The 45,958-nt window shown below is 59.8% G+C and carries 38 protein-coding genes and 2 pseudogenes; 19 read left to right on the top strand and 21 right to left on the bottom strand.

The genetic code is table 11. The features are described from left to right. The 5 genes from AB4Z35_RS27370 to AB4Z35_RS27350 form a co-directional block, all read left to right on the top strand. On the top strand, window positions 1-399 hold a 399-nt coding region (locus tag AB4Z35_RS27370; RefSeq protein ID WP_442100548.1), incomplete at its 5' end, for a TolC family protein. Continuing rightward, window positions 396-1,877 carry an efflux RND transporter periplasmic adaptor subunit gene (locus AB4Z35_RS27365; RefSeq protein WP_442100546.1) on the top strand — a complete coding sequence of 494 codons (1,482 nt, stop codon included), beginning with the start codon at window positions 396-398 and terminating at the stop codon, window positions 1,875-1,877. The genes AB4Z35_RS27370 and AB4Z35_RS27365, both read left to right, overlap by 4 nt. After that, the gene (locus tag AB4Z35_RS27360; RefSeq protein WP_442100544.1) at window positions 1,874-5,032 is read left to right on the top strand and encodes an efflux RND transporter permease subunit; all 3,159 of its coding nucleotides are present in this window, start codon (window positions 1,874-1,876) and stop codon (window positions 5,030-5,032) included. The genes AB4Z35_RS27365 and AB4Z35_RS27360 overlap by 4 nt, the downstream gene beginning before the upstream one ends. Beyond that, window positions 5,029-5,379, top strand: coding sequence for a copper-binding protein (locus AB4Z35_RS27355; protein ID WP_442100542.1), 351 nt, complete (start codon window positions 5,029-5,031; stop codon window positions 5,377-5,379). Before AB4Z35_RS27360 ends, AB4Z35_RS27355 begins: the two co-directional genes overlap by 4 nt. 440 nt (window positions 5,380-5,819) lie before the next feature. Next, complete coding sequence (locus AB4Z35_RS27350) at window positions 5,820-6,233, top strand: hypothetical protein (RefSeq protein WP_442100540.1); 414 nt, start codon at window positions 5,820-5,822, stop codon at window positions 6,231-6,233. 471 nt (window positions 6,234-6,704) lie between these two features. Here the strand turns inward: AB4Z35_RS27350 and AB4Z35_RS27345 are convergent, their stop codons facing one another. From AB4Z35_RS27345 to AB4Z35_RS27335, 3 genes are read right to left on the bottom strand one after another with little or no spacing between them, the layout of a single operon-like run. Next, complete coding sequence (locus AB4Z35_RS27345; protein WP_442100538.1) at window positions 6,705-7,175, bottom strand: arsenate reductase ArsC; 471 nt, start codon at window positions 7,173-7,175, stop codon at window positions 6,705-6,707. A 28-nt stretch (window positions 7,176-7,203) separates the two neighbouring features. Then, on the bottom strand, window positions 7,204-8,487 hold the full coding sequence (locus AB4Z35_RS27340; protein ID WP_442100537.1) for an arsenic transporter: 1,284 nt from the start codon (window positions 8,485-8,487) through the stop codon (window positions 7,204-7,206). Between the two features lie 23 nt (window positions 8,488-8,510). Then, window positions 8,511-8,858 (bottom strand): metalloregulator ArsR/SmtB family transcription factor, encoded by a 348-nt coding sequence (locus AB4Z35_RS27335; RefSeq protein ID WP_442100536.1) that lies wholly within the window; start codon window positions 8,856-8,858, stop codon window positions 8,511-8,513. A 159-nt stretch (window positions 8,859-9,017) separates the two neighbouring features. Here AB4Z35_RS27335 and AB4Z35_RS27330 point away from each other — a divergent pair, with 159 nt between their 5' ends. Next, window positions 9,018-9,581 carry a GNAT family N-acetyltransferase gene (locus AB4Z35_RS27330; RefSeq protein WP_442100535.1) on the top strand — a complete coding sequence of 188 codons (564 nt, stop codon included), beginning with the start codon at window positions 9,018-9,020 and terminating at the stop codon, window positions 9,579-9,581. A 32-nt stretch (window positions 9,582-9,613) separates the two neighbouring features. Here the strand turns inward: AB4Z35_RS27330 and treR are convergent, their stop codons facing one another. Further along, entirely contained in the window at window positions 9,614-10,318 is a 705-nt protein-coding gene (treR, locus tag AB4Z35_RS27325) for a trehalose operon repressor (protein WP_277529434.1), read from the bottom strand. A gap of 227 nt (window positions 10,319-10,545) precedes the next feature. Between treR and treP the strand changes: the two genes are divergently transcribed. The 6 genes and pseudogenes from treP to AB4Z35_RS27295 all read left to right on the top strand — a co-directional run. Beyond that, window positions 10,546-11,988, top strand: coding sequence for a PTS system trehalose-specific EIIBC component (gene treP / locus AB4Z35_RS27320; RefSeq protein WP_442100534.1), 1,443 nt, complete (start codon window positions 10,546-10,548; stop codon window positions 11,986-11,988). A gap of 117 nt (window positions 11,989-12,105) precedes the next feature. Beyond that, the gene (gene treC / locus AB4Z35_RS27315; protein WP_442100533.1) at window positions 12,106-13,755 is read left to right on the top strand and encodes an alpha,alpha-phosphotrehalase; all 1,650 of its coding nucleotides are present in this window, start codon (window positions 12,106-12,108) and stop codon (window positions 13,753-13,755) included. Between the two features lie 93 nt (window positions 13,756-13,848). Beyond that, entirely contained in the window at window positions 13,849-15,072 is a 1,224-nt protein-coding gene (locus AB4Z35_RS27310; RefSeq protein ID WP_442100532.1) for a maltoporin, read from the top strand. A gap of 61 nt (window positions 15,073-15,133) precedes the next feature. Next, window positions 15,134-17,668, top strand: coding sequence for a phosphoenolpyruvate--protein phosphotransferase (ptsP, locus tag AB4Z35_RS27305; RefSeq protein WP_442100531.1), 2,535 nt, complete (start codon window positions 15,134-15,136; stop codon window positions 17,666-17,668). Window positions 17,669-17,670: 2 nt separating this feature from the next. Further along, window positions 17,671-17,967: a PTS transporter subunit EIIB gene (locus AB4Z35_RS27300; protein ID WP_008001394.1), complete on the top strand. Its 297-nt coding sequence runs from the start codon at window positions 17,671-17,673 to the stop codon at window positions 17,965-17,967. Window positions 17,968-17,990: 23 nt separating this feature from the next. Further along, window positions 17,991-18,104: pseudogene (locus AB4Z35_RS27295) on the top strand (aldehyde dehydrogenase family protein); the annotation flags it as partial. Between the two features lie 27 nt (window positions 18,105-18,131). On the opposite strand, the gene AB4Z35_RS27290 reads toward AB4Z35_RS27295, so the two are convergent. The 8 genes from AB4Z35_RS27290 to argH form a co-directional block, all read right to left on the bottom strand. After that, window positions 18,132-19,310: an MFS transporter gene (locus AB4Z35_RS27290; protein WP_442100530.1), complete on the bottom strand. Its 1,179-nt coding sequence runs from the start codon at window positions 19,308-19,310 to the stop codon at window positions 18,132-18,134. Window positions 19,311-19,472: 162 nt separating this feature from the next. After that, window positions 19,473-20,822 (bottom strand): MmgE/PrpD family protein, encoded by a 1,350-nt coding sequence (locus tag AB4Z35_RS27285; protein ID WP_442100529.1) that lies wholly within the window; start codon window positions 20,820-20,822, stop codon window positions 19,473-19,475. After that, window positions 20,819-21,706, bottom strand: coding sequence for a polysaccharide deacetylase family protein (locus AB4Z35_RS27280; RefSeq protein ID WP_442100528.1), 888 nt, complete (start codon window positions 21,704-21,706; stop codon window positions 20,819-20,821). Before AB4Z35_RS27280 ends, AB4Z35_RS27285 begins: the two co-directional genes overlap by 4 nt. Further along, a complete protein-coding gene (locus AB4Z35_RS27275; protein WP_008001403.1) occupies window positions 21,699-22,547 on the bottom strand; it encodes a polysaccharide deacetylase family protein in 849 nt (282 codons plus the stop codon). The genes AB4Z35_RS27280 and AB4Z35_RS27275 overlap by 8 nt, the downstream gene beginning before the upstream one ends. 191 nt (window positions 22,548-22,738) lie before the next feature. Then, window positions 22,739-23,563, bottom strand: coding sequence for an ABC transporter substrate-binding protein (locus tag AB4Z35_RS27270; protein WP_442100527.1), 825 nt, complete (start codon window positions 23,561-23,563; stop codon window positions 22,739-22,741). 53 nt (window positions 23,564-23,616) lie between these two features. Beyond that, window positions 23,617-24,381 carry an amino acid ABC transporter ATP-binding protein gene (locus AB4Z35_RS27265; RefSeq protein WP_442100526.1) on the bottom strand — a complete coding sequence of 255 codons (765 nt, stop codon included), beginning with the start codon at window positions 24,379-24,381 and terminating at the stop codon, window positions 23,617-23,619. Window positions 24,382-24,391: 10 nt separating this feature from the next. Then, a complete protein-coding gene (locus AB4Z35_RS27260; RefSeq protein ID WP_277529416.1) occupies window positions 24,392-25,270 on the bottom strand; it encodes an amino acid ABC transporter permease in 879 nt (292 codons plus the stop codon). Window positions 25,271-25,393: 123 nt separating this feature from the next. Beyond that, window positions 25,394-26,821, bottom strand: coding sequence for an argininosuccinate lyase (gene argH / locus AB4Z35_RS27255; protein WP_442100525.1), 1,428 nt, complete (start codon window positions 26,819-26,821; stop codon window positions 25,394-25,396). 295 nt (window positions 26,822-27,116) lie between these two features. Between argH and AB4Z35_RS27250 the strand changes: the two genes are divergently transcribed. After that, entirely contained in the window at window positions 27,117-28,082 is a 966-nt protein-coding gene (locus AB4Z35_RS27250) for a LysR family transcriptional regulator (protein ID WP_442100524.1), read from the top strand. Window positions 28,083-28,146: 64 nt separating this feature from the next. Here the strand turns inward: AB4Z35_RS27250 and AB4Z35_RS27245 are convergent, their stop codons facing one another. The 8 genes from AB4Z35_RS27245 to AB4Z35_RS27210 all read right to left on the bottom strand — a co-directional run bounded on the left by AB4Z35_RS27245 (window position 28,147) and on the right by AB4Z35_RS27210 (window position 38,643). Beyond that, window positions 28,147-28,344, bottom strand: coding sequence for a hypothetical protein (locus AB4Z35_RS27245; RefSeq protein WP_442100523.1), 198 nt, complete (start codon window positions 28,342-28,344; stop codon window positions 28,147-28,149). 139 nt (window positions 28,345-28,483) lie between these two features. Then, window positions 28,484-29,335, bottom strand: coding sequence for a DUF2950 domain-containing protein (locus tag AB4Z35_RS27240; RefSeq protein WP_442100522.1), 852 nt, complete (start codon window positions 29,333-29,335; stop codon window positions 28,484-28,486). 80 nt (window positions 29,336-29,415) lie between these two features. Next, window positions 29,416-30,945 (bottom strand): DUF3300 domain-containing protein, encoded by a 1,530-nt coding sequence (locus AB4Z35_RS27235; RefSeq protein WP_442100521.1) that lies wholly within the window; start codon window positions 30,943-30,945, stop codon window positions 29,416-29,418. A 160-nt stretch (window positions 30,946-31,105) separates the two neighbouring features. Then, on the bottom strand, window positions 31,106-32,383 hold the full coding sequence (locus AB4Z35_RS27230; protein WP_442100520.1) for a tyrosine/phenylalanine carboxypeptidase domain-containing protein: 1,278 nt from the start codon (window positions 32,381-32,383) through the stop codon (window positions 31,106-31,108). A 152-nt stretch (window positions 32,384-32,535) separates the two neighbouring features. Further along, window positions 32,536-34,074: an MDR family MFS transporter gene (locus AB4Z35_RS27225; protein ID WP_442100519.1), complete on the bottom strand. Its 1,539-nt coding sequence runs from the start codon at window positions 34,072-34,074 to the stop codon at window positions 32,536-32,538. Beyond that, window positions 34,067-35,284, bottom strand: coding sequence for an HlyD family secretion protein (locus AB4Z35_RS27220; RefSeq protein WP_442100518.1), 1,218 nt, complete (start codon window positions 35,282-35,284; stop codon window positions 34,067-34,069). Before AB4Z35_RS27220 ends, AB4Z35_RS27225 begins: the two co-directional genes overlap by 8 nt. Further along, the gene (locus AB4Z35_RS27215; RefSeq protein WP_442100517.1) at window positions 35,277-35,729 is read right to left on the bottom strand and encodes a MarR family winged helix-turn-helix transcriptional regulator; all 453 of its coding nucleotides are present in this window, start codon (window positions 35,727-35,729) and stop codon (window positions 35,277-35,279) included. The genes AB4Z35_RS27220 and AB4Z35_RS27215 overlap by 8 nt, the downstream gene beginning before the upstream one ends. A gap of 403 nt (window positions 35,730-36,132) precedes the next feature. Continuing rightward, complete coding sequence (locus AB4Z35_RS27210) at window positions 36,133-38,643, bottom strand: putative bifunctional diguanylate cyclase/phosphodiesterase (RefSeq protein ID WP_442100516.1); 2,511 nt, start codon at window positions 38,641-38,643, stop codon at window positions 36,133-36,135. 1,146 nt (window positions 38,644-39,789) lie between these two features. Here AB4Z35_RS27210 and AB4Z35_RS27205 point away from each other — a divergent pair. Next, a complete protein-coding gene (locus tag AB4Z35_RS27205) occupies window positions 39,790-40,362 on the top strand; it encodes a hypothetical protein (protein WP_442100550.1) in 573 nt (190 codons plus the stop codon). 6 nt (window positions 40,363-40,368) lie between these two features. Here the strand turns inward: AB4Z35_RS27205 and AB4Z35_RS27200 are convergent. Continuing rightward, a pseudogene (locus tag AB4Z35_RS27200) lies at window positions 40,369-40,634 on the bottom strand (DUF2790 domain-containing protein). A gap of 403 nt (window positions 40,635-41,037) precedes the next feature. Here AB4Z35_RS27200 and AB4Z35_RS27195 point away from each other — a divergent pair. From AB4Z35_RS27195 to AB4Z35_RS27175, 5 genes are all read left to right on the top strand, one after another. Continuing rightward, window positions 41,038-41,706, top strand: coding sequence for a hypothetical protein (locus tag AB4Z35_RS27195; protein WP_442100515.1), 669 nt, complete (start codon window positions 41,038-41,040; stop codon window positions 41,704-41,706). 130 nt (window positions 41,707-41,836) lie between these two features. Next, window positions 41,837-42,679, top strand: a complete 843-nt coding sequence (locus tag AB4Z35_RS27190) for a DUF6502 family protein (protein WP_007998758.1) — start codon at window positions 41,837-41,839, stop codon at window positions 42,677-42,679. After that, window positions 42,676-44,238: a DUF5666 domain-containing protein gene (locus tag AB4Z35_RS27185; RefSeq protein ID WP_442100514.1), complete on the top strand. Its 1,563-nt coding sequence runs from the start codon at window positions 42,676-42,678 to the stop codon at window positions 44,236-44,238. The genes AB4Z35_RS27190 and AB4Z35_RS27185 overlap by 4 nt, the downstream gene beginning before the upstream one ends. Window positions 44,239-44,340: 102 nt before the next feature. Next, window positions 44,341-45,090 (top strand): hypothetical protein, encoded by a 750-nt coding sequence (locus AB4Z35_RS27180; protein ID WP_442100513.1) that lies wholly within the window; start codon window positions 44,341-44,343, stop codon window positions 45,088-45,090. Window positions 45,091-45,549: 459 nt separating this feature from the next. Then, a partial coding sequence (locus tag AB4Z35_RS27175; RefSeq protein WP_442100512.1) for a hypothetical protein occupies window positions 45,550-45,958 on the top strand: 409 nt, incomplete at its 3' end.

Genomic DNA, 45,958 nt, shown 5'->3' with positions numbered 1-45,958 from the left:
GGCAATATGGTCAGCGTGCAATTTTCCTGGGACCTGCCGCTGTTTCCTGACTCTCGTCAAAACCCCAAAATTGCAGCTCAACAGGCTGAACTCAACCAACTTGAGGCCGAGCGTGAGGCCCTGTCACGCGAGCATACCCAGCAACTGGAGAGCGAACTGGCTGACTACGAGCGCCTCAATCGTGCGGTACAGCGAAACCAGGAAAGCCTGTTGCCGCTGGCCAGGGAAAAGGTCGAACTCAGCATGGCCAGTTACCGTGCCGGTAAAGGCGATTTGAGCACCGTGGTTGCCGCCCGACGTGAACTGATCGAGGCCCGCCTCAAACAAGTCGACGTGGAGGAGCAGCGAGCGCTGACCAGCGCGCGACTCTATTTTGCTTATGGGGAGTCCAGCCAATGAACCTTAAATGGAATGGAGCATTGCTGGCCGGCATATCAATGGTATTGGGTGTTGCCGGTGGTTATTGGTTTGCTGATCAGCGGATGGGTACCGCACCTGGTACTGCCCCTGAGCAAAGCCTCAAGTCACCGGACGAACGCAAGGCACTGTATTGGTATGACCCCATGTACCCGCAGCAAAAGTTCGATAAGCCGGGTAAGTCCCCCTTCATGGACATGCAACTGGTCCCCCAGTACGCCAGCGGGGCAGGGGATCATGCGACTGTCAGCATCGATCCAGGCCTCACCCAGAATCTCGGTCTGCGCTTTGCCACAGTCACCCGCGGGATCTTTGATTCCAGCCTCGACGTGACAGGTGTCCTGGCATTCAACGAGCGGGATGTCGCGGTGATCCAGGCACGCACAGCTGGCTTCGTGGAACGGGTCTATGCCCATGCTCCAGGCGATGTGCTCAAAGCCAATGCGGCATTGGCCGATATCCTGGTGCCGGAATGGGCCGCCGCCCAGACAGAGTTTCTTGCCCTGAAGCACAACGGTGATGTTGACCTGTTGGCTGCGGCCCGCCAGCGACTGCGGCTCACAGGGATGCCGGCAACACTGATAACTCAGGTAGAGCGTGGCGGTAAGGTCCAACCCTACCTGACGCTCACCAGCCCCATTGGTGGTGTGCTGCAAGAACTGAATGTACGTGCAGGTATGACGGTGGCGACTGGCGATACTCTGGCACGCGTCAATGGCTTGAGCAATGTCTGGCTGGCCGTGGCCGTTCCAGAATCGGAGGCCGGATCGATCACCGTGGGGCAAGCGGTTGAAGCGCAATTGCCAGCCTTCCCGGGGATAAATCTCAATGGCAAGGTCAGCGCAATTCTGCCAGAGACCAATCCAGACAGCCGTACCCTGCGTGTACGGGTGGAACTGCCCAATCCAGACGGTCGCCTGCGACCGGGTTTGACGGCGCAAGTGCGCTTGACCCGCTCAACCGGGCACAGTGTGTTATGGGTGCCGAGCGAGGCCGTCATCCGTACTGGCCGACGTGCGCTGGTGATGCTTGCCGAAGACGCGGGCCGCTATCGTCCCGTGGAAGTGCAGCCCGGGCAGGAAAGCGATGGCAAGACAGCGATAGTGAAAGGTCTGGATGAAGGCCAGAAAGTGGTGACGTCCGGCCAGTTCCTGCTCGATTCGGAGGCCAGTCTCAAGGGTGTGGTTGCAGGCTCAGGGGAGGAGTCACCTCTCAGTGCAGCAGCCTCCAGTTTGCATGAGGCGGATGGGCAGATCGTCGAGATCAACGACAAAGAAGTCACGCTCGCCCACGGTCCTTTCAAGACGCTGGGCATGCCAGGCATGACGATGACTTTCCCACTCGCCAACCCCGCTCTGATGCAGGGTCTCAAAGCGGGTGACAAGGTTCGGGTCGCGGTGATCCAGACCGACGATGGCTTGCGTGTCGAGCGTCTGGACAAATCGGGGAGCCAGCCATGATCGCAGCCCTGATTCGTTGGTCGGTGGCCAACCGGTTCCTGGTGTTACTGGCGACACTGTTCGTCACCGCGTGGGGCATTTGGTCGGTGCAGAGCACGCCCATTGATGCGCTGCCAGACCTCTCCGACGTGCAGGTGATTATCCGCACCCCTTATGCAGGTCAAGCACCGCAGATCGTCGAGAACCAGGTGACCTATCCGTTGGCCACTACGATGCTCTCGGTACCGGGCGCCAGGACTGTGCGAGGGTATTCCTTCTTCGGTGACAGCTTTGTTTACGTGCTGTTTGAAGACGGCACTGACTTGTATTGGGCCCGCTCGCGGGTGTTGGAGTACCTGAGCCAAATACAAAGTCGGTTGCCGGCCAGCGCCAAACCGGCGTTGGGGCCGGATGCGACGGGAGTGGGCTGGATTTATCAGTACGCGATGGTGGATCGCAGTGGCGGACACGATCTGGCGCAGCTTCGAGCACTTCAGGACTGGTTCCTCAAGTTCGAACTCAAGACTCTGCCCAATGTGGCGGAAGTGGCCACCGTGGGGGGGATGGTCAAGCAGTATCAGGTGCAGTTGGATCCGCTCAAACTGGCCAGCCTCGGCATCACTCAGGGCGAGGTATCCGAGGCGATTGGCAAAGCCAACCAGGAAACCGGTGGTGCCGTGCTGGAAATGGCGGAGAGCGAGTTCATTGTGCGGGCTTCCGGTTACCTGAAGTCGCTCAATGACTTTCGGGCGATCCCGCTCAAGCTCGGTGCGGGCAGCGTGCCAGTGACCCTTGGCGATGTGGCCACGATCCAGTCGGGACCGGAAATGCGGCGTGGCATCAGCGAACTCGACGGCGAAGGTGAGACGGTCGGCGGTGTAGTGATTTTGCGTAGCGGCAAGAACGCTCGCGAGACCATTGCTGCGGTCAAGGCCAAACTTGACGAACTGAAAAGCAGTCTGCCGGCCGGCGTGGAAATCGTCACCACCTACGACCGCAGCAAGCTGATCGACCGCGCCGTGGAAAACCTCAGCCACAAGCTCATCGAGGAGTTCATCGTCGTTGCGTTGGTGTGCGGGATCTTCCTCTGGCACCTGCGCTCATCCCTGGTGGCGATCATCTCCCTGCCTGTGGGTGTGTTGATTGCCTTCATCGTCATGCGTTACCAAGGGATCAACGCCAACATCATGTCCTTGGGCGGGATTGCCATCGCCATCGGCGCCATGGTCGATGCCGCCGTGGTGATGATCGAAAACGCCCACAAGAAGATCGAGGCTTGGCACGTGGCCAATCCAGGAGAGGAACTGAGGGGCGAGCGTCATTGGCATGTAATGACCGAAGCGGCGGCAGAGGTAGGGCCGGCACTGTTCTTCTGTTTGCTGATCATCACCCTGTCGTTCATTCCGGTGTTCACCCTGGAAGCACAAGAGGGGCGGCTGTTCGGTCCACTGGCGTTCACCAAGACCTATGCCATGGCCGCAGCGGCGGGATTGTCAGTGACCTTGGTGCCAGTGCTGATGGGCTACTGGATTCGCGGGCGAATTCCCGGTGAACAACAGAACCCGTTGAACCGGTGGTTGATTCGGATCTATCAGCCAGCCCTGGACGCAGTCTTGCGTCGACCAAAGATCTCGCTGCTGGTGGCGCTGTTGGTGTTTGTCAGTGCGCTATGGCCAATGTCTCGCCTGGGTGGCGAATTTCTCCCCCCGCTGGATGAGGGCGACCTGCTCTACATGCCTTCTGCACTGCCGGGATTGTCGGCGCAGAAAGCGGCGCAACTGCTGCAACAGACCGACCGCTTGATCAAGACCGTTCCAGAGGTCGAACACGTCTTCGGTAAAGCCGGTCGTGCCGAAACCGCCACCGACCCGGCACCGCTGGAAATGTTCGAAACCACGATCCAGTTCAAACCCCACGAGCAATGGCGCCCGGGCATGACCCAGGAAAAACTGGTGGAGGAACTGGATCGCGTGGTGCGCGTTCCCGGTTTGACAAACATCTGGATACCGCCGATTCGAAACCGTATCGACATGCTGGCGACGGGTATAAAGAGCCCGATCGGTGTGAAGGTTGCCGGCAGCAATCTGGCGGAAATAGATGTTGTCACCCAGGCGGTCGAGCGAGTGGCCAAGGACGTGCCCGGTGTCAGTTCGGCGCTGGCCGAGCGGCTGACCGGCGGCCGCTATATCGATGTGGATATCGACCGCAAGGCCGCCGCCCGCTACGGACTGAATATCGCCGATGTGCAGTCCATCGTCGCCGGTGCCCTCGGCGGTGAAAATGTCGGCGAGACCATTGAAGGGCTCGCACGTTTCCCGATCAACGTCCGTTACCCTCGTGAGTGGCGAGACTCGCTCGACGCCCTGGAGCAACTGCCGATCTATACCCCGCTGGGTAGTCAGATCACCCTTGGCACGGTGGCGAAGGTCAAGGTCAGCGACGGTCCGCCGATGCTCAAGAGCGAAAACGCACGACCTTCAGGCTGGGTGTACATCGACGTGCGTGGTCGGGATATTGCCTCGGTGGTTGCCGATCTTCGTCGGGTCGTCAATGAACAGGTCAGGTTGCAACCGGGCATGAGCCTGAGCTACTCAGGGCAGTTCGAGTTTCTCGAAAGGGCCAACGCACGCCTCAAGCTGGTGGTACCGGCCACGCTGTTGATCATCTTCGTGTTGCTCTACCTGACGTTCGCCCGATTCGACGAGGCTTTGCTGATCATGGCCACTCTGCCGTTCGCACTGACTGGCGGGGCATGGTTCCTCTACCTGCTGGGGTTCAACCTGTCGGTGGCCACCGGGGTCGGGTTCATCGCCTTGGCCGGTGTTTCTGCCGAGTTCGGCGTAATCATGCTGCTCTATCTGAAGAACGCCTGGGCCGAGCGTGAAGACCTCGGCGACAGCACTGAGCGCGGGCTGGTGGCGGCGATTCGTGAAGGCGCTGTGCAGCGCGTTCGTCCCAAGGCCATGACCGTGGCCGTGATCATTGCAGGCCTGTTACCCATCCTGTTGGGCAGCGGTACGGGTAGCGAAGTGATGAGCCGCATTGCCGCGCCCATGGTCGGCGGTATGGTCACGGCGCCTTTACTGTCCCTGTTTGTCATTCCGGCAGCCTATCGCTTGATGCGCCGCCGAAACCTCCCAATAGAACCCGTCACCCTTGAAGGAAAAGTCGTATGAAACTGACCCTGATTGCAGTCGCAAGCACCGCTGTTGTGTTGTCGCTTTCTACCTACGCGCAGGGCATGCCAGGAATGAAAATGGAGGGTATGGGCGACATGGAGATGAAGCAGGAATCGAAGCAGGCTCCTGTCGCCAGCGCCGAGGGCACGATCAAGGCGATCGATCCCGCGAAGCATGCGGTGACCCTCGCTCACGGCGCCGTTCCAGCGGTGCAGTGGCCGCCGATGACCATGGCCTTTTCAGTGACGGAAGATCAGCTGAAAGGGCTGAAGGTTGGAGACCATGTATCGTTTTCCTTTCGGCTGGAGGGCGGTAGAGCCACGATTGTGTCCATAAAAAAATGAAGGACTGATGTTGCAAGTGACCGGCACCCATCGTCGTGCCGGTTTTAACCATTCGGGTCAGGTTGAAGTTTTTTGCTCAACCCATGCGTCAGTCCGGATTCTCTTTCGTTGAACTCGGGTTGAAAGCACTTATCTAAAAAAATGTGGGATTATTTCCCACGTAACGATGCCAGCTGGCTCTGAGGGATCGTGCGAAAAACCGCAGTTGCTAGTGATTGCTGCAGATTCATGGCCGTGCCGGTTGGCCGGCCGCTCCAATGGGCGGCCGGGAACTCACTGGATATTGCGTTTGACAGGGAGATGACGACGCAACTCCAAGCGGAGGTGCATCATGCTGCTCAAAAAATGTTTGTTGGCTCTGGCAATCGGCGGAGTCCTGTCGGCATCGACTGTCCTGGTGCCCGATTACATCGGTAGTTTCTCCAGCGTGTATGCCAAAGATGGCGGCGGTGGAGGCGGTGGAGGCGGTGGTGGTCACGGTGGCGGTGGCTCCGGAGGCGGTGGTCACGGTGGTGACGGCGGAGGCGGTCACGGTGGCGGCGACCATGGAGCTGCAGGCCATGACGGTGACGGTCATGGAGGCCCGGGGCGCGGCGACGCTGACCATGGTGGTATGGCCGGGAACAGAGGCCCGGGCAATGCGCATGACAACGACAACGACGCTGACAACGATGCCGCAGATGCCGCAGATGCCGCAGATGCCGCAGATGCCGCCAGGGATGCTGCCAGGGATGCTGCCAGGGCTGATGCAGATGCAGCCCGGGATGCGGCAAAAGCTACTGCCAATGCAGCCAGAGACGCCGCCAGAGCTGAAGCCGATGCAGCCAGGGATGCCGCAAAAGCTGCTGGCGTAGCGGGCGCAGATGCAGCCAGAGATGCGGCCCGCGCCGCTGCAGATGCAGCCAGGGACGCTGCCAAGGCCGATGCAGATGCCGCCAGGGATGCTGCCCGGGCTGCTGCGGATGCAGCCAGGGACGCCGCCAAGGTTGAGGCGAACGACGCCCGAGAGGCTGCCAAAGTCGAGGCGAAAGAAGCCCGAGAGGATGTGGCAGACGCCCCGGACGCCCCGGATTTCGATGCTGTTGAGGTCGAGAACTAGGCCTGTACGTTCGGCAATGAACACGGCAGGCATTCCCGTAGAAAACGTCCCGGGAGCTTGAGGGACGTATCGTAAAGAGTCGCAAGCTCTGAAGCGTCGTGGGGTTTGCGACTTTTTTTCGACATCGTGTCGCGCGGTCCGAAACGAGCAGCAGTGTTAGTTGAATGAGTCTGGCTTCGCCCTGAGCAACCGAATCCGCCCCGGTAGCAGATGACGAGGGCTGCGGTTATAACGTGCTGATGCGGTCGAGTTCCCGCTTCAGCGCATCGCGGTCAAGTTGTGCAAACGGCAGGTCCAGAAATGCCCGGCAGCGCGTTTCGATACGCGTCAGGGTTGAGTGGAACGCCGCCGCTACAGTCGCTTCATCGCCCTTTATATCCGATGGGTCTTCCAGTCCCCAATGCGCTTTCAGTGCCGGCCCGAAGTACAGGGGGCAGGCCTCACCGGCGGCCTTATCGCAGACCGTAATGACGATGTCCGGCGGGTTGGCTTCGAATGCGTCATTGCCTTTGCTGCTCAAGCCGTCGATGGCAATGCCAGCCTCTTGCAACGTGTCCAGGCTACGGGGCAGCACCTGTCCCTTGGGGAAGCTGCCGGCACTGATCGCCTGAAAACCTTCCGGGGCGAGATGGTTGAACATGGCTTCGGACAGGATGCTGCGGCAGCTGTTGGCGGTACACATAAACAGAACGCGCATGGTGACTCCTCTTTGCAGCCGCACAGGGTTAGACGCTCAGGCGCAAGGCCAGGGCAGACAAGGTGATGAGCAGAATCGGCAGCGTCAGAACCACGCCGACCTTGAAGTAGTAACCCCAGGTTATGCGGATGCCCTTGCGCTCCAGAACATGCAGCCAGAGCAGGGTGGCCAGACTGCCGATAGGGGTGATCTTGGGGCCGAGATCAGAGCCGATGACATTGGCGTAGATCATGGCTTCACGTACCACACCAGTGGCGTCACTGGCTTGGATCGACAGTGCGCCCACCAACACCGTGGGCATGTTGTTCATGCCCGATGACAGCAAAGCCGTGAGCAGGCCTGTGCCCAACGCGGCGCCCCAGATGCCGAATTCGGCCATGTGGTTCAGCGCCATTGTCATATAGGCGGTCAGTCCGGCGTTTTTCAGCCCGTACACCACCAGGTACATGCCCAGCGAAAAAATCACGACCTGCCAGGGCGCCTCACGCAGCACCCGTCGCGTTGAAATCACGTGCCCACGCGCAGCCACCGCGAACAGCATCGCGGCACAGAGCGCTGCGATTGCACTGACTGGAATGCCCAAGGGTTCCAGCGCAAACAGCCCGATCAACAACAGCCCCAGAACCATCCAGCCGACTCGAAAGGTCAGAGGGTCTCGCACGGCACGTCGCGGATCCTGCACGTCGTCCAGTGAGTAGTGCCTGGGAATGTCACGCCGGAAAAACCAGTACAGCACCGCGAGAGTGGTCGCCACGGCAACGACATTGACCGGCACCATGATGGACGCGTATTCGCTGAAACCCAGGTCGAAGTAGTCGGCCGAAACGATGTTGACGAGGTTGGACACCACCAGGGGCAAGCTCGCCGTGTCGGCGATAAAGCCGGCCGCCATGACGAACGCCAGGGTAGACGTTGGCGAAAAGCGTAATGCGAGCAGTATGGAAACAACGATGGGGGTCAAAATCAGGGCTGCACCGTCGTTGGCAAACAGAGCGGAAACGCCGGCCCCCAGCAGTATCGTGAATGCGAACAGGCGACGCCCGTCGCCCTTGGCCCAGCGCGCCACATGCAAGGCGGCCCACTGGAAGAAGCCGGCCTCATCGAGCAACAGACTGATGATGATGAGCGAGATGAACGTTGCGGTGGCGTTCCAGACAATGCCCCACACCAGTGGAATATCGTCCAGCGTCACGACGCCAGCAAGCAGTGCCAGAACAGCTCCCAGGGAGGCGCTCCAGCCGACGCCCAGACCCTTGGGTTGCCAGATGACCAACACCATGGTGAGCAGGAAAATGGTAAACGCAGTCAACATGTGGAGTCTCGATGAATGCAGGGTCAGCAGCAGGCGGAAGTGTTCAGTGGACGGTCGCCCATTGCGGCAAGGCGAGTGCTGTTTTGCGCAAGCCAGTCGGCGTTCGCCAGCAACGTTGCCTCCAGAACGTCACGAACCCACGCGGGCAGATCAGGGTTGAGCCGGTAATACACCCATTGCCCTTGGCGGCGGTCGAGAAGCAGGCCGCAGCCGCGAAGCTGTGCAAGATGGCGGGAAATTTTAGGCTGACTGTCGTCCAGGGCGCAGACCAGCTCACAAACACATAACTCGCCTTCACGAGTGATGAGCAAGGTGGCTCGGGCGCGGGTTTCGTCGGACAGGCATTTGAATACGGCGGCAGGATTGAGCATTTGCGTGGCTCGATACATATGGTTATCTGAATATACGTTTATCCATATGTTTTGTGCAAGCCGCTCGGACTCGAGGAAGGGAAGGCTCGGCCCGGCAAGGTTGTTCAGGTATGAGATAAACTTGAGCCATTTCGGCACAAGGCAAAGGAGAGGTTATGAATGGAATCGTTTAACGTTCGCGAGCTGAAAAAGACTGACGCTCAAGCGTTGCTGGCATTCGAAGTCCATAACCGTGAATGGTTCGAATCCCATATTGATCCGCGTGCCCCTTCTTTTTACTCGTTGCAGGGTGTCGCCGATCATATCGAAAGCTATTTGTCCGATTTTGCCATCGGCGCCTGGCACCCGTTTGTCATCGAGGATTCCAGTCAAAGAATCGTGGGGCGAGCCAATCTGAAAAGCATCGACTCATCGACCCGTTCTGCTGAAGTCGGCTATCGAATTGCTCAGAGCGCGTGCGGGCAGGGGCTGGCCACTCTGGTGTTGAGGCATCTGATACAGCAAGCAAAGACGCGCTGGGGACTTGCGCAATTGGTTGCATATGCCTTCAAGGAAAATGTTGGCTCCAGAAAAGTTCTCGATCGTTGCGGATTCCAGCTGGAACAACCCTCCTGTAACGAAAACACGGGGAACGAAGACCGATTTGTGCTGTTGATCCAGAGAAGATCCCCTAGCGATTCCGAGCGTCGGCAGCAGGTCGGTGACACCCCGGTCACTCTGTAAAACAGACGTGTCCCAGGTCGCTACCGATGCTTTCATCGTCTAGCCACATCCGAAAAGTAAAACTTGTCCAGAGTATGCCGCGACTCGGTGTACTCGAACTGCCGGCCGTCCTGCAAAAAGGTCTGGTTGCTGACCACGATCACATGGCTCTGCCCCTCAAGATCAAGGTGCTGCTGGTCGTCCTTGCCTCGCGGTACGGCTTCGATGGTGCGCTGGGCATAGCTGATTTGCAGGTGCAGCGTCTGTTCGATGAAGGCATAGATCGAATGTTCGGCAATTTCGCAATTCAGCCCCGGAATGAGATCGGCGACGAAGTGGTTGATGTCGAGGATGACCCGTTTGCCATCGATTCGACGCACGCGTTTGATCCGCGTGATCAGGCTACCTTCTTCGGCTTTCAGGTGTTCGCGCAAGGCACCTTGCAGGGGGAACTGCTCGAACGCCACCACCTCGGTGCTGACATCATTGCCCAGCCTTGGGTGGGTTTCCTGGAAACTGACGATACCGCCGAGCTGGAATTCGATCGGACTGGGCGACAGCACGAAGGTGCCTTTACCGTGAATTTTTTGCGCGAAGCCGCGTTCCTGAAGCAGTTCTATGGCTTTGCGCACAGTACCGCGACTGGCTTGGTAGCTGTCCATCAATTCGGTTTCGGAAGGCAGTCGGGCGCCGCGTTCCAGTCGTTCGGTGGTGATACTGGTAAGCAGATCGCTGTAGATCTGGTTGTATTTGCTCATGGGAATGGCTGCGTTGTGCTCAAGGCAGGAACCTTAGGGAACGCGTGAGGGTTTGTCTATTGCACAAATGGCGGGGCGGTCGTGGCTGTCGCAAATATCGCCGCTGGACGAGTCATCGATAAATAAACCCAAACTCGTCTGTACGAGTTGTTGCTTTAACTCGTACAGACGAGTATTTTTCGCTTCAGTGTGCTGCCAAACAACAAAAAACACAGTGGATGAAAAGCATGAGCCATGACTACGCGACTATCGCCAGCGAGCTGCTTCATAGCCTCGGTGGTGCTGACAACCTTGAACAGGCCGCACATTGCGTCACGCGACTGCGCCTGGCCCTCAAAGACCCGCAGCGGGTCGACAGTACGACGCTGAATCAGATCGACCTGGTCAAAGGCTCGTTCTTCACGGGCGGCCTGTTTCAGGTGGTCATCGGTCCCGGCGAAGTCGAGAAGGTTTACGCCGCGCTGCGCCAGCAGACAGGGCTTGCTGCGTCGACCATCGCCGACGTGAAACAAAAGGGCGTCGATAAAACCAATGCCATGCAGCGTCTGGTGCGGGTGTTCTCCGATGTGTTCATGCCGATTCTGCCGGCGCTGATCATTGCCGGCCTGCTGATGGGGGTGAACAACCTGATCGGCGCCAAAGGCATGTTCATTGCCGGCAAGACCCTGCTTGAGGCCTACCCGACGCTGGACGGTGTCTGGAGCTTGATCAATCTGATGGCCAACACCTCGTTCGTGTTCCTCCCGGCGCTGGTCGGCTGGTCGGCAGCCAAGCGTTTTGGCGGCAGTGAAATCCTTGGCATCGTGCTGGGTCTGATGCTGGTTCACCCGGACCTGCTCAACGCCTGGAACTACGGCAAGGCGGTGGCCGGGCTGGACGGCCAGAGCCTGCCGTACTTCGATATTTTTGGCTGGTTCAAGATCGAGAAGGTCGGCTACCAAGGTCAGATTCTGCCGATCCTGATGGCCGCCTACGTCATGAGCGTCATTGAAAAATGGCTGCGGGCGCGGGTACCCAATGCCATTCAACTGCTGGTGGTGCCAATTACCACGATCGTCGTGACCGGGGTGTTGGCGCTGGCCGTGATCGGTCCGGTGACCCGTCACCTGGGGATTCTGATCACCGAAGGCGTGGTGACCTTGTTTGACCTGGCGCCGATGGTCGGCGGGGCGATTTTCGGTCTGCTGTATGCGCCGCTGGTGATTACCGGCATGCACCACATGTTTCTTGCGGTCGATTTGCAGCTTATTTCCACCCAGGGCGGCACCTTCATCTGGCCGATGATCGTCATGTCCAACCTCGCACAAGGCAGCGCGGCACTCGGGGTGTTCTACATGACCCGCAGTGCGCGGGATAAAAGCATGGCCTCGACCTCAGCGATTTCCGCCTATTTCGGCATCACCGAACCGGCCATGTTCGGCGTCAACCTGCGCTACAAGTTTCCGTTCTACGCAGCGTTGATCGGATCGGCGCTGGGCTGCATGTTCCTGTCGCTGAACAAGGTTCAGGCCTCGGCGATCGGTGTCGGTGGCTTGCCCGGTTTCATCTCGATCATTCCGCAGTTCATTCCGATGTTCGTGGTCGGGATGGTCATCGCCATGGTCGTGCCGTTCGTTTTGACCTGTGGCTTGAGCATGAAGATTGTCCGGCCTGGATATCGAGTCGCCTGACAGATCGCTATCGCGAGCAAGCTCGCTCCCACATTGGAACGCGATCAACTGTGGGAGCGGGCTTGCCCGCGATGAGGCCCGCAAGGCCGATACAAAACTTACTGAAGGAACTCAGTCATGCAAGACTGGCAACGCTCGGTGATCTACCAGATCTACCCGAAGAGTTTTCACAGCCACGCCGGCAACCCCACGGGCGATCTGCTCGGGGTGGTGGCCAAGCTCGATTACCTGCAATGGCTGGGTGTGGATTGTCTGTGGATCACCCCGTTCCTGCGTTCGCCCCAGCGCGACAATGGCTACGACATCAGCGACTACTACGCCATCGACCCGAGCTACGGGACCATGGCTGACTGCGAGTTGCTGATCGCCGAGGCCGGCAGGCGGGGTATCAAGCTGATGCTCGATATCGTGGTCAACCACACTTCCGTCGAGCACACCTGGTTTCAGCAGGCGCGCAGCAGCCTTGATAACCCGTACCGTGACTTCTACATCTGGCGCGATCAGCCGAACAACTGGGAATCCAAGTTCGGTGGTTCGGCCTGGGAGTTCGAGGCGCAAACCGGTCAGTACTACCTGCACCTGTTCGACCACACTCAAGCCGACCTGAACTGGGATAATCCGCAGGTGCGCGCTGAAGTCTTCAAGATGATGCGCTTCTGGCGTGACAAGGGCGTGGGCGGTTTCCGCCTGGACGTGATCAACCTGATCTCCAAGCCAGCAGATTTTCCCGAGGACCACACCGATGGCCGGCGTTTCTACACCGACGGCCCGAACGTGCACGACTACTTGCAGGAAATGCATCGCGAAGTCTTCGAAGGCCATGACCTGATCAACGTCGGCGAGATGTCTTCCACCAGCCTTGAGCATTGCATTCGTTACTCGCGGCCTGACTCGAAAGAGCTGTCTATGACCTTCAACTTTCATCACCTGAAGGTTGATTACCCGAACCTGCAGAAGTGGGTTCGCGCTGACTTCGACTTCCTCGAGCTCAAGTGCATCCTTTCCGACTGGCAGACCGGCATGCAGGCCGGTGGCGGCTGGAATGCGCTGTTCTGGTGTAACCACGATCAGCCGCGAGTGGTTTCGCGGTTTGGTGATGACGGCGAACACCGCGTGGTGTCGGCGAAGATGCTCGGCACCGCGCTGCATTTTCTTCAGGGCACGCCGTTCATCTATCAGGGTGAAGAGTTGGGCATGACCAACCCGGGCTTTGAGAGCATCGAGCAGTATCGCGATGTCGAGACGCTGAACATCTTCCGGCTCAAGCGTGATGCCGGTGAGTCCGAGACTGAAAGCATGGCGGCGATCATGCAGAAGTCCCGGGATAACGGCCGCACACCGATGCACTGGAATGATCAAGCCCACGCCGGTTTCAGCAGCATCGAACCCTGGATCGGCGTGCCGGAGAACGCGGCGCAGATCAACGTCGAGCAACAGTTCAACGACCCGGCCTCGGTGCTGTATCACTACCGTGAACTGATCGCCTTGCGTCGTAGCGAGCCGCTGATCCAGGACGGTGTCTATCGCCAGCTCTTGCCCGAACACACGCAAGTCTGGGCTTACCTGCGCGAAGGTAAAGGTGAGCGTTTACTGGTGGTGAACAACTTCTATGCCGCGGCGTGTGAAGTTGAATTGCCCGAAGAGGTGATCACTGACGCGATGGGGCAACGCTTGGTGATCAGCAACTACGGGGACTGTCCAACCCGCAATCGGCAGCTGTTCCTGCGGCCTTACGAGTCGTTCGTCCTGCACCTGACCGACCACTAAAAAACGATCTTCAAACAACTCGCAGAGCACTGCGTGGGTTTTCTTGCGCGCAGGTTTTACCGGATGAGCACAATAAAAATAATGAGGCGGCTCTTGAAAACCACAATTAATCGCAAACTTGCAGCATCGTGCGCATGCCTGATGTTGCCGTTCTCGGCACAGGCTTTGGAGTTCGCCGGTTACTTGCGTAGCGGCGTCGGGACCTCGGTCAACAGCGGTCCTCAGCAGTGTTTTCAACTGCAGGGTGCCCAGTCGAAATACCGCTTGGGCAACGAATGCGAGCAGTACGCCGAGCTGGAGTTGCGTCAGGACCTGTACACCCTGGACGACGGCTCGGTGCTGAGCGTCGACGGCATGGCTTCGTTGTACAACCAGTACGACAAAGACCTGACGTTCAACGGTGATAACGGCTCGGTGCGCATGCCGCAGATGTATGCACAATGGTCGAACCTGCCGAGTCTCAATGGTGGTTCGTTGTGGGCCGGGCGGCGTTACTACAAACGAAACGACATCCATATTTCCGACTTCTACTACTGGAACCAGAGCGCCACGGGTGGTGGTATCGAGGATGTGAAGATCGGTGACCTGAAATACAGCTACGCCTTTTCGCGCAAGGACAACCTGTACCAGAAGGATTATGTCACCCGGCAGGATTTCAACGTCGCAGGTTTTCAGACCAACCCGGGGGGTGAATTGGAGTTTGGCCTGAGTTACATCGAAAAACCTGACCGCAGCGATGCGCACGCAGGTTGGGCAATCACCGCCCAGCATGTGCAGAAAAACTTCCTCGGCGGTAAGAACAAACTGGCGCTGCAATACGGCGAAGGGCCCGGCACTGGGTTGGGTTACACCGGCGATGTGGGCCTGGACGACAGCAACAAGAGCTACCGGCTGGTGGAGTTCTTCGACTGGCAAGTGACACCGCGTTTTGGTGGCCAGCTCGAAGCGGTCTATCAGAAGGATATCCGCCCGGACGGTAACGGCCAGAGCTGGATTTCCCTGGGCGTTCGCCCGGCTTACGCGATCACCGATCAATTCAAGTTGGTGACTGAACTGGGACACGATCAGGTCGAGGCCCCAGGAGGAACGCGCAAGTTGAATAAATTCTCCTTTGTTCCGACCTGGTCGCCAAAGGGCCCGGGGTTCTGGGAACGTCCCGAGGTGCGTTTGTACTACACCTATGCCAGTTGGAACGAAGCGGCCAAACGTGCGGCCAATGAACTGGCACAAGGTTCAGCGTTGTCCGATACCGGCGCGTTCGGCACGGCGCTGCATGGTGCGAACGTCGGATTGCAAGTCGAGTACTGGTGGAAATAAGCGATGCTGTCGGAGCTCGCGCTCCATCGGCACTTCAAAGAACAAAACCGCAGGTGAAGTCATGACCATAACCCAACCATTGCAATTGCTGGCGCCGCTGTCCGGGGTGCTGGTGCCACTTGATCACGTGCCGGATCCGGTGTTCGCCAGCCGGGTGATCGGCGACGGCCTGTGCATCGATCCGACCTCGCAGACCCTTTGCGCGCCGTTGGCCGGCGTGATCAGCAACCTTCAACACAGTGGTCATGCGATCAGCATCACCGATGACAGCGGCGTACAGGTGTTGCTGCACATTGGTCTGGACACCGTGAACCTGGCGGGTAAGGGGTTCAACGCCTTGGTCGGGCAGGGCCAGCGTGTCGAGGCCGGACAGCCGTTGATCGAGTTCGATGCCGACTATGTAGCCCTGCATGCCCGCAGCCTGTTGACCTTGATGCTGTTGGTCAGTGGCGAGCCCTTCAGCCTGCTGACACCTGACAATGGTCTGGTGGCGTGTGCACAGCCCGTGTTGCGTCTGAGCCTCGGCGATCCGCGTTCCAGCGTTGCGCAGGAGGAGGGCGAAGCGCTGTTCTCCAAACCGGTCCACCTGCCCAACGCCAATGGTCTGCACGCGCGGCCGGCGGCGATCTTTGCGCAGGCGGCGAAAGGTTTTGCGGCAAGCATTTGCCTGCACAAGCAGCAGGACAGCGCAAACGCCAAGTCCCTGGTGGCGATCATGGCGTTGCAGACGGTTCACGGCGATGCGCTGCAGGTCAGTGCGGTGGGCGAAGATGCCGAATTGGCAATCAGCACATTGGCCCAACTACTGGCGGATGGCTGCGGTGAGGCCGTGACTGCGGTGGCGGTCGTAGCGCCGGTGGTTCAGGCGCAGGAGGTGTCGACGAAGCTGTTGCGCGGTGTCTGTGCTTCGGCGGGTTCGGCCTTTGGGCAGGTGGTGCAGGTAGCTGAGCGCACCCTGGAGGTGCCTGAGTTTGCCGCGGATCAACGCGCGGAGCGCGAGTCCCTGGAGCATGCGCTGACCCGCGCGACGCAGGCGCTGCAACACTTGCGCGACAACGCGAAAGGCAAGGCGCAGGAGGATATTTTCAAGGCACATCAGGAGTTACTGGAAGACCCGAGTCTGCTGGAGCAAGCCCAGGCCCTGGTTGCTGAAGGCAAGAGCGCGGCGTTTGCCTGGAACAGTGCCACTCAAGCCACCGCTACGCTGTTCAAGTCGCTGGGCAACACCTTGTTGGCCGAGCGGGCGTTGGACCTGATGGATGTCGGCCAGCGCGTGCTCAAGCTGATTCTCGGGGTGCCGGACGGTATCCGGGAGTTGCCGGACCAGGCGATTTTGATTGCCGAACAACTGACACCGTCGCAGACCGCTGCCCTGGATACCGACAAGGTGTTGGGGTTCGCCACTGTGGGCGGCGGTGCGACCAGCCATGTGGCGATACTCGCCCAGGCCTTGGGTTTGCCGGCGGTCTGTGGTTTACCGGTGCAGGTGCTGTCGCTGGCCAGCGGAACCCGAGTGCTGCTTGATGCGGACAAGGGTGAGTTGCACCTGGACCCTGATCTGTCGGCTATCGAACAGTTGCACGGCAAACGTCAGCAGCAACGGCAACGACATCAGCGCGAACTCGAGCAGGCTTCGCTGGCGGCCTGTACCCGTGACGGCCATCATTTCGAGGTGACGGCCAACGTTGCCTCGCTGCTTGAGGTCGAGCAGGCGATGACGCTAGGCGGCGAGGGTGTCGGTCTGCTGCGTTCGGAGTTTCTTTATCTGGAGCGCAACAACGCGCCCAGCCATGACGAGCAAGCGGTCACTTACAGCGCCATTGCCCGGGCCCTTGGGCCAGAGCGCAATCTGGTGGTGCGCACGCTGGATGTGGGCGGCGACAAACCGCTGGCCTACGTGCCAATGGACAGCGAGGCCAATCCGTTTCTGGGCATGCGCGGAATTCGCTTGTGCCTGGAGCGTCCGCAGCTGTTGCGCGAGCAGTTCCGGGCAATTCTGAGCAGCGCCGGTCTGGCCCGTCTGCACATCATGCTGCCGTTGGTCAGCCAGTTGTCGGAGCTGCGCCTGGCGCGGCAGATGCTGGAAGAAGAGGCGCTGGCGCTCGGGCTCAAGGCGCTGCCGAAACTGGGCATCATGATCGAAGTCCCGTCCGCGGCATTGATGGCGGATCTGTTTGCCCCCGAGGTGGACTTCTTCTCCATTGGCACCAACGACCTGACCCAATACACCCTGGCCATGGACCGCGATCACCCACGTCTGGCCAGCCAAGCCGACAGTTTTCACCCCTCGGTACTGCGTCTGATCGCCAGCACCGTGAAGGCCGCCCATGCCCATGGCAAGTGGGTCGGGGTGTGTGGCGCGCTGGCTTCGGAGACTCTGGCGGTGCCGCTGTTGCTGGGGCTTGGGGTGGATGAACTGTCGGTCAGCGTGCCGCTGATTCCGGCGATCAAGACCGCGATTCGCGAGGTCGAGCTCAGCGACTGTAAGGCAGTCGCGCATCAGGTACTTGGGCTGGAGAGTGCAGAGCAGGTCCGCGAGGCCTTGTCTTTGCAGCAGCAGGCGATGGTCGAAACTTCACAGGTGTTGGAGAACTGAACATGTTCGAGAAAATGCAACGGGCGTTCTGGAGGGCATTGACCCCGGATCTGCTGGTGGATGAGCCGAAGGTGGCTGCCCTGCTTTCTACGGACCTGCCGTCGAGCGTGGTCGCCGCGCTGGGTGGGCTGGATAACCTGGCGTCGCAACAGCGCATTGCGATAACGCGAGTGCGGGTCCGGTTGCGTGATGTAACCCGACTGGACGAACAGGCCTTGCGTGCGGCGGGTGTGCCGGGGGTGATGGTGCTGGCGGATGGCGTGGTGCACGTATTGACCCGGTGCCCAAGGCGGGACTGACGGTCTGCGCGTGATCCGCGCAGGGTTCGCTGTCGTTCAACGGCCAGCGTTGTACCGCCTTGAAGATCCTCTTTGTGCACGAGCAGGTCGTCGACAGCTTTCTGGAGAAATTCAACCACAGGCTCGTGCCACTGAAAGGTTCATATTAATGCGGTTCCAGCGCATTATTTTTGCACTATAGCCACCCGACGACCGCTCATGAAGCACAGGAACCCACCCATCGCGGTCAGTGTGCTCAAGGCATAGAACATCGTGGGCGCGGGGGTGTGCATCAATAGAAAGCCACAAATCACCGGGCTCAGGGCGCCACCGAGGGCCGCCAGGTTCTGGGCTCCGTAATAGCTGCCGCGCAGCTCTTCCGGGGCCAGGGTGTCGACGAAGAGGAATTCGGCCGGGTAAATGATCATTTCACCGAGGGTGAAGATGAACATCGCCACGCACCAACTCACCATGCTGCCGGCCAGGCTGAAGCCGATCAGGCCAAGGATGAACAGGCTGGTGCCCGCGGCAATCCAGTAGCGCAGCTTCTCGCGATTGAGGAACCGGCCGATCTGGTACTGCAGCAGGATCACGCTGATGGCGTTGCAGGCGAGCAGGGCGGCCATGATTTCCAGGGCGCGTTTGGAATCGTGGGTCACCAGCAGGTATTGCGACAAGTAGAGGGTGTAGCGCCCGTGCACCACGGTGCTKAGCAGGCAGCCGCAAGTGAACATGATCAGGGTACGGTCGTTTTTCAGGGTGACCAGGGTTTTCAGGAAACTCTGGGGTTGCCCAATGGCGGGTGTCTGCGCCGAATCCCTGGGAATGCCTATCATCAGGAAGATGCTGAAGAACGCGATGCCACCGGCAATCAGGAACGGTGCGATCGGATAGACCCCGGAAATCACCACGCCGAGCATGGGACCTGTGGCATAGCCGATGTTGGTCAGCGTGTAGCGCAGGGAAAACGCCTTGGCCCGCTGGCCCATGGGCAGGTTTTCGCTGAGGATCGCTTTGGAACCGATGAGGAACAGCGCTGACGCGGTCTCGGTAATCACTAGGGTGGCGGTGGTCAGGTAGAGGTTTTCGGCAAAGGTCAGCAGCACGAAGCCGATAGCGCTGGAGAGCATCGCCAGGATCAGCAGCCGGCGCTTTTCCAGGCGGTCGATGATATAGCCGCCATAAAGCGCCAGCAGGGTGGCGATGAACACCGCGATACCGAGCAGCAAGCCAACGTCCTGTTGGTTGAGGCCCAGCTTGTTGCTCAGGAATAGCGTGAGCAAGGGGCTGGTGATGGCGCGGCTGACCACGATGGTCAGTGAAACGATCATCAAGCGGCGGATAACGAGCGAGTAAGTGGCCACGGTGGTGCAAATATCCTTATTCAGATTGTTGGTGTTTGCCGCAATATCGCGTCGCTGCCATCGCGGGCAAGCCCGCTCCCACAAAAGCGCCGCAGTACCTGTGGGAGCGGGCTTGCTCCGGGCGGCGTTCCGACGAAATGGCCGGCACAAGTAACGCAATACTCAAGTCAACCACCGATCCAGAGTACGAACCGATTCCAATTCTTCAATCCGCCACAACTGCCCGAGCAGTTCCTCAACCCGCTCCCGGGACATGACCCGCATCGCCAAACTGAAGAACTTCTCCTCCAGCGCCACATCACTCAGCGGATTACCCGGCGCGCCCAACGGCACTTCGACGCACAGGCTCGCTTGCCGACCGTCCACGGTCCGCAGTGTCACCACGGGCTCGCCATCCTCGGACAGTAGCGGGTCCACTTCAAGGCGAATGCGTGACATCCACTGGACAATGCGTGGATCGTTGCGCGCTTCATCGTCATAGGCCTGCAATCGACAGTGGCCATGTACCAGCCGTGCCGCCAGTGCATACGCCAGGCTCATCTGCGCCGCCGCGAGGGTGCCGACATCCTGGCCGCCACACATGTCCTTGAGAAAACTGCACAGCGAAACCTGTATGTCTTCGACCTGATCGACTGGCACATTCAATTGGTCGAGCAAAAGCCCCAACGCATCGATGGCCGAATGCGTGCCGCGACACGAGGCGTAGGGCTTGATCGAGCAGCGGGCGAGTTTCCATACGGCGCCGAGATCGGCATCCAGTGCTTCGGGGGTTGAGTTGGCGCTGGCAAGTGTCTGCAAAAAGCCGCCCCAGACATCCTCGAACAACTTTGTTGGACCACTGATGCCCTGCTGCGCAAACCGCACCGCCAGCAACCCCCCTTCGGCGGCCCGGCCACTGTGCAGTTTTTTACTTTGCGAGCCGTCGTGGATGAAAGCCCACAAGCCACCGCTGAAGCTGCCGGCGATGCCCAGTGCCGACAAGGTTTGCCCGGCATTCAATCGAAAAATCCGTGCACTGGCGGCTGCCGCGCCGAACACCCCGCAGGTCGCCGTGGAGTGCCAGCCAGCGCCGTTATGGGCTGAGTAGCCGCCGCAGGCTTCGAGTACCCGGCGCCCGACTTCGTAACCGATCACCACGGCCGTGATGAACTCGCGGCCGCTCACCGGTTGCCCGGCCATCGACACCGCCGCCATGACCGCCGGCAGCACTACGGCGCCGGAGTGATCGCAGCCACCGGTGTCGTCCAGTTCCAGGGCATGGGCGGCGATGCCGTTGAGCATGGCTGCCTGGGTGGCGCTGACCCGCTGGCGAGTGCTCCAGACCAAGGTGTCGCCCGTTTCGTCTTCGAATACCTGCCGAGCCGTTTTCGCGACTTCGCTGTCTGCCCCGGCCAGGGTCGCGCCGAAAGTATCGAGGATGTGGCGCTTGGCTTGTTCCACCAGTGCGGGCGGCAGGTCCTCGAACCGCGTATCCACGCAAAATTTCGCCAGTCGTTGCATGCGCTCTGTCATAGCACGTAGTCCCTGTAATGCCGCTCATACACCGACGCCGGATGATCTTCAGTGATCGGCGCTGCGGATTCCGCCCACCACTGGGCGACATCAGCACCGGTAGCGATCCATACGTCATCGTGCTGCAAAATCCCTTCGAGCAACTCACGCAACACACCAATGCGCCCCGGTGTAGCGATGATTTCCGGATGCAGGCGCAACACGTAGCACAGGCCGAAGCGATGAAACCCGGCGAAGTCCATTTGCAGGTTGCCCAGGGTGTGGCTGTAGGATGCGATCCGCGATTGCGCCGGCGGCACCGCCGGGCTGAGATTGAAGGCGAAGTAGGGTTCGTCCTCCAGCTCATAATGCAGGGGCAACTCGATTACGTCGGGCGCGGTCGGGTGAGCGAACGGCAAATCATCACCACGCCAGGACGACGACCAGCGAATGCCTTGATCCCTCAACGCCTCGATGAAGCCCGCTGCACCGTTGCCGGCGGGGATGCGCAAACCGGTGGGACGCTGACCGGTCAGCGCCGTCAACGCCGCGTATCCTTTGGCGATATCGGCGCTCTGCGCAGCGAGGTCGAGGCTGTCGTAGTTCTGATGGTGATACCCGGCGCAGGCAATCTCATGCCCGCCCGCCTGGATCGCACGGATATGCTCGGGGTTTTCCTCGGCGACGATACCGGGTACGAACCAGCTGCTGGAAACACCGAGTTCCTTGAACAAAGCGAGCAAACGCTCGACGCCGCGTTGGGTGCCGTAGCGCCAGACCGACAGGGTCTTGTCGCGTCCGGCGACTTCCGGGGCCTGGGTGAGAATGCCGTGGATGTCGTTGTAGTCGACGGTCAGTACCACGGCGCAGCGGTAGCCCTTGGGCCAGACAGTGGAATCAACCATGGTGATGTTCCTTCAGCCACCACTGGGCGACGTCGCGGCAGGTGGCGAACCAGACGTCGTCGCGTTGGCGCATGTGTTCGAAGAGTTTTTCCAGCAACAGGATGCGTCCTGGTTTGCCGGTGATCTTGGGGTGGAACAGGGTGGTCAGGCACAGCCCTTCATCCATGGCGCCGTCGTATTCGCGGCACCAGTTGTCCAGGGTCAGGGCGTAGCTGGCGGTGCGGTCCAGCCCCGAAGGGAAGTCCGGTGCGCGGGTATAGGCGATGGAGGCGTAGTCGTCCATTTCCCAGCGACCGGGGATTTCCACCAGCGGCGTGGCGTGGCCCGGTACATTCACCAGGTACGGCCGGTCATCGCCGCGCATGCTGCTGGAGTAAGTCACGCCGGCCTCCACCAGCATCGCCGGGGTTTCGGCCCGCCAGTCGCCGGACGGCGTGCGGAAACCTTCGGCGCGGATGTGCAGGTGCTTCCAGAACACCTCGCGGGACCGCTTCATCACGTCCTTTTGCTGTTCCAGCGTCAGGGCGTAGAAGGATTCGTGTTTGTAGCCGTGATAAGCCACCTCATGCCCGCGTTCGACAATCGCCTGACACTGTTTCGGCCAGTTCTCCACGACCCAGGCCGGGACAAAGAACGTCGTCGGCAGACGGAATTCGTCGAGCAGATCGAGAATCCGTGGCAGCGCCCGGTACGGGCCATAACCGCCGAAGCCGAAATACTCGGGCTTGCGCCAGATCGAGCCGTTGAGCATGGCATCGCCGGTGGGGCCGTCGAGGTCGAAGGCCAGGGCCAGACAGGCTTTGTGCCGGCCGGGCCAGGTGGGTTGGGGGGAGGAGGACATCGTTGGTACTCCATTAAACTATTGGCATAACCCGTGTAGCAGCTGCCGAGCCCGCGAGGCTGCGTTCGGCTGCGAAGCAGTCGTAAATCCTGACTACGCGGTCTGTCAGACAAACCGTGTGCGCCGGGATTGCGAGGACTTCGTCCTCGGACGCAGCCTCGCAGGCTCGGCAGCTGCTACAGGTCAGTGTGTTATTTGCCGGCGTTGACGGTCACCGTCTTGATCGCTCCCAGTTCCAGATCCCACTTCTTCAGGATCGCCTGGTAACTGCCGTCGTCGATCATGCTCTGCAGCGCAACCTTCACCGCTTCGCTGAGCTCAGGTTTTTTCTTGCTCACGCCCATCCCGGTGTACTGCTCGGAGATCGGCAGGCCCACGGTTTTGTACATATCCTTTTCCTGCGTCTTGAGGTAGGGCAGGGTTTCGCTGCCCTGCATGGCCGCGTCGATGCGGCTCTGGCGCAGTTGCGCACGGGCATCGGCCGAGCCTTCGGTGCCGATCACATTGATCGCAGGCTTGCCGGCGGCTTCACAGTTGACCTTGCTCCACTCGGCGATTTCCGCCGGGAAGGTGGTGCGGCGGCTGGTGCCGACTTTCTTGCCGCACAGGTCGATGATCTCGTGGGTGTCCTTGTTTTTCTGCAGGGTGTAGAACTGCGGGCCGCTGGTGAAGTAGTCGACGAAGGTCACACTGGCCTGACGTTCGGCGGTGTCGGTCATGCCCGACAGCACCATGTCCACGCGGTCGGTGGTCAGGGCGTTGATCATTTGCTCGAAACCGGTTTCCTGCCATTTGATCTTCACACCCAGACGTTCGGCCAGGGCGTTGCCCAGGTCATAGTCCAGACCGGTGAGGGTATTGGTGGCCGGGTCCTTGAAATCCATCGGCGGGTAGTTCGGCATGATCGCTACGACGATCTCGCCCTTGGCCTTGATGCTGGCCGGCAATTCGGCAGCGAAGGTGAAGCCGGATGCCATAACGCCGGCGAGTACTGCTGGGATAACGAGTTTCTTCATGGTCGTTCTCTTATGAGTGTTGTGAGGCAGCTCTTGATTTGCGAGCCAGGCCCTTAGATTCGAACGGCAGAAATGAAGCTTTGGGTGCGAGGGTTTTGCGGACTTATTAGTATTTCTTCGGGGCTTCCAGCCTCCACGATCTGCCCGCCGTCCATGAACACCATGCGGTTGGAAACCTCGCGAGCGAAGCCCAGTTCATGGGTGACGACGATCATGGTCATGCCGGTCTGCGCCAGATCGCGCATCACCGACAGCACCTCACCGACCAGTTCCGGGTCGAGTGCCGAAGTGGGTTCATCGAACAGCATCAGCTTGGGGCGCATGGCCAATGCACGAGCAATGGCGACGCGTTGCTGTTGACCACCCGACAGCTCGATCGGGTAGCTGTTGCGTTTGTCGGCCAGGCCGACGCGGGCGAGCAGTTCCACGGCTTCTTCGTGCGCCTCTTTGGGCGAACGCTTGAGCACCTGGCACGGCCCTTCGATGATGTTTTGCAGCACGGTCATGTGCGGGAACAGGTTGAAACGCTGGAACACCATGCCGGTGGACAGGCGCTGGCGGGCGATCTGTGTCTCGTTGAGCTCGTGCAGTTTGTTGCCGACGATCCGGTAGCCCACCAGCTCGCCGTCGACCCACAGGCCGCCCTTGTCGATCTTTTCCAGCTGGTTGACGCAGCGCAGCAAGGTGCTTTTGCCGGAGCCCGACGGGCCGATGATGCACAGCACTTCGCCTTGCTCGACTTCGATGTTGATGTCCTTGAGTGCGTGGAATTGGTCGTAATACTTGTTCAGGCTCACGGCCTTGACGATGCTTCTCATGTGCGGCTCCTCAGGAACGCTTGCCGGCGCCGCGGGCGAAACGACGCTCCAGGCGGCTTTGACCAAAGGACAGGACCGTGACGGTGGCCAGGTACCAGATACCGGCGACGATCAGCAGCTCCATCACGCGGGCGTTGGCGTAGTAGATGTTCTGTGCGTTGTAGAGCAGTTCCGAGTACTGAATGACGCTCGCCAGCGAGGTCATTTTCACCATGCCGATGAACTCGTTGCCCACTGGTGGAATGATGATGCGCATGGCCTGCGGCAGGATGATTCGGCGCAGCGCTTGCAGGCGCGGCATGCCGATCGACTTGGCGGCTTCATACTGCCCGGTGTCCACCGAGAGCAGGCCGGCACGCACCACTTCGGCGGTGTAGGCACCCTGGTTGATGCTCAAGCCAAGCAGGGCGGCCACGAACGGGGTCATCAGGCTCACGGTGTCCATTTCGAACAGGCCGGGGATGCCGATGGTGGGGAAGATCAGCGCCAGGTTGAACCACAACAGCAGTTGCAGAATCAGCGGCGTACCGCGAAACAGCCAGGTGTAGGTCAGCGCCACATAGCGCAGGATCGGGTTGGCCGACATGCGCATGATCGCAGTGATCACGCCGAACACAATGCCCAGTGCCATCGCCAGCACCGCCATGACGATGGTGTTGAGCAAGCCCCACATGATCGCCTGGGAGGTGAGGAACTGGCCGATGTACGACCATTCGATCTTGCCTTCGGCGAATGCGCGTACCAGGCCGATGATGGCTACGACGATCACCGTGGCGAAGAAAATCCGCCCGTAGTAACGCCGGGGCACATGATCGTATTGGGTGATGTCGAACTGGTTTTCCGCCAGTTTGCGCTCCGCCTGGAGTCGTTCTGCCTGTGTCTGGCTCATGTTGGTTCTCCGTACACTGGTATTTCAGGTCAAACACAATCCTTGATGGTGTGTCAGTCGACATTGATTTAGCTGACACACCTTCGCGAGCAGGCTCGCTCCTACAGGGTTTTGTGGCGTTTTTCAGAGGCGGAAGCCCTGATAGTCCTCGGTCCATTGCTGCTGGGCGGCGAGGGCGGTTTTCAGGCGGCCGATCTGTTCACGCACCTGTTGTGGCGCGGTCCCGCCCCAGCCGCTACGGGCGGCGATGGCGGCTTCGAGGGTCAGGCTTTCGCGTACTTCCGGTGTGAGGCGCGGGTCGATTTCCGCCAGCAGTGCCGGGGAGGCTTCCCACAATTCGATGTCGTGTTTCTCGCAAGCCTGGACCAACGCACCGGTGATTTCGTGGGCTTCCTTGAACGGCACGCCGCGCACCGCCAGCCAGTCGGCGACTTCGGTGGCGAGGGTGAAGCCCAGCGGTGCCTGGCGACGCAGCTCTTCGACGTTGACCTTCATGGTCGCAACCATTCCGGCCATGGCCGGCAGCACCAGCAGCAGGGTGTCGACGCTGTCGAGCACGCCGTTCTTGTCTTCGCTCAAGTCGCGGTTGTAGGACAGCGGCAGGGATTTGAGGGTGGATAACAGGCCGGTCAGGTTGCCGATCAGGCGACCCGCCTTGCCCCGCGCCAGTTCGGCGATGTCCGGATTCTTTTTCTGCGGCATGATCGAACTGCCGGTGGCGTAGGCATCGTCCAGCACGACCCAGCGGAATTGCCGCGACGACCACAGGCAAAACTCTTCGGCGAGGCGCGAGATGTTGATGCCGAGCATGCTGGCGATGAACAGGAACTCGGCGACGTGATCGCGGCTGGCCACGGCGTCGATGGAGTTTTCGCAAACACCGCTGTAGCCCATTTCTTTTGCCGATTGCTGAGGTAAACGAGCGATAGCCGAGCCAGCCATGGCCGCCGCACCGAGTGGCGACAGCGAAGTACGCGCGTCCCAGTCCACCAGGCGCTGCACGTCGCGCAGCATCGACTGGGCGTGGGCCAGCAGGTGATGAGCAAACACGATCGGTTGTGCCTGCTGCAGGTGGGTGAAGCCGGGGCAGATGCTCTCGATGTGATGCTCTGCCTGGTCCACCAGCGCCTGCTGCAAGCCGAGCACTTCAACGGCCAGGGTGCGCACGTGGTCACGCAGGAACAGCCGCAGGTCGTTGGCCGTCTGGTCGTTGCGCGAACGACCGGCGCGCAGCTTGCCACCGAGGGGGCCAAGGCGTTCGGTCAGCAGACGCTCGATGAAGGTGTGGACGTCTTCGTCGTCCAGGGTCGGGGCGATGCTGCCGGCGCGGTAGTCCGCGCCGATACGTTCCAGGGCGTCGAGCATGGTCCGGGTTTCTTGCTCGCTCAGCAGTTCGGCGCGCTGCAGTTCCCGGGCATGGGCCTTGGAGCCGGCGAGGTCGTACGGGGTGAGCCGGAAGTAGCGCTCAGGGCAACGGGACAGGGCCGCCAAGGCTTCGGAAGGGCCGCTTTTGAAGCGAGCACCCCAGAGACGGTCGGTGGTTTGAGACATTGTTGTTTTCCTCGTCGGTAACGCGAACTGAAATGGGTATGCCGGGCCGCAACGTCGCTACAAAGTCAGCGATCGAAATCAGGCCAGAGCAGTTTTCAAGAGGGCAGTTGCAAAGGAGCGAGAGCTGATCGAAGTGTCAGCTTTTAATGTTTTGAGATCAGTGATTTGGCACTGATGTTCGGGATTTATTGGCGGTTGCCAAGCCTGGTTTTCTGTGTTCATTATTATTAGGCCAGCTATGTTTTTGTTGTTGGGCACAGATTGTTGAATAGGGCGCCAGAGGTAAATAAGCATTATGGAAACCCCACTTTCCAATTCCGGAAACCCGCCGCCGAAAACGCTGCAACGGGCTCCGTTAGCCCTCAGTGGGCTGGACTTCAAACTGCTCAAAGTATTCAAGGCCGTGGTCGAGGCAGGTGGCTTCAGTGCCGCGCAAAATGAGCTGAATGTGGGGCTGGCAGCCATCAGCAAACAGATTTCCGACCTGGAAATCCGAATCGGCATGCGCCTTTGCACGCGGGGGAGAGAGGGCTTTCACCTGACGGAAGAAGGGCGTCTGGTGTATCAGGCGTCGATAGATTTATTTGCCTCGGTCGACAACTTTCGCGATCGCCTTAGTTCAGCGCAAAACGAACTTGTCGGTGATCTTGGTGTGGGGGTTATTGATAACACAATCTCTGATGTCAATTCGCCGTTAGTTACCGCGCTTAAACGTATTAACGAACAATCTCCCAAGGTTAGATTTCAACTTCAGGCCACGCAACTTGATGAGGTTGAAAGAGGTGTCGTCGAGGGGCGGTTGGTGGCGGGAATTGTGCCGGTTTATCAAAAGCGCGAAGAGTTCGATTACTACGAGCTATACGAAGAACGCTCGGAGATTTATTGCGCGCTCGGCCACCCGCTGTTCTCCATGGCGGACGAGGACATGGGTGGTAATGTGCTCAAGGATTACGAGTGCATCAACCATCGCTACGCGATTCATCGCGACAAACTGAAATTCGCCCACTACGACAGCTTTTCCGCCTCGGCAACCCAGGTGGAGGCCGTTGCGCTGCTGATCAAGACTGGTCGTTTCCTGGGGTTCCTGCCCCAGCATTACGCCGCGCCGATGGTGGCGCGGGGAGAGTTTCGCGCGGTGCGCCCGGACCTGATCAACATCGTCACGCCGTTCAGTCTGATTCTGCGCCATAACACTGTGCGCAGCCCCTTGGTGAAGGCATTTGCCCAGGCACTGGGCGTGGATTTAAAAGCCTCGGTTTGATTGTTCACCGCGTTGAACACTAACTAACGAACACTGGCGGCCAATGGGGATGATGGGGCCAGGCTTAAGGCTTCAGCACTTGCAGCAACACGAAATCGTTTTTATTGAAACGTCCGCTCAATACTGCTTGTAGAGTTCCCAATGCCGTGCCGTGAAGATCGCGATAAATTATCGCCAGCAACTGCTGGCCGTTTTCTGATGTGTTGTTTATCCAATACCAGGCCGTAACAGTCTTGGCCAAGTCACCGAGAGGCTCAGCCATCCAGCAGATGCGCTCCCGATCGACGGTTACGCTCAAAACGTTTATGCGAAAAAACCACCTTGGCACGTTGGTTTGGGTGGTTTTTTTGCACTGATTGATGCGCTAAAGCGTTCTCATGTCAGGTCATAGTGACAACGTGTCAATGCATCGTGACAAATGGGGCCTGATCTTCAGGCACCTCCTTCCAGCTGTCATCCGGATCGAAGCGCTTCATCGATTTCGCCAGTTTTTCACCACCTGGCCCCAGGTCTTTCTCGAACACCTGTCCTTCATGACTGATCATGAAACTCATCACCCCGGTGTCGTCGTATTTCGCCGGCCAGGCAATCAGCGCAAAGCCCCGGCTCATCTTGTCACCGATGAGGTAGCTGTAGGCGCCACCCGGTGCCGAAGGGCCTTGGCCATCAAGGATGCGGAAGCGGTAACCATGCCACTCTTCGTCGGCAATGGCTTTGCCGAACGAAGGTCCTAACGGGCTGATCTGGCCGCTGTCGTCTTCCGCCCAATAGAGTCCGTCGTGCTTGCCGGGAGTGCTGAAGATCTTCTGCGCATACTCGAGTGCGCCGTCACCGTCACGATCGACTGACGCATAGTCCATCTGCGCGTCGTGATAGGCCAGCACCGATTGCACTGCGGCGAGTTCATTGCGACCGATTTGACGGGCACGGATCTCGGCACTGCCGGCCTTCATGTCGAAGCGCCAACCATTCGCGTCTTTTGTCATGGGAATGGGCAGTGTCCAGTTCTTGCTGCCGACCGCCAGGATTGCCTTGCGCTCGCTGGGGTTTTCAATGTGGTGTTGCTCGCGGTATTGCTGCAAAAACGCATCCACATCTTCGCGCTGCACGCCTTCACGGGGGATGTAACTGTGCCAGTCACTGCCCAGCAGCTTCGTCAGGCGTGCCTGGTCGGCGTGTTCCGTACCCAGTGCTTCGACGAACGCTTCAGCGGCCTTTTCTGGCGTTGGAAATGCCTGTTGTGCCGTCGCCATGCACGACCACGCCAGGCCGGCAGCTATCGCAAGGACATGAGGGAGCAGGCCCTTGAATCCTTTCACTCGAGGATGGTTTTTCAACGACGGCCCCCCCTTTGACGCGCTGGTGGACTGGATGGCCGACTGACCTGGTGACCGGCAGATCGTGCGGCACTTGGGCGTTGGGCGGATGCCTGGCTGGTCCGGCCACGATTGGCCTGGATGTTAGCCTGGGACGGTGAGCGTGCGCCGGCGAAGGCGTTGTTGCGGGCACTGCCGGTACTGGCGGCCGGCCGTTGATTCGCCGTTTGACGCGTCTGCGCCTGGCCCTCTCTGCGCTGATTCAGCTGGGCGCTCTGGTTTCTGGGTTGCTGATTGACTTGAGAGGCTTGTTTGCGGGGTTGCTGATTCTCCCGGGTGTTTCTGGCCGTGCCCTGGCCTCTGTCAGCCGCCTTCGGCCTGTCTGCACCCGCCTGTAACCGATTGTCGCCCGCGGTTCCGGACTGCAGTTTGCGCGTTTGATCACGGGCTTCGCGGTTGCTGGTGGCAGGTCGTTCGATACCGTGCCTGTCCATTGAGGTGCGGGCATTTTCACGCGCCTGGGCGCGCTGGGCATTGTCCCCGCGATAGGCTTCACGCTGATTGGCGCCGTTCAGTTGCCGACCGTACTGTGCGCGGCTCGCGCTGTCTCGATAGGGCACGCCATTGCGGTGCACCGGGTTGTGCTGCCATTTGTTCTGGTTATTGGTGATCCGGTTGTTGGCATTGATGTTGTTGTAACGATTGACGTCGATATCGATGTCGTTATTGCCCCAGTCGCATTCACCCCACAACGATCCAATGATCGCCACACCGGCACCAAACGCGAGTCCGGCCATCAGGGCCTGACCAGGGTAATAAGCGGGTGGCGGTGGATAGTACACGGGCGGCGACGCCGGGTAGGGCCAGGTGCCGTAGGTGGTTGTCGGGTTATAGGTGGGGACGTACACCACCTGCGGATCGGCAGGCTGAATGATGATGGTGGAGCTGCTGGCAGGGGCCGGCTCAGCGGCTGGAGCCGGTGCCGACGTTGTGGTCGCGGGGGCCGGCGCCGCGACATTCTGTATCGTCACGTTCTGATATTGATTGCTCTGCAGGTTGCCAGCGGCCTGGGCCTGATGACGCAAGCGTTGCACGCCGTTCATGAGATCGTCGGGTTGCGCCAGGAAGGCGTCACCCAGGCGTTGTACCCAGACGGGATCCTGCCCCAGCGTTGCCAGAACCTGCGGGAAGGCGACCAGTGCCTGCACGCTCGGATCCCAGGGCTGGTTCGCCACCTGCTTGACCGCATCGTCGCCCTTGGCGTCCGGGTTCGCTTTGGACCAGGTGACCGCCTCGCCGACTTCCCCCGGGTAGGTGGTGGCCATCAGTACTTGTGCCAACAGTGGGTCCGGGTAAAGCGCAATGGGCGCCAGCATTTGATCCAGCTGTTCCTGGGTAAACACGGGATCTTTGGCAGGCGCGGTGACGGGCGCTGTATCGGCAGCGGGTGCCGGTGCGGCGGCGGTCGCATCGGCAGCCAATGCCAGGCAGGAAGATCCACTCAAGAACAGTACGGCTGACAACGCGTAAAAAAATGGAATGCGCATTGCACCCCCTATGTGGTCAGGCAGGCTTGAAATGAGTGAGTCAATGCCGCAGAGGTGAAAGCTGACTTTGCAAGCCACAGAGCCCAGCTTCTATTTCGCTTCATAATGGTAGCAGCTCATTCGAAGGTCCCGGGTTGTCTTTAAAACGGTGTCACCCTGATCACTGGGCGCTGGCATCGCTTTCGTGTTCTTCGGCAAATGCCATGAACACCTTCAGGTCCAGCACGTCCAGTTTGATCTGGGCGATGAACGCAGAGAAGGCCAGGTTGGCCGCCAGCAGGCGCAGATCGGAGGCCCAGGCCGGAAGGTAGGTCGGTCCCTTGAGCCAGCCGGATTCGAACAGTGGCGCCAGGCGCACGGTGTCAGCCAGGCTGAGGCGCCCGGCAAACAAATGCCCTACCAGTTCCGGCCGGTTATCGCGGATTGCAATGCGCAGCAGGGTGTGGACACCGAGCAACCCGGTCAGGTAAGCGGCATCCTTGGTGAATGCCGAACCGCCCCGCAGGTCGGCGCCGCGGAACACCCGTTGGGTCGAGCGGAAGGACTCCTCTTGCGACTGCCCGGCCGCCATGAAACCTTCGAACACCTGGATGAAGTCGGCCCCCTCCAGCGCCTGCTGGACGGCGAGCACGCGCAGGGCCAGGCGACGCAGGCGGTTGATGTCCATGCTGCCGGTGAACAGTTCGGCCAGGGTGGCAATGCCCTCTTGGGTCTGGGTCGTGCGGGGCGCTCCCAGGCCGAGGCTTATGAGGTTGGGCTGTCGCGCACCGTTTTGCGCCGTGGCGACATGCACGAAGGCCTCGTGCTGCAACAGCTGATGCTTGTCCAGCTCGGAGAACAGCGCGCTGGCCCGCAGGCGAATGCGGCTCGATCCGGCGATGGCCTTGGCGGCCAGGTTCGGATCGAGCACGACCGTGATCTGTCCGACGCCGAAGAAGCGGTCCAGTTCCGGTTGAATCCAGGCGGCGAACGCCTTGGCCGGGATCTCGGCCGGGCAAGGTGGAATCCGCGCACCCCCGAGCAGGGCGTCGGTGGTCTTGAGGAAAAAACGGGCGGCATCGAGCATGCTCAGTTGCAAGCGCGTGTAGTAGAAATCCGGACGCCGGTACAGCGCTGACGAGTATTGGGTAAAGGCGGGAGTACCAATGGCCCCCAGCATGTGCCCGGCCGTGGCATAGCTACGGGCGGTCATGGCGAGGAAATTCCCGGCCGGATGCCCCACATCGCAACGGCTGATAAAGGTTTCCAGGGCGGCGATGTCGGCGCTGTGGTCGCGGGGCTGCAATTCGACCTTGGGTAACTCGGCTCGCCCGCCGCGCCATTTCGCCAGGAAGTCTTCCTCGACGCCATCGGGCCAGGACAGGGCATCCAGCACGCGGATCTTGCGGGTCAGGCCGGGCAGGGCGGCATCGAGTTCGGACAAGAGGGCGGCACTCATGGATATCTCCTTGAGGGACGAGGTGACGTTACAAAAGCTTAGTCGTCGCGTGCGGTTACGTGTTGAGCTGGCGGGCCGCGTGGGCAAAGGTTTCGCGAAAAACCGGGCGGGTCCCGGTTCCTGCGCTTGCGAGGCCAGGTACGCGGTTGTGATTACTCGACGACCGGTGCCGGCTCTTCATTTACCCGGGTTTTTGGGGTTTTGATAATCAGCAACAATGGCATGACGGCCAGTGACAACAGCATCAGCAGCTTGAAGTCATCCACGTAAGCGATCCAGCTGGCTTGCACGGTGACCAATGCATCCAGGGTGGCGCGCCCGGACGCGGCCATCGGGTCCAGGTAACTCTTGATCGACCCTGCGTCGAAGGCCCGGTTGAAGGGCGTGACGTAGGCACCGATCTGCTCGTGGTTGGCCTGGATGTTCTGGGTCAGCAGCACTGTCACGATGGAGATCCCGACACTGGAACCGACATTTCGCGACAGGCTGTAAAGCCCGGTGCCTTCGGCGCGCAAGGAGGCGGGCAGTGTCGCGAAGGCAACCGTGGTCAGTGGCACAAACAGCATGCCCAGGCTGGTGCCCTGGATGAAGCCGACCCAGATGACGGTTTGCATCGACACATCCGGCGTCCAGCCGGTCATCAGCCCCATCGACAGCGCCGACAACCCCAGGCCCGTCAGCAGCAACAGGCGGGTATCGACTTTGCCCAACAGTCGGCCGGCGAGGAACATGGTCAGCATCGTGCCCAGACCACGCGGGCCCATCACCATGCCGGCGGTCAGCACCGGATAGCCCATCAGGGTTTGCAGGTAGGGGGTCATCAGCGCCAGTGAGGCCAGGTAGGTAATGCCGACGATGAAAATAAAGATGACGCTGATCGAAAAGTTGCGGTCCCTGAACAGCTTCGGGCTGATAAAGGGCGTGTCGGTGGTGAAGGTGTGGACCAGGAACACATACAGGGCGACAGCGGCCACCACCGCTTCGACCAGGATTTCCCCGGAGGCGAACCAGCCCAGTTGCTCGCCCCGGTCCAGAAACAGTTGCAGGGCCATGATCGCCACGCTCAGCGAACCGAAGCCGAGCCAGTCCAGGCGGGTCAAGGTGTCGGTGGTCGTTTCACTGACGTAATAGACGATCCCGGCCAGCGCCAGCAAACCAATGGGCAAATTGATGAAGAACACCCAGCGCCAGCTGAAACTCTCGGTCAGCCAGCCGCCGAGCATCGGCCCCAGCACCGGGCCGACCATGACCGACACGCCGAACAGCGCCATGGCTGAACCGCGTTCCTTGAGGCTGTAGATGTCCAGCAGAATGCCCTGGGAAAGGGGCACCAGCGCCGCGCCGGCCAAGCCCTGCAGCAGGCGGGCGAGGATGATTTCTTCCAGCGATTGCGCCAGGCCGCAAAGGATCGACGAGACCACAAAGCCGACAATCGCCCACAGCAGCACGCGTTTGCGCCCGAAGCGCCTGGCCAGGAAGGCAGACGGCGGCGTCATGATTGCCGCGGCGACGATGTATGACGTCAGCACCCAGTTGATCTGGTCCGAACTGGCCGAGATGCTGCCTTGCATGTAGGGCAGGGCGACATTGGCGATGGTGGTGTCGAGCGCTTGCATGATCACCGCCAGCACGACGCAAGCGGTGATCATCCCGCGATGGGCCACAGCTTCGGTCGGTGCCGGGTTATTCATGGGCCAGGGCCGGGGCAGGGACCTTGCTCGCCAGCAGCCCCGAGAACAGGTGCGGCAAGCCACGTGCCGAGCCTGTATCAATCTCGGCCTGCACACTCATGCCGGTGCGTAGCGGCGGTTTATCCCCGGCATCATCGATGCTGATGCGCACGGGAATCCGTTGCACGACCTTGACCCAGTTGCCCGTGGTGTTTTGCGCGGGCAGCAACGAGAAGCTTGAACCCGACGCCGGGCTGATGCTTTCGACGGTGCCGTGCCACTGGACGCCAGGGTAGCTGTCGACACTGATATCGACGGGCTGACCGGGTTGCATGTGGGTCAGTTCGGTTTCCTTGGGGGACGCAGCGACCCACAGGTGGTCGGCTGACACCAGGCTGATGCCMGATTGGGGTGGTTGCAGGTAGGAGCCGACTTGCAGCGAATCAACGTTGGTCACGACACCGTCAAACGAAGCCCTGACCACCGAGTTGTCCAGGTTGCGCTGCGCTTCGTCGACAGCGGCCCGGGCGATCAGATACGTGGGCTGTTGTTCGACGGGTGTTTCGATATGCCCGCCCAATTGCGCCAGTACCATTTGTGCGGTGGCCCTGGCCACGGTGATTTTTTGCCGGGTACTGTCCAGCGCATGCTTGGCATCGTCGTAGTTGGTTCTGGACACTGCCGAGACGCTTAGCAGGGTTTGCTGGCGCTGGAAGCTGGCCTGGTAGTAGGCGAGGTCAATTTGCGCCTGGTCGATTTCGGCCAGCGCTTGCTTGTAATTGGCCTGGAGATTGAGGATCTGATTGCGCACATTGCTCAGTTGCGCCCTGGCACTGGCCAACGTGATCTCAAAGGGCTCAGGCTTCAGGGTGAACAGGACTTGACCCTTGACCACCCGCTGATTGTCTTTGACATCAACCGAGGCGACCAGGCCCGAGACATCGGTGGAGACGCCGACATGATCGGCTTGTATGTAGGCATTGTCGGTGGAAATGATCTGCCCGCCCGTGACATACAGGTAACCGCCGACCACCAGCACGATGGGTAGCAAGGCAAACAGCGTGGTGCGCATGAGCTGTCGTCCTGGGCGGGCCGGTGAGGCATTGCCCGGCCCGGCCTCGGTGTACCCGAGGTCCGGTTTGCGGGCTTCGGCTGGAGAGGGGCCTTCAAGCCGTGCGGACTTGGGCATCACGGCAGGTTCGGCGGGGGGCTTCAGGCGTTGATCAGTCATGACGATGCTCCTCCTCTTCAACGGGAAGACTGCAGGCTTCGATCAGGTTCGACCTCATCCGCTTCATCAGCCCCAGCAGCAGCTGTTCCTCCTCGGCAGAGAATCCGCGCGTGGCCTCCTGGCGGGTCACTCGGCCCATGTCACGCATGAGTTGCAGCAGCGGATGGGCCTGCTCCGTCAGAAACAACAGGGACAGGCGTCGATCCGTGGGATGACGACGTCGCTCGACCAAACCGCGCTCGGCCATTTTGTCCAGCAGGCGCACGAGGGTGATCGATTCCAGTTCCAGTAAATCCGCGAGCCCTTTTTGATGGATGCCCTCATTGGTCGACAACATGGCCAGCACTTGCCACTGCGAACGAGTAAGGCCGACATGCCGAGCGCGTTGCTCGAACCGCTTGCGCATCAGCCGGGCGCTGTCATGCAGGGCAAAACCAAGGGTCAATATGTCAGTCATGGTGAAATCTGCTGCGGAGAAGTTAGCTCATCATAGTTGAGCTTGTAATTAGTCTGCTATCTATATTTGCGAAATAAAATCCAGACGACATACGGCCGGTAAACCCGGCCTCAGAGTGGGCTCCACGCCACCTCGACGTACCGATGGCCCCGCCCATGGCCAGGCCCGGCAGCGCAGCGGGCAAGGAATCAGGCGAGGGCATAATCAGTTGATCGCGGAGCTCGCAGGAAGCTGGGCTACGCCCGAAGGCGGGCAAGAAGGCTCGCTCCTGCTAGCTGTTCGAGGCTACCTCCGGCAGTTGCGGGTGCGAGCCACATTTGAGTCGACCTCTCATCGTCCGCATTGGGTTGAATCCACAGCCGAAAGCGGACGTTCCCAGGCACCTGCGAAGTTATGGCGATTTAGTCTTGGTCCGTGGGAAATCAGTGCTCGCCATTAATCTTTCGTGAACATACTGCTCAAATTGTTCGGCTGGCAGTGGCGGGGAAAACAGGAAGCCCTGGTAGGTCTGGCAGCCATGCTTGACCAGAAAGGTGCGCTGAGCTTCTGTCTCCACACCTTCTGCAATCACCGAAAGCCCCAATATCTGGCTCAGGCTCACAATCGCGCAGGCGATGGCGGCGTCGTTGGAATCAACCAGCACATCTCTGATGAAGGACTGGTCGATCTTGAGTTGATCCAGCGGAAGGCTCTTCAGGTATGACAGTGACGAGTAGCCGGTTCCGAAATCATCCAGCGAAAGGCCTATGCCGATCTCTTTCAACTCGATCATTTTGGCGACAGTACTTTCCATATCCTCTATCAGCAGGCCTTCGGTCAGTTCCAGTTTCAATTTCTTCGGATCGGCCCCCGTGTATCTCAGTACTTGCAGTACATCCTCGACAAAGTCCGGATGGTGAAACTGGCGGGCGCTGACATTCACAGCCATACCCAGTCGGGCGGTTTCCGAATGCTTTGCCCAGGCAACCAGCTGAGTGCAGGCTGCCTGCAGCGCCCAACGGCCTAACGGCAGAATCAACCCCGTTTCCTCTGCCAATGGAATGAACTCGCCTGGAAACACGACTCCGCGCTCAGGATTCTGCCATCTCATCAGTGCCTCTGCGCCAATGATACGGCCCTCACTATTCACCTGCGGCTGGTAATGAAGAAGGAATTCGTTGTCCTGCAGGCCTTGGCGCAAGTCTACTTCCAGTCTGGCGCGTGCCGTGGCAACCGCCTGCATTTCCGGATCGAAGAAGCGCATGGTATTGCGGCCCGCCGCCTTGGCGCGATACATCGCCAGGTCAGCGCGCTTCATAATATCGTCCACTGTGCTCAGCTGCCCCTGGAACAGCGCAATGCCGAGGCTGGGGGTGCTGTGGTGCTCATATCCATCCAACTGGTAGGAAATGTTCAGAGAGTTGAGAATCTTTTCGCCAATAGCCTTGGCCTGGATAGCTGCTTCTGGAGGATTCTCATTAAGGCCATCCAGCAGGACGACGAATTCGTCTCCGCCCAGGCGAGCCACGGTGTCGCTCTCACGTATGCAGCCGCAAAGGCGCAGAGCAACTTGCTGCAGCAACATGTCGCCTCTGTCATGCCCCAGCGTGTCGTTCAGTGCCTTGAAGTTATCCAGGTCAATGAGAATTATCGCGCTCGTATGCAGGCTACGGGAGCTGCCCGCCAGCAGATGCTGTAACCGGTCCAACATGAGCCGCCTGTTGGCCAGCCCGGTCAACTGATCGTAGAAGGCCAAGCGCTGGACCTCTTGCTCAGCGGTCTTGCGGTGGGTGATGTCAGTATTGATCGACAGAACGGACTGCGGCTGGCCATCATCGTCGCGCACCAGGGTTCGATGACTTTCGAGCGTGATGGTGCAGCCATCCCGGCGTCGAAGTGTAACTTCGTCCGCCCAGTCACCCGTTTCTATCAGGCTGTTAGTGGCCGCATTGAAAGCGGCGCTGCCCTGGTAGATCAACTCCTGTGCCGATTTGCCGAGTGCCTCTTCCTTTGACAGACCGTAGAGACGCTCGGCACTTTTGTTCCAGTACAGGATGCGGTTATCCATCCCGTGAACGACAATGGCGTCCTGGGCCTTGTCCAGCAGCGATGCTTGCTGGCGGGCCTGCATCTCGCTTTCGCGCAGCACTGCCAGATAACCTTCCCTTTCAGCTGCTTGCGACTCCATTTCGCGCCTGATCTTGCCCCCGTAGATAACGGCCGCACTGACCATCAGTAGCACGAACACCATGATCGCGTATTCGACCCGGCGCAGTTCTTCGACCGACTCAAGCTCCTCCTCCAGGAGCTTGCTTTGAATCAGGCCAACGCGATCCCGCACGGTACTGAGTGAGGCGAGCAACAGGGCAAACTTCCTGTCCATCRTTGCCATGCGTTTGCCGGCATTATCCGACTGCCCCTCCCTGAAGTAGGAAAAGATCAGCAAGGCCTCGTTCACCATTTCGACCATCGCGGCATCAACTGCACCCACCCCATCCTTCAATGCAAGGGTAAAGGCTTGTATATCTGCACTGTGTTCAGCCTCATTGGCGATCCGTACTTCCAACTGTTTTTTGGCCATTGCCAAATGCTCGTTGAAGGCGCGCAAGGCATCATTCATGTTCCGCGATTCGGCTTCAACATTATGTGTATCGAACACATTATTGCCTGGCGCATTGACTGCGGAAGCCAGGCTGCCCAGCGTTGAATAGCTCGACAGCTGTTGGACCCACGACTGGTTTGCCTTGATGGAGCGGTGATAGGTATCGACGATCAGGTGATTCAATAGCACGCTCAGCACAACAACCAGCACGTCGAATCCCGCAAGAAAAAAGTACATGCGGTGCCATTTGGTCGAGCGCGGCTTACTTGAACTGGTGGGTATGGCTTGCTTTGCGGCGCTTTTATTCCTGAAAAAATCCATTTCACAATCTCCAAACATAATCCTTCTAAATTGACCAATAGAAGCGGTATTCGGAAACCAATTAACCTTTTGTGCCGACACCTGAACCTGAGAACACACCGCACGTAGCATTAGCCAAATTTTTTCTCTGTTCTGGATTCACGCTGGTTTTCGTGAGCGAAGCTCCCGAGACAAGCAATAGCTACCGAAGCTATACGTCTTGAGTGTCACGCCAACCCAGCCGCACCGTAGCGAAAGTCGATTCGATCCTGAGTGATCCCGACAGATCCAGTCCAAACCCTGCGCCTGCAGGTGCAGGGTTTGCTCCATGTCTACCGGAGTGTCGTTGCGGATTTGCGCCCCTGAACTGGATGCTTCACGCAGAATAGTCGGGTGACATAGGGCACGTTGCGGGTCATTTCCGCGCAGCCTGCCGGACTGCCTGATCAGTTTCGACAGCAATCCAAGCATAGCCACTAATTTGCAATTATTCTGTTCGCCGACTGCTCCAGGTCGGTAGCTTTCGGCCACGAGCTGTCGTTCGCTGGCACCAACTTTTTGACAGCGGGCTGGCCGCTCGGCCTCCAAAAAAAAAGCGGATGCCCCCGCGCTCCGCGACGACTGCCTAATCGTTTCATTTAAAGCGGCAAGCCCGCGCCTTGACGCAGCGCATTTGCAACGACAACGAAATGAGGGAGTCGGTTGCAGACAACTTCGGTAGTACCGATGGTTCATGTTGCTCACGCCAATGACAGGCAGGCATGCCAATTTCTCCGTCATCGGTTCGATTACCGGCGCGGCAGTCGGGGCTCTGACGCTAGTCCGCAAGCCAATGGGCGTAAGCCCGGATGTCGATCATCGGCACCGTGCCGATCTATTGCAACTTCGCGATGAGCTCCAGCCGGAAGGCTGTTGCAGGCTTGCTCTGCTGTGAACAAGGCTCCGGAAGCAATGCGACGCAAGCAGGAAAGAAGGGAGCACATGGCAATTTTGCTTTTTGCCGCCACAGGAATGACCGGCTCCACTTGCGACGAAAGTCGTATGGTGGTCGGTGCGGGCGCGTGTTAGAGAATGTTTGTCTTGAAAACGCAATTGCTAATTTGTATCATTCGTTTTCAATTCGCGAAGCAGGGAACGCAGCGCCCAAACAATAATAAGGTCAAGGCAATGCTCAAAATGCTTCTCGTATACGGTCATCTGCTTGCTACGTGTATTGCCCTGGGGAGGGTGTTGCAGGCGGATCACAAGCTTTGGAGTTGGCGCAAGGAAATACTGGACCAGGCGCGGCTTGAGTACCTTGATGAAACTCAGAAGATCGTCAGCTTCGCACTGCTGGCCCTTTGGGCAAGCGGACTGTTGCTGGTGCTTCAGGGTTACCTCGCTGATGGCGACGCGTATCTGCTCAATCAAAAACTCTGGGCCAAGGTGACTGTCGTCGCGCTGCTCAGCCTGAACGGTGCATTACTGCATCGAGTCGGCTTCCCGCTGCTGCAAAAAGCTCCATTCGTCGCGCTGCGCAGTGCAGGCCGCACGCGGCTCGCCTTGTTGGGTGCGCTTTCCATGAGCGGTTGGCTGTTCGCCGCATTCCTGGGGGTGGCTCGAGCCTGGAATCACGTGTTGCCTTATCTGCATGTGATGGGCGCATTCGCCGCATTCTCGTTACTGGCTTGTTGCGTGGCACTCGCAGTCGCCGGTAGGGCGGGCAGTGTCGGTGCGCAAAAATCCTCGGTACCGGGGTAATGCTGTTCAGTTAAGCGAGAATGATCCACTGCAGGAGCGAGCTCGCTCCTGCAGAATCCTTAACTGAACAGCACTGGTGGTGCTCCCGCCCCATTCAAGGAAGCGGATCTTGTGCAGCTCACCTTCGCTGTCTTCATARTCCAGGGTCACTCCATTCCATAGTGGTAATCCACGACGCGAACACTGGCGCCGGGTTCTGGCAGGGCGTTCTGGGCGAATACGCCAGGCGCGAGACTGGAAATGACGGCGCTTGCCACTGAGGCCAATTTCATTCGGCTGTTCCTCTGCCGGGGTTCGCTTGCCAAGGACTGCATGTGATCGAGGAGGAGAGTGAAGTTCGCTCCACCCGGACGAACGCCCCTTTTCCGTGTTGCCTCAGCCGCCGTCACCTCTCGGTGATCATCCGCGATAGAGGCCTTTCGACCACTCGTCCTTTTTCCATAACCCCTAGGTGGTTCCCGATAGTTCGACTGCTTGCATAAAGCCGTCGGTCGGCTTTCTCCTGCGCAGGTTGACCCGGAGTCAGAAAGGGCTAACTTACATTGCGTGGGAAAAAATCCCACGTGAAAGATTCAGAGGAAACTGTAAGTCTTACAGGTTCCTCCCATGCCGCTCCCGGATTGCAACGTTGATTGTGTTGGCACCGCTCGCGGTAAATCACCAGGAGAATGCACGATGAACACTTACCTGCTTTTCAAGAAAGGTTTGCTGGCGCTGGCAATCGGTGGCGTCCTTTCTGCTTCCACCGTTTTGGTACCAGATTCCGTTTCCCATGAATCGAGTGCCTATGCCAAGGATGGTGGTGGTGGTGGTGGTGGCAACGGTGGTGGCGGTAGCGGTGGCGGCCACGGTGGCAATAGTGGGAATGGTGGCAGCGGAGGCCACGGCGGCAACAGTGGGAACGGCGGCAACAGTGGCCATGGCGGCGGCAGTGGGAACGGTGGCAGCGGTGGCAGCGGTGGCAGCGGTGGTCACAGCGGCAGCGACCATGGGAATGGGAACGGGAATTCAGGCCATGCCAGCTCTGGAAACTCGAACTCCGGTCGCAGTGGTACCCATGCAGAAGCGGGTGATGACCACGGCAACCACGCCCGCGGTGAGGCTGGTGATGACCACGGCAACCACGCCCGCGGTGAGGCTGGTGATGACCACGGCAACCACGCCCGCGGCGAGGCTGGTGATGACCACGGCGTCCACGCCCGCGGTGAGCCTGGCGACGACCACGGCGTCCACGTCGGTGGCGAGCCGGGTGACGACAATGGCGAACATGTCGGCGGTGAGCCTGGTGACGACAATGGCGTCCATGTCGGTGGCGAAACCGGCGACGACAACAGCCGGATCTGAAGCAGCTTGTTGACCTCATACAAAACCCTGGGGACCGGTTTTGTATGAGGCACTGCAAAAAATATGCTTGCATTTATGGGATTATTTCCCACGTGGCTATACTGAGGTTATCTATCCAGGAATCCGCTGAATGCAATCGTCCACGCTGCCTACTTCGCTCCTCAAAGCCTTGCGGCATGTCATGCGGCCGCTGGTACGCCTGATGCTGCGCAAAGGCGTCACCTACCTGGTGTTTGCCGACCTGCTCAAGGAGGTTTTCGTCGAAGTGGCGGACCGTGAGTTCCGTCTGGGCGACAAGGCACCGACCGACAGCCGCATCAGCCTGCTCACCGGCGTGCACCGCAAAGATGTACGGCGCTTGCGCAACACCAGCGACCCCGCTTCTTCTACGCTTCCGGAAAACATCACGTTCGGTGCGCAACTGGTCAACGCCTGGACCAACGCGCCCTTTTGCAACGACGCCGGCCAGCCATTGCCACTGCCTCGATTGGCCAGTGTCGGCGGTGACCGCTCCTTTGACGCCCTGGTGGCGAAGGTCAGTACGGATATCAGGGCGCGGGTGGTGCTGGACGAGTGGCTGCGCCTGGGCGTCGTCCGCCTTGACGAACAAGAGCGCGTGCACCTCGAAGCCCAGGCCTTCGTGCCACAAAAGGGCTTCGATGAGAAAACTGCTTACCTGGGGCATAACCTGCACGATCATGCCTGCGCTGCGGTACACAATCTGAGCAGCGAAGGTCCGGCCTTTTTTGAACGCAGCGTCCACTATGACGCGCTGGCCCCGATGAGCGTCGAGGCGCTACGCGAGGCCGTTGCCAGCGAGGGGATGCAGGCCCTGTTGAGCTTCAACCGACTCGCCGCCGAGCTGGAATTCCGCGATCTGCCCAGCCTTGAACCGCGCCAGCGCATCACGGTCGGTTTGTACTTCTACACTGAAGCTTCCGATCCCGATTCACCAACGGCCCCTAAGCCATGACCGTCAATTTGCGCCTGATACGTGCAATCGCCCTCGCTCTGGGCCTCGGGCTTCCGATTGTGTTGCAAGCCGCCCCGGCCTGTGTCAGCCAGAATGACGCGGGCATCAGTGAGGTGCCGGTCATCCAGGCTCCGGGGGGCACCGGCGGCACGGGCGCAGCGCCTGGTGGCATGGGCGGTACCGGCATCAGCACTGACAACGGCGGGGTGGGCGGTACCGGCGCACCACTGAAAAAGCGCCCTGGCGGCATTGGCGGCACCGGTGCCGTTGCAGGCGGCGTTGGTGGCACAGGCATCAGTGATGACAACGGAGGGATCGGTGGCACCGGCATTGTCGGCACCATCACCGGGTTCGCTTCGATCTGCGTCAATGGCGTGGAAGTGCACTTCAGTAATAATGTTCCTGTCAGCGAGAACGGCATTGCCACCACCAGCACCCAGCTGGCAGTCGGCCAAGTGGTTGCCGTGGAAGCGTTCAATTCCAAACGAGGTCTGGAGGCCGGGCGCATTTCTATCCTGCACGTCTACGAAGGTCCCTTGACAGCCCTGCCCAGAGACTCCATGCCCATGCGTGTCATGGGGCAACCGGTGCGCCTGGCCAGCGGTGCTCAAGTCGCTGCCGGTCTGCGCCCGGGTGATCCCGTGCGGGTCAGCGGGCTGCGCGATGCCCGTGGCGACGTGGTAGCCAGCCGCATCGACCGGGCGCCCGGCCTCAAGGAGGCCAGTGCCATCGGTCCGGTGGATCGCAGCGGCTATCTCCAGGGGCTCAAACTCAGCAATCACCAAGGTCCGGCGCAGGAAGTGCTGGTGCGCGGCCAGTGGTCCGGCCGCGAGCTGGACGTGACCCAAAGCCGCCCGGATCCGAGCCTGCCCTTCATTGGCCGGGTACACAATGCGGTGATCGAGGGCTTGGTTCAGGGCCGGCAGGACCACCATTTGGTGGTGGGTGGCTTTAATGTGACGCTGGCGCGCGACACCGTGTTTGTCGGTGTGCAGCCTTCGGAGCTGGCGCTGGATCGACGCGTGCGGGTCAACGGCGTGTTTACCGGCGCGCGAGACGTGCAGGCCACGCGTATCGAATTACCCCGCGAGCGCTCCGATTCACCAGCCAGCAACCAGCATGGGCGACCCCGAGCCGGCGAGCAAAACACGGACGACTCGAGTGGCTCGAGCAACTCGGGCGGTTCCAACAACTCCGGCAGCTCCGGCAGCTCCGGCAACTCGGGCAGTGACAGGAGTGGCCGCTCCGACAGCGAAGTCCGCATCGGCGACGATACTGGCCACGGGGGCAATGACGGTCATGGTGGCGGCGATCAGAGAGAAAGCGTGGACAGGTCCGGCAAGTCAGAGCGTGTCGAGAAGGTCGAGCAACCCGACAAAGTCGAGAGGGTAGAGAAGGTAGAGAAAGCCGAAAAGGTCGAACGCCCAGAGAAAGTCGAGAAAGTCGAACGGCCAGAAAAAGTCGAGAAGGTAGAGAAAGTCGAAAGGGTCGAGAAAGTAGAGAAAGTCGAGAAGGTTGAGCCGGTTGAAAAAGTCGATCACTCTGGCAGGTCGGGTTAAACAGTGCAGGCATGATGCACTATCGTCATAAGTAACTAGGCTGGGTATGTCACGCAACAAAGCATGCGTGTGAACTTCGATGACGGAACACACGAGGTGAACATGAACCCCAGGCGCATCCTGCTTGTCGGTTTACTTGCCAGCCTGGCCTTGCCGGCCCTGGCCGATACCTTCTCGACCTCGATCGGAACCGACTACTCTCGGGGCGACTATGGCACCGGTACAATTTCCGAAACCTGGTACGTCCCGCTGGTGGGCAAATACCAGACCGGCCCCATGACCTACAAGCTCACTGTGCCCTGGCTGCGTATCACCAATCCTTCGGTCGGCCCTGACGGCGAGCCGTTACCCGGCGGTTGCGGCAAAGTGGAAAGCGGTTTGGGCGACACCGTCGCCGGTGCCGACTATGCCGTGCTTGACGGCAGCGTTGGCGGGCTGTTCGTGGACCTGATCGGCAAGGTCAAGTTGCCCACGGCTGACGAAGACAAATGCCTGGGCACCGGCAAAACCGATTATTCCGCCCAGGTCGACGTCGCCAAAGCCTTCGGCCCTGTGACCGGGTTCGCCACTCTGGGCTGGAAAAAATTCGGTGACCCGTCGGGCACCAACTTCGACAACCCGATATTCGCCGGCCTGGGCTTCGCCATGCCCGTGTTCGCGCGCACCACGGCGGGCGTGTCCTACGACTGGCGGCAGAAGGTCGTATCCACGGGCGACCAGATCAAGGAGCTCACCCTGTTCCTCACGCACAAGCTCAATCAGAACTGGAAGTTTCAGTTGTATGCCGTCAAGGGGTTTTCCGACGCCAGCCCGGATGGCGAGGCTGGACTGGTGTTCAGCCACACCTATTGATATCCACCTGTTTCCCTGCACTGATGCGCTTCACCGCCTCCACCCAGGCCATCGCCTGCTGCACACCCTGTTCGGTTACGCCGACCAGGAGGTTGTCATGCCCGTGAGGATAATCGTTTGGTCCTGATGTTCGGTCGTTGACACTCAGGCTGACAGCGCTAATCTAAAAGGTGTGGGAATATTTCCCACGTAACGATACCGGCTGGCTCTGAGGGATCGTGCGGATACCGCAGTTGCTCGTGATTGCTGCAAATTTTTGGCCGTGCCGGTTGGCTGGCCGCTCCAGTGGGCGGCCGGGAACTCACTGGACATTGCGTTCGATACGGAGATGACGGCGCAACTCCAAGCGGAGGTGCATCATGGTACTCAAGAAATGTTTGTTGGCTCTGGCAATTGGCGGGGTCCTTTCGGCATCGACTGTCCTGGTGCCTGATTACATCGGTAGTTTCTCCAGCGTGTATGCCAAAGATGGTGGCAGCGGTGGAGGCGGAGGCGGCCACGGTGGTGGCGGCGGAGGCGGCGGTGGTCACGGTGGTGACGGCGGTGGTGCCGGAGGTGGCGGTCACGGTGGTGGCGACGGCGGAGGCGGCGGTGGTCACGGTGGTGGCGGCAACGGCGGAGGCGGCGGCGGTCACGGTGGTGACGGCGGTGGCTCCGGAGGTGGCGGTCACGGTGGTGACGGCGGTGGTGCCGGAGGTGGCGGTCACGGTGGTGCCGGCGGTGGCGGTCACGGTGGCGGCGACCATGGAGAGGGTGGCGATCATGGTGCAGCAGGCCATGACGGTGACGGTCATGGAGGCCCGGGGCGCGGCGACGCTGACCATGGTGGTATGGCCGGGAACAGAGGCCCAGGCAATGCGCATGACAA

It is taken from the genome of Pseudomonas sp. KB_15, assembly GCF_052114525.1.
Classification (GTDB): Bacteria; Pseudomonadota; Gammaproteobacteria; order Pseudomonadales; family Pseudomonadaceae; genus Aquipseudomonas.
Note: the sequence above shows the minus strand (reverse complement) of the source record. Positions and strands in the feature narration are given on the sequence as shown.

Excerpts from the sequence above, each read along its gene's own strand:
- treP (WP_442100534.1), top strand. The coding sequence starts at position 10,546 with ATGAGCCATGACTACGCGACTATCGCCAGCGAGCTGCTTCATAGCCTC.
- AB4Z35_RS27340 (WP_442100537.1), bottom strand. The coding sequence starts at position 8,487 with ATGTTGACTGCGTTTACCATTTTCCTGCTCACCATGGTGTTGGTCATC.
- AB4Z35_RS27225 (WP_442100519.1), bottom strand. The coding sequence starts at position 34,074 with ATGAATAACCCGGCACCGACCGAAGCTGTGGCCCATCGCGGGATGATC.
- AB4Z35_RS27285 (WP_442100529.1), bottom strand. The coding sequence starts at position 20,822 with ATGACAGAGCGCATGCAACGACTGGCGAAATTTTGCGTGGATACGCGG.
- AB4Z35_RS27300 (WP_008001394.1), top strand. The coding sequence starts at position 17,671 with ATGTTCGAGAAAATGCAACGGGCGTTCTGGAGGGCATTGACCCCGGAT.
- AB4Z35_RS27270 (WP_442100527.1), bottom strand. The coding sequence starts at position 23,563 with ATGAAGAAACTCGTTATCCCAGCAGTACTCGCCGGCGTTATGGCATCC.
- AB4Z35_RS27365 (WP_442100546.1), top strand. The coding sequence starts at position 396 with ATGAACCTTAAATGGAATGGAGCATTGCTGGCCGGCATATCAATGGTA.
- treC (WP_442100533.1), top strand. The coding sequence starts at position 12,106 with ATGCAAGACTGGCAACGCTCGGTGATCTACCAGATCTACCCGAAGAGT.
- AB4Z35_RS27230 (WP_442100520.1), bottom strand. The coding sequence starts at position 32,383 with ATGAGTGCCGCCCTCTTGTCCGAACTCGATGCCGCCCTGCCCGGCCTG.
- argH (WP_442100525.1), bottom strand. The coding sequence starts at position 26,821 with ATGTCTCAAACCACCGACCGTCTCTGGGGTGCTCGCTTCAAAAGCGGC.
- AB4Z35_RS27205 (WP_442100550.1), top strand. The coding sequence starts at position 39,790 with ATGCTCAAAATGCTTCTCGTATACGGTCATCTGCTTGCTACGTGTATT.
- AB4Z35_RS27360 (WP_442100544.1), top strand. The coding sequence starts at position 1,874 with ATGATCGCAGCCCTGATTCGTTGGTCGGTGGCCAACCGGTTCCTGGTG.
- AB4Z35_RS27250 (WP_442100524.1), top strand. The coding sequence starts at position 27,117 with ATGGAAACCCCACTTTCCAATTCCGGAAACCCGCCGCCGAAAACGCTG.
- AB4Z35_RS27335 (WP_442100536.1), bottom strand. The coding sequence starts at position 8,858 with ATGCTCAATCCTGCCGCCGTATTCAAATGCCTGTCCGACGAAACCCGC.
- AB4Z35_RS27260 (WP_277529416.1), bottom strand. The coding sequence starts at position 25,270 with ATGAGCCAGACACAGGCAGAACGACTCCAGGCGGAGCGCAAACTGGCG.
- AB4Z35_RS27245 (WP_442100523.1), bottom strand. The coding sequence starts at position 28,344 with ATGGCTGAGCCTCTCGGTGACTTGGCCAAGACTGTTACGGCCTGGTAT.
- AB4Z35_RS27195 (WP_442100515.1), top strand. The coding sequence starts at position 41,038 with ATGAACACTTACCTGCTTTTCAAGAAAGGTTTGCTGGCGCTGGCAATC.
- AB4Z35_RS27275 (WP_008001403.1), bottom strand. The coding sequence starts at position 22,547 with ATGTCCTCCTCCCCCCAACCCACCTGGCCCGGCCGGCACAAAGCCTGT.
- ptsP (WP_442100531.1), top strand. The coding sequence starts at position 15,134 with ATGACCATAACCCAACCATTGCAATTGCTGGCGCCGCTGTCCGGGGTG.
- AB4Z35_RS27330 (WP_442100535.1), top strand. The coding sequence starts at position 9,018 with ATGGAATCGTTTAACGTTCGCGAGCTGAAAAAGACTGACGCTCAAGCG.
- AB4Z35_RS27265 (WP_442100526.1), bottom strand. The coding sequence starts at position 24,381 with ATGAGAAGCATCGTCAAGGCCGTGAGCCTGAACAAGTATTACGACCAA.
- AB4Z35_RS27180 (WP_442100513.1), top strand. The coding sequence starts at position 44,341 with ATGAACCCCAGGCGCATCCTGCTTGTCGGTTTACTTGCCAGCCTGGCC.
- AB4Z35_RS27355 (WP_442100542.1), top strand. The coding sequence starts at position 5,029 with ATGAAACTGACCCTGATTGCAGTCGCAAGCACCGCTGTTGTGTTGTCG.
- AB4Z35_RS27345 (WP_442100538.1), bottom strand. The coding sequence starts at position 7,175 with ATGCGCGTTCTGTTTATGTGTACCGCCAACAGCTGCCGCAGCATCCTG.
- AB4Z35_RS27240 (WP_442100522.1), bottom strand. The coding sequence starts at position 29,335 with ATGGCGACGGCACAACAGGCATTTCCAACGCCAGAAAAGGCCGCTGAA.
- treR (WP_277529434.1), bottom strand. The coding sequence starts at position 10,318 with ATGAGCAAATACAACCAGATCTACAGCGATCTGCTTACCAGTATCACC.
- AB4Z35_RS27190 (WP_007998758.1), top strand. The coding sequence starts at position 41,837 with ATGCAATCGTCCACGCTGCCTACTTCGCTCCTCAAAGCCTTGCGGCAT.
- AB4Z35_RS27185 (WP_442100514.1), top strand. The coding sequence starts at position 42,676 with ATGACCGTCAATTTGCGCCTGATACGTGCAATCGCCCTCGCTCTGGGC.
- AB4Z35_RS27235 (WP_442100521.1), bottom strand. The coding sequence starts at position 30,945 with ATGCGCATTCCATTTTTTTACGCGTTGTCAGCCGTACTGTTCTTGAGT.
- AB4Z35_RS27350 (WP_442100540.1), top strand. The coding sequence starts at position 5,820 with ATGGCGGCGGTGGAGGCGGTGGAGGCGGTGGTGGTCACGGTGGCGGTG.
- AB4Z35_RS27280 (WP_442100528.1), bottom strand. The coding sequence starts at position 21,706 with ATGGTTGATTCCACTGTCTGGCCCAAGGGCTACCGCTGCGCCGTGGTA.